The organism is Mycolicibacterium sp. XJ2546 (assembly GCF_053483195.1).
This window is the reverse complement of the sequence record NZ_JBEFRW010000006.1, coordinates 224,920-282,590: the sequence shown is the minus strand read 5'-3', so window position 1 is coordinate 282,590 and position 57,671 is coordinate 224,920. Positions and strand designations below refer to the sequence as shown.

44 protein-coding genes and 1 pseudogene (2 of these 45 only partly in view) are annotated in these 57,671 nt (G+C 67.8%); 21 read left to right on the top strand and 24 right to left on the bottom strand.

Features of this window, described 5'->3' with window-relative positions; translation table 11 throughout:
* Nucleotides 1-934: the 3' portion of an outer membrane porin GjpA gene (gene gjpA / locus ABQE44_RS13225; protein WP_448430178.1), read on the top strand. 497 nt of this gene lie to the left of the window's left edge; 934 of the gene's 1,431 nt are visible here — the last part of the coding sequence; its start codon lies beyond the left edge, outside the window; it ends in the stop codon at nucleotides 932-934.
* A 214-nt stretch (nucleotides 935-1,148) separates the two neighbouring features.
* Nucleotides 1,149-1,466 (top strand): TFIIB-type zinc ribbon-containing protein, encoded by a 318-nt coding sequence (locus ABQE44_RS13220; RefSeq protein WP_448391791.1) that lies wholly within the window; start codon nucleotides 1,149-1,151, stop codon nucleotides 1,464-1,466.
* Here the strand turns inward: ABQE44_RS13220 and ABQE44_RS13215 are convergent.
* On the bottom strand, nucleotides 1,463-2,194 hold the full coding sequence (locus tag ABQE44_RS13215) for a phosphotransferase family protein (RefSeq protein ID WP_448391790.1): 732 nt from the start codon (nucleotides 2,192-2,194) through the stop codon (nucleotides 1,463-1,465). The two genes, ABQE44_RS13220 and ABQE44_RS13215, sit on opposite strands and share 4 nt — an antisense overlap.
* Nucleotides 2,195-2,206: 12 nt before the next feature.
* A complete protein-coding gene (locus ABQE44_RS13210) occupies nucleotides 2,207-2,665 on the bottom strand; it encodes a carboxymuconolactone decarboxylase family protein (RefSeq protein ID WP_448430176.1) in 459 nt (152 codons plus the stop codon).
* Nucleotides 2,666-2,714: 49 nt separating this feature from the next.
* Here ABQE44_RS13210 and pdxR point away from each other — a divergent pair, with 49 nt between their 5' ends.
* From pdxR to ABQE44_RS13165, 9 genes are all read left to right on the top strand, one after another.
* Entirely contained in the window at nucleotides 2,715-4,133 is a 1,419-nt protein-coding gene (gene pdxR, locus ABQE44_RS13205) for a MocR-like pyridoxine biosynthesis transcription factor PdxR (RefSeq protein ID WP_448430174.1), read from the top strand.
* A gap of 40 nt (nucleotides 4,134-4,173) precedes the next feature.
* Entirely contained in the window at nucleotides 4,174-4,569 is a 396-nt protein-coding gene (locus ABQE44_RS13200; protein WP_448430236.1) for a GtrA family protein, read from the top strand.
* Nucleotides 4,570-4,633: 64 nt separating this feature from the next.
* The gene (locus ABQE44_RS13195; protein ID WP_448430172.1) at nucleotides 4,634-5,995 is read left to right on the top strand and encodes a decaprenylphosphoryl-beta-D-ribose oxidase; all 1,362 of its coding nucleotides are present in this window, start codon (nucleotides 4,634-4,636) and stop codon (nucleotides 5,993-5,995) included.
* Nucleotides 5,996-6,008: 13 nt separating this feature from the next.
* Nucleotides 6,009-6,803, top strand: a complete 795-nt coding sequence (locus ABQE44_RS13190) for a decaprenylphospho-beta-D-erythro-pentofuranosid-2-ulose 2-reductase (protein ID WP_448430170.1) — start codon at nucleotides 6,009-6,011, stop codon at nucleotides 6,801-6,803.
* Nucleotides 6,803-8,716 (top strand): galactan 5-O-arabinofuranosyltransferase, encoded by a 1,914-nt coding sequence (locus ABQE44_RS13185; protein ID WP_448430168.1) that lies wholly within the window; start codon nucleotides 6,803-6,805, stop codon nucleotides 8,714-8,716. The genes ABQE44_RS13190 and ABQE44_RS13185 overlap by 1 nt, the downstream gene beginning before the upstream one ends.
* The gene (locus ABQE44_RS13180; protein WP_448391784.1) at nucleotides 8,713-11,967 is read left to right on the top strand and encodes an arabinosyltransferase domain-containing protein; all 3,255 of its coding nucleotides are present in this window, start codon (nucleotides 8,713-8,715) and stop codon (nucleotides 11,965-11,967) included. Before ABQE44_RS13185 ends, ABQE44_RS13180 begins: the two co-directional genes overlap by 4 nt.
* 24 nt (nucleotides 11,968-11,991) lie before the next feature.
* Nucleotides 11,992-15,273 carry an arabinosyltransferase domain-containing protein gene (locus tag ABQE44_RS13175; RefSeq protein WP_448430166.1) on the top strand — a complete coding sequence of 1,094 codons (3,282 nt, stop codon included), beginning with the start codon at nucleotides 11,992-11,994 and terminating at the stop codon, nucleotides 15,271-15,273.
* 20 nt (nucleotides 15,274-15,293) lie between these two features.
* Nucleotides 15,294-18,518 (top strand): arabinosyltransferase domain-containing protein, encoded by a 3,225-nt coding sequence (locus tag ABQE44_RS13170; protein WP_448430164.1) that lies wholly within the window; start codon nucleotides 15,294-15,296, stop codon nucleotides 18,516-18,518.
* A gap of 101 nt (nucleotides 18,519-18,619) precedes the next feature.
* Nucleotides 18,620-19,528 carry an MBL fold metallo-hydrolase gene (locus ABQE44_RS13165; protein ID WP_448430162.1) on the top strand — a complete coding sequence of 303 codons (909 nt, stop codon included), beginning with the start codon at nucleotides 18,620-18,622 and terminating at the stop codon, nucleotides 19,526-19,528.
* 89 nt (nucleotides 19,529-19,617) lie between these two features.
* Here ABQE44_RS13165 and ABQE44_RS13160 read toward each other — a convergent pair whose 3' ends face one another.
* The 13 genes from ABQE44_RS13160 to glf all read right to left on the bottom strand — a co-directional run bounded on the left by ABQE44_RS13160 (nucleotide 19,618) and on the right by glf (nucleotide 40,283).
* On the bottom strand, nucleotides 19,618-21,192 hold the full coding sequence (locus tag ABQE44_RS13160) for an acyl-CoA carboxylase subunit beta (RefSeq protein ID WP_448430160.1): 1,575 nt from the start codon (nucleotides 21,190-21,192) through the stop codon (nucleotides 19,618-19,620).
* The gene (pks13, locus tag ABQE44_RS13155) at nucleotides 21,189-26,618 is read right to left on the bottom strand and encodes a polyketide synthase Pks13 (RefSeq protein ID WP_448391779.1); all 5,430 of its coding nucleotides are present in this window, start codon (nucleotides 26,616-26,618) and stop codon (nucleotides 21,189-21,191) included. Before pks13 ends, ABQE44_RS13160 begins: the two co-directional genes overlap by 4 nt.
* Before the next feature lie 18 nt (nucleotides 26,619-26,636).
* The gene (gene fadD32, locus ABQE44_RS13150; RefSeq protein WP_448391778.1) at nucleotides 26,637-28,526 is read right to left on the bottom strand and encodes a long-chain-fatty-acid--AMP ligase FadD32; all 1,890 of its coding nucleotides are present in this window, start codon (nucleotides 28,524-28,526) and stop codon (nucleotides 26,637-26,639) included.
* Between the two features lie 209 nt (nucleotides 28,527-28,735).
* Nucleotides 28,736-29,743 carry a carboxylesterase Culp6 gene (culp6, locus tag ABQE44_RS13145; RefSeq protein ID WP_448391777.1) on the bottom strand — a complete coding sequence of 336 codons (1,008 nt, stop codon included), beginning with the start codon at nucleotides 29,741-29,743 and terminating at the stop codon, nucleotides 28,736-28,738.
* Between the two features lie 18 nt (nucleotides 29,744-29,761).
* The gene (locus ABQE44_RS13140) at nucleotides 29,762-30,229 is read right to left on the bottom strand and encodes a DUF732 domain-containing protein (RefSeq protein ID WP_448391776.1); all 468 of its coding nucleotides are present in this window, start codon (nucleotides 30,227-30,229) and stop codon (nucleotides 29,762-29,764) included.
* Nucleotides 30,230-30,284: 55 nt separating this feature from the next.
* A complete protein-coding gene (locus tag ABQE44_RS13135) occupies nucleotides 30,285-31,169 on the bottom strand; it encodes an alpha/beta hydrolase-fold protein (protein WP_448391775.1) in 885 nt (294 codons plus the stop codon).
* A gap of 140 nt (nucleotides 31,170-31,309) precedes the next feature.
* Nucleotides 31,310-32,371 (bottom strand): esterase family protein, encoded by a 1,062-nt coding sequence (locus ABQE44_RS13130; RefSeq protein ID WP_448391774.1) that lies wholly within the window; start codon nucleotides 32,369-32,371, stop codon nucleotides 31,310-31,312.
* Nucleotides 32,372-32,499: 128 nt separating this feature from the next.
* Complete coding sequence (locus ABQE44_RS13125; protein WP_448430158.1) at nucleotides 32,500-33,474, bottom strand: alpha/beta hydrolase; 975 nt, start codon at nucleotides 33,472-33,474, stop codon at nucleotides 32,500-32,502.
* A gap of 98 nt (nucleotides 33,475-33,572) precedes the next feature.
* Nucleotides 33,573-35,648 (bottom strand): terminal beta-(1->2)-arabinofuranosyltransferase, encoded by a 2,076-nt coding sequence (gene zomB, locus ABQE44_RS13120; protein WP_448430156.1) that lies wholly within the window; start codon nucleotides 35,646-35,648, stop codon nucleotides 33,573-33,575.
* Nucleotides 35,626-36,585 (bottom strand): decaprenyl-phosphate phosphoribosyltransferase, encoded by a 960-nt coding sequence (locus tag ABQE44_RS13115; protein ID WP_448391771.1) that lies wholly within the window; start codon nucleotides 36,583-36,585, stop codon nucleotides 35,626-35,628. Before ABQE44_RS13115 ends, zomB begins: the two co-directional genes overlap by 23 nt.
* Entirely contained in the window at nucleotides 36,582-37,106 is a 525-nt protein-coding gene (locus ABQE44_RS13110; protein ID WP_448391770.1) for a phosphatase PAP2 family protein, read from the bottom strand. Before ABQE44_RS13110 ends, ABQE44_RS13115 begins: the two co-directional genes overlap by 4 nt.
* Entirely contained in the window at nucleotides 37,099-39,021 is a 1,923-nt protein-coding gene (locus ABQE44_RS13105; RefSeq protein ID WP_448391769.1) for a glycosyltransferase, read from the bottom strand. Before ABQE44_RS13105 ends, ABQE44_RS13110 begins: the two co-directional genes overlap by 8 nt.
* Nucleotides 39,018-40,283, bottom strand: coding sequence for a UDP-galactopyranose mutase (glf, locus tag ABQE44_RS13100; RefSeq protein WP_448391768.1), 1,266 nt, complete (start codon nucleotides 40,281-40,283; stop codon nucleotides 39,018-39,020). Before glf ends, ABQE44_RS13105 begins: the two co-directional genes overlap by 4 nt.
* Before the next feature lie 220 nt (nucleotides 40,284-40,503).
* Between glf and ABQE44_RS13095 the strand changes: the two genes are divergently transcribed.
* Both ABQE44_RS13095 and ABQE44_RS13090 read left to right on the top strand, forming a co-directional pair.
* Entirely contained in the window at nucleotides 40,504-41,439 is a 936-nt protein-coding gene (locus tag ABQE44_RS13095) for a hypothetical protein (RefSeq protein WP_448430154.1), read from the top strand.
* 145 nt (nucleotides 41,440-41,584) lie between these two features.
* Entirely contained in the window at nucleotides 41,585-43,213 is a 1,629-nt protein-coding gene (locus tag ABQE44_RS13090; protein WP_448430234.1) for an N-acetylmuramoyl-L-alanine amidase, read from the top strand.
* Nucleotides 43,214-43,218: 5 nt separating this feature from the next.
* Here ABQE44_RS13090 and ABQE44_RS13085 read toward each other — a convergent pair whose 3' ends face one another.
* Genes ABQE44_RS13085 through ABQE44_RS13075 form a run of 3 tightly spaced genes read right to left on the bottom strand, consistent with a single transcriptional unit; the run spans nucleotide 43,219 to nucleotide 45,589 of the window.
* Nucleotides 43,219-44,037 carry an HAD family hydrolase gene (locus ABQE44_RS13085; protein ID WP_448430152.1) on the bottom strand — a complete coding sequence of 273 codons (819 nt, stop codon included), beginning with the start codon at nucleotides 44,035-44,037 and terminating at the stop codon, nucleotides 43,219-43,221.
* Nucleotides 44,034-44,801, bottom strand: a complete 768-nt coding sequence (locus ABQE44_RS13080) for a lysophospholipid acyltransferase family protein (protein WP_448430150.1) — start codon at nucleotides 44,799-44,801, stop codon at nucleotides 44,034-44,036. Before ABQE44_RS13080 ends, ABQE44_RS13085 begins: the two co-directional genes overlap by 4 nt.
* Nucleotides 44,801-45,589, bottom strand: coding sequence for a lysophospholipid acyltransferase family protein (locus ABQE44_RS13075; protein ID WP_448430148.1), 789 nt, complete (start codon nucleotides 45,587-45,589; stop codon nucleotides 44,801-44,803). The genes ABQE44_RS13080 and ABQE44_RS13075 overlap by 1 nt, the downstream gene beginning before the upstream one ends.
* 94 nt (nucleotides 45,590-45,683) lie before the next feature.
* On the opposite strand from ABQE44_RS13075, the gene ABQE44_RS13070 reads away from it, so the two are divergent.
* The gene (locus tag ABQE44_RS13070; protein WP_448391762.1) at nucleotides 45,684-47,246 is read left to right on the top strand and encodes a Rieske 2Fe-2S domain-containing protein; all 1,563 of its coding nucleotides are present in this window, start codon (nucleotides 45,684-45,686) and stop codon (nucleotides 47,244-47,246) included.
* Entirely contained in the window at nucleotides 47,243-47,578 is a 336-nt protein-coding gene (locus ABQE44_RS13065) for a hypothetical protein (RefSeq protein ID WP_448391761.1), read from the top strand. The genes ABQE44_RS13070 and ABQE44_RS13065 overlap by 4 nt, the downstream gene beginning before the upstream one ends.
* Here the strand turns inward: ABQE44_RS13065 and ABQE44_RS13060 are convergent.
* The 3 genes from ABQE44_RS13060 to serS are packed head-to-tail and all read right to left on the bottom strand — an operon-like array spanning nucleotide 47,575 to nucleotide 50,625.
* A complete protein-coding gene (locus tag ABQE44_RS13060; protein ID WP_448430146.1) occupies nucleotides 47,575-48,147 on the bottom strand; it encodes a hypothetical protein in 573 nt (190 codons plus the stop codon). The two genes, ABQE44_RS13065 and ABQE44_RS13060, sit on opposite strands and share 4 nt — an antisense overlap.
* 17 nt (nucleotides 48,148-48,164) lie before the next feature.
* The gene (locus ABQE44_RS13055; protein ID WP_448430144.1) at nucleotides 48,165-49,313 is read right to left on the bottom strand and encodes a zinc-dependent alcohol dehydrogenase; all 1,149 of its coding nucleotides are present in this window, start codon (nucleotides 49,311-49,313) and stop codon (nucleotides 48,165-48,167) included.
* Nucleotides 49,314-49,365: 52 nt separating this feature from the next.
* Nucleotides 49,366-50,625 carry a serine--tRNA ligase gene (gene serS / locus ABQE44_RS13050; RefSeq protein ID WP_448430142.1) on the bottom strand — a complete coding sequence of 420 codons (1,260 nt, stop codon included), beginning with the start codon at nucleotides 50,623-50,625 and terminating at the stop codon, nucleotides 49,366-49,368.
* A 133-nt stretch (nucleotides 50,626-50,758) separates the two neighbouring features.
* Between serS and ABQE44_RS13045 the strand changes: the two genes are divergently transcribed.
* Both ABQE44_RS13045 and ABQE44_RS13040 read left to right on the top strand, forming a co-directional pair.
* On the top strand, nucleotides 50,759-52,168 hold the full coding sequence (locus ABQE44_RS13045) for a septum formation family protein (protein ID WP_448430140.1): 1,410 nt from the start codon (nucleotides 50,759-50,761) through the stop codon (nucleotides 52,166-52,168).
* A complete protein-coding gene (locus ABQE44_RS13040; protein ID WP_448430138.1) occupies nucleotides 52,168-52,521 on the top strand; it encodes a metallopeptidase family protein in 354 nt (117 codons plus the stop codon). Before ABQE44_RS13045 ends, ABQE44_RS13040 begins: the two co-directional genes overlap by 1 nt.
* Nucleotides 52,522-52,744: 223 nt before the next feature.
* Here ABQE44_RS13040 and ABQE44_RS13035 read toward each other — a convergent pair whose 3' ends face one another.
* Together ABQE44_RS13035 and pheA are read right to left on the bottom strand one after the other, a co-directional pair.
* Nucleotides 52,745-53,437 carry a histidine phosphatase family protein gene (locus ABQE44_RS13035; RefSeq protein ID WP_448430136.1) on the bottom strand — a complete coding sequence of 231 codons (693 nt, stop codon included), beginning with the start codon at nucleotides 53,435-53,437 and terminating at the stop codon, nucleotides 52,745-52,747.
* Nucleotides 53,434-54,360: a prephenate dehydratase gene (gene pheA, locus ABQE44_RS13030; protein ID WP_448391754.1), complete on the bottom strand. Its 927-nt coding sequence runs from the start codon at nucleotides 54,358-54,360 to the stop codon at nucleotides 53,434-53,436. The genes ABQE44_RS13035 and pheA overlap by 4 nt, the downstream gene beginning before the upstream one ends.
* 109 nt (nucleotides 54,361-54,469) lie before the next feature.
* On the opposite strand from pheA, the gene ABQE44_RS13025 reads away from it, so the two are divergent.
* The 4 genes and pseudogenes from ABQE44_RS13025 to ABQE44_RS13010 all read left to right on the top strand — a co-directional run.
* Entirely contained in the window at nucleotides 54,470-55,264 is a 795-nt protein-coding gene (locus ABQE44_RS13025; protein WP_448391753.1) for a DUF2470 domain-containing protein, read from the top strand.
* A gap of 30 nt (nucleotides 55,265-55,294) precedes the next feature.
* On the top strand, nucleotides 55,295-56,062 hold the full coding sequence (locus ABQE44_RS13020) for a CPBP family intramembrane glutamic endopeptidase (RefSeq protein WP_448430134.1): 768 nt from the start codon (nucleotides 55,295-55,297) through the stop codon (nucleotides 56,060-56,062).
* 26 nt (nucleotides 56,063-56,088) lie between these two features.
* Nucleotides 56,089-57,273 (top strand): LCP family protein, encoded by a 1,185-nt coding sequence (locus ABQE44_RS13015; RefSeq protein ID WP_448430232.1) that lies wholly within the window; start codon nucleotides 56,089-56,091, stop codon nucleotides 57,271-57,273.
* A gap of 28 nt (nucleotides 57,274-57,301) precedes the next feature.
* Nucleotides 57,302-57,416, top strand: a pseudogene (locus ABQE44_RS13010) (ferritin); the annotation flags it as partial.
* A gap of 12 nt (nucleotides 57,417-57,428) precedes the next feature.
* Here the strand turns inward: ABQE44_RS13010 and ABQE44_RS13005 are convergent.
* Nucleotides 57,429-57,671, bottom strand: the final stretch of a protein-coding gene (locus tag ABQE44_RS13005; protein ID WP_448430132.1) for a glycerophosphodiester phosphodiesterase. It continues 603 nt past the right edge of the window; the window shows 243 of its 846 coding nt (coding positions 604-846); its start codon lies off the right edge, out of view; the stop codon is at nucleotides 57,429-57,431.

The following is a 57,671-nucleotide window of genomic DNA, read 5'->3' as shown; positions in this document are numbered from 1 at the left end:
CGGCCTGGTGGGGCCGGTGATCAATCCGGTGCTGGCGCTGGGCGCGAGCATCCACACGATCGTCGGGAACCTCACCGGCGAGAACCCCGATCTGGAGGCGGCGCTCGGCACGCTGATCAACACCCCCGCCGCCATGGTCGACAGCTTCCTCAACGGCGGCCAGCAGATCGACATCACCCCGCTGGTCAATGCATTGGGGATCGAGCACCCCTTAGATGAGTTGACCGTCAAGCTCACCTTCGGCGGCCTGCTCAGTGGGGCCGGCACGATGTTCAACGCCCTCGATTTTACCTTCAGTGACGGTAGCGGTATCGACGGCATAGGCCCGGGCTTCGTCGGTTCGCTGATAGCGCTGACCCAGACCATCGCCAAGGCCATCGGCTGGGACGGCGAGGGCAACCCGCTGGCTCCGGCGCTGAATGCGCCCGAAACGCAGAGTGCAGACGTCAACGATCCCGGCCAGGTGCCAGCGTCGGTGCTGGCTTCGCAGACGGTCACGCTGCCGACTGCGCAGGACAAGGCTCTCGACGACGCCGCGACCGAGGTTGAGACCGCTTCTGTGAGCAAGGAACCCACCGGGCCCGCTGCGGTGACCGAAGAAGAGGCCACCGAGGAAGACGTCACCGAGGAAGAGGTCACCGAGGAAGAGGTCACCGAGGAAGAGGCCACGGAGGAAGAGGCCACCGAGGACGACCTGGACACCGACCTGCTCGAGCAGAACGACGAGGAGGCCACGGGCAACCAGCACGGCGTGGTTCGCACCAACGGTCCCGAAAATGGCACCGGGGATGACCCCGATTCTGCGGACGAGCAGTCCGGCTCCGACTCCACGGACTCGGGCAACGCTTCGGATTCCGAGGCTGACGGCGACAACGGCAAGGCCGACTCAGACTCCTCGGATTCGTCGGAAGGGAGCTCCGGCAGCGACGACTGATCCTGCTGTCGTAGTTCGTCAACCATGTAAACCAATCGGTCCCTGCCCGCGAGGGCAGGGACCGATTGCGTGGGTGAGCGTTGTTTGGCGCTCCTGTGGCACTAAATGGTTGATCGCACCCACGTGGTGCCAGCAAAAACCAGTTAAGCGGGCCAGGGGGCCTGCCGCCGGTCCGATCGCGGAACCAGAGCGCTGACGCAGGCGTTGTCGAAAAATGAGCATTCCGCCCTACGAACCGCCCAAGCCGCCGCCTGCCGGCGGGGCCACCAACCTGCTGTGCCCGAAGTGCGCCGGCGTGATGAAGACGTATGACCGCAACGGCATCCACCTCGAACAGTGTGACACCTGTCGTGGCATCTTCCTGGACTTCGGTGAGCTCGAGGCGCTCACCGAGATGGAGAACCGGTTCGTGCAGGCCCCGCCGCCGCCCCCACCGCATCAGCCCGGGTACGGCTACGGTCCCGGCTGGGGCCACCGCGGCAACAAGTACTACCGCAAACAAGGCTTCGGCAGGCTGTTCTTCTCCAGCTAGAGCATTCGCACACAGGCGTCGCGCAGCAGTGCGTCGTCGGGGTGATACGCGGCGGCACAGATGACGGCGGCGCGGGCGAACGGTTCGAGCACCGGCCACGGATCGCCGTCGGGCACCGCGGGGCCGCCCGCGCCGCGGTAGGCATCCAGGAACGTCGTCCAGTCGTCGTCGGGAATCTGGCCGGCCGCCCAGAACCCGGCCGGCCGGGCCAGATCCCACGCCGGGTCACCTACACCCAGATCGTCGACGTCGATGAGCACCCAGCCTGCTTGCTGCCGGCCCAGCTGGCCGAGATGCCAATCGCCGTGCACCATTGTCGACGGCCGACCGGTCGACCCCGCGCGCCAGACCGCGTCGGGCAGCCCGGCAGCAGCGCGCCGGACCGTGACGTCAGCGGTGCCGCGCAGCATGCGGCGCAGCCGCTGCGGCCAGCCGTGCGGCGGCAGACGCCGAGGCGCCTCTTCTCGATGCAGCTGCGCCAACAGCCGGCCCGCCTGCGCCCACGGCAGGCTGTCCGGTTCGGGCGCAACGGTTTCCACGCGCGGCCATCGGGTGCGCCAGCGAGTCCCGACCGGCTCGGGCACGATGGTCAGCGGTGAGAGCAGCGACGCCGATTGTGCGGCCGCACCCAGCCGCGCGGTCAACGCCCGCGGGTCGGTGCCCGGCCGGTGCAGCTTTACGACGACGTCGCCGTCAATGACGATCTGCGCGCCGGACCGGGTCTGCACACCTCGACCGTATTACCGCTTGGGCACCGGCAGCCGGGTGGTGACACCGATCCGGTTCCACGCGTTGATGGTCAGCGCCATCGCGATCACCTGGGCCAGTTCACGTTCGGAGAAGGCCGCCGCCGCCCTGGCGTACACCTCGTCGGAGACGTGGCGATGGGTGAGGTCGGTGATCTCCTCGGTCAACGCCAGCGCGGCCTGCTCCTGCTCGGTGTAGACGCCCTCGGCCTCTTCCCACGCCGGCAGCAGGGTGAGCTTTTGCTCGACGATGCCGCGCTTGCGCGCGTCAGCAGTGTGCATGTCGAGGCAGTACGCGCAGTGGTTCAGCTGCGACGCGCGGATCTTGATCAACTCGGCCAGGTCGGGGTCGAGGTCCTTGGTCGCGGCGTTGTTGAGCAGGATCATCGCCTCGTACACCTCGGGCGACACCTGGTTCATGTTGAGACGGCGGACTTTCTCGATAGTGGTCATACCGCTAACGCTAGTCCGCAAACTCCCATCTACATGGTTCAATTTACCGGTGGATTCATGGGCCAATGCGGGGACGCGGGATCTGCATCTCGACCTCGCCGAGGCCATCACCCCCGGGGTGCGCGGTGCGCGCGAAAGGCTGCTCACGGCGCTGCGCGACGCCGTACGTACGGGGCGGCTGGCGCCCGGCATGATGCTGCCGCCGTCGCGCAGCCTGGCCGTCGACCTCGGATTGGCCCGCAACACCGTCGCCGAGGCCTACGTCGAACTGGTCGCCGAAGGGTGGCTGGCATCCCGGCAGGGCGCGGGCACCTGGGTGGTGAACGCGGCCGCGACGGAGGCGTCGGTGCGGCCCAGGGGTGTGCGGGTGGTGCCGAAGCACAACTTGATGCCCGGTTCACCCGACGTCGCGGAGTTCCCGCGCAACGAATGGGTCGCCTCGACGCGTCGGGCGCTGAGCCGCGCACCCACCGAGGCGCTGCGCATGGGCGATCCGCGCGGACGACCCGAGCTACGCGAAGCGCTGGCGGAGTACCTGGCACGGGCGCGCGGGGTACGCACCTCGCCGGAGTCGATCCTGATCTGTGCGGGTGTGCGCCACGGGGTGGAGGTCCTCGCCCGGATGTTCCGCGGACCGCGGCCGATCGCCGTAGAAGCTTACGGGCTGTTCATCTTTCGCGATGTGATCGCGGCGATGGGAATGGCGACGACGCCGATCGGCGTCGACGAGCACGGCGCGGTGGTGGATGACCTCGACACGCTCGACGTGCCCGCCGTGCTGCTCACCCCGGCGCACCACAGCCCGTTCGGCATGCCGCTGCATCCCGCGCGGCGCACCGCGGTCGTCGAGTGGGCACAACGCACCGACGGCTACGTGCTCGACGACGACTACGACGGTGAACTCCGCTACGACCGCCAGCCCGTGGGCGCGCTGCAGGGGCTGTCCCCGGATCGGGTGGTGTATCTCGGCTCGGCGAGCAAGAGCCTGTCGCCTGCGCTGCGGCTGGGCTGGATGGCGTTGCCTGCCGACCTCGTCGAGCCGGCCATCGCCGCCGCGGGCGGCTCGCAGTTCTACGTGGACGCGATTTCACAGCTGACGATGGCCGACTTCATCGCAAACGGCGAGTACGACAAGCACATCCGGCGCATGCGGTTGCGGTACCGGCGCCGCCGCGACGCGCTTGTCCAGGCGCTGCAGCCGTTTTCCCTCACGGTCAGCGGGCTGAACGCGGGCCTGAACCTGCTGCTGACCCTGCCCGACGGCGCCGAACCGGAGGTGCTGCGCCGCGCGGGCGATGCGGGTATCGCGCTAGAGGGGTTGTCGATCATGCGCCACCCGCAGGCGGGCCCGGACGTGGCCCGGCCCGACGGCGTGATCGTCGGGTTCGGCACGCCGGCCGAACACGCCTTCCCTTCCGCCGTACACGCGCTGTGCGATGTGCTCGAGTCGAGCGGGCTCCAGCGCTGAGGACCCAGCGCCGTAAGCTGCTGCGGTGGCCGAGCCCCCCATGCAGCCGAACCTGACCCTGGGCACCCAGGTATGGCGGTTCATCGTCACCGGCGGTTTCTCGGCGATCGTCGACTTCGGCCTCTACGTCGCGCTGTTGGCCGTTGGCCTGCACGTGAACATCGCCAAGACCATCGGTTTCATCGCAGGCACCACCACCGCCTACCTGATCAACCGGCGCTGGACCTTTCAGGCGCCGCCCAGCACGGCGCGCTTTCTCGCGGTGTGTGCGCTCTACGCGGTGACCTACTCCGCGCAGGTCGGCATCAACTACCTGTTGTATCTGGCGTGGGAGGACAAGCCGTGGCGGGTGCCCGTCGCGTTCGTCATCGCCCAGGGCACCGCGACGGTGATCAACTTCGTGGTCCAGCGGGCGGTCATCTTCCGGCTGCGCTGACGCGGCGCGCCCCGCGCATTTTGCAGCCAGGGTCGTTACCGGAGCGCACGGTACCCTCGTCACGATGTTCGAGACCACCACGCAACGGCTGACCGGCTGGGGGCGCACCGCCCCGTCGGTGGCCCAGGTGTTGTCGACGCCGGATGTCGAGGTCATCGCGCAGGCCGTAGCGACGACGGGTCAGCGCGGGGTCGTCGCGCGCGGGCTCGGCCGCTCCTACGGCGACAACGCCCAGAACGGCGGCGGCCTGGTGATCGACATGACCCCGTTGAACCGGATCCACTCGATCGTCGCCGAAACCGGCGTGGTCGACGCGGATGCGGGCGTGAGCCTGGACACGTTGATGAGGGCGGCGTTGCCGTTCGGGCTGTGGGTGCCGGTGCTGCCGGGCACCCGACAGGTCACGGTCGGCGGCGCGATCGCCTGCGATATCCACGGCAAGAACCATCACAGCGCCGGAAGTTTCGGCAACCACGTCCGCTCGATCGACCTACTGACCGCCGACGGCGAGATCCGGCGGTTGACCCCCGACGGGCCCGAGAGCGAACTGTTCTGGGCGACCGTCGGCGGCAACGGGCTGACCGGCATCATCCTGCGCGCCACGATCGAGATGACGCCGACGGAAACCGCCTACTTCATCGCCGATGGCGACGTCACCGCGAACCTCGATGAGACGATCGCGTTTCACAGTGACGGCAGCGAAGACAACTACACCTACTCCAGCGCGTGGTTCGACGCGATCAGCGCACCACCCAAACTCGGCCGCGCCGCGATATCACGTGGTTCGCTGGCGCGGCTAGATCAGCTGCCGGCCAAGCTGCAACGCGATCCGCTGAAATTCGATGCGCCGCAACTGCTGAACTTCCCCGATATCTTTCCCAACGGGCTGGCCAACAAGTACACGTTCGGGCCGATCGGAGAGCTGTGGTACCGCAAGTCGGGCACCTACCGCGGCAAGGTCCAGAACCTCACGCAGTTCTATCACCCGCTGGACATGTTCGGTGAGTGGAACCGGGCATACGGGCCAGCGGGTTTCACCCAGTACCAGTTCGTCGTGCCCACCGAGGCGGTCGATGAGTTCAAGGCGATCATCGTCGACATCCAGCGGTCGGGCCACTACTCATTCCTCAACGTGTTCAAGCTGTTCGGCCCCGGGAACCAAGCGCCGCTGAGCTTTCCGATCCCCGGCTGGAACGTCTGCGTCGACTTTCCGATCAAAGCCGGGCTGAACCAATTCCTCACCGACCTCGACCGGCGGGTGTTGGAGTTCGGCGGCCGGCTCTACACCGCCAAGGATTCCCGCACCACCGCCGAGACATTTCACGCCATGTACCCGCGAATCGACGAGTGGATCGCCATGCGCCGCAAGGTCGATCCCAATGCGGTGTTCGCGTCCGACATGGCCCGACGTTTGGAGCTGCTGTAAATGGTGCGCGCACATGGTTCTTGATGCGGTGGGTAACCCCCAGACCATCCTGTTGTTGGGCGGCACGTCCGAAATCGGGCTGGCGATCTGCGAGCGCTATCTGCGCGACGCGCCCGCACGCGTCATCCTGGCCGAAGTACCCGGCCACCCGGGCCGCGACGCCGCCGTCGCGCAACTCGAGGCGGCCGGCGCCAAATCCGTCGAGGTGCTCGACTTCGACGGGCTCGACACCGAGACCCATCCGAAAGTGATCGACGCCGCGTGGCGCGGCGGCGATGCCCCAAGAGATATAGATGTCGCGATCGTGGCGTTCGGCCTGCTCGGCGAAGCCGAAGAGCTGTGGCAGAACCAGCGCAAGGCCGTGCAGATCGCCGGAATCAACTACACCGCAGCGGTTTCCGTCGGTGTGCTGCTCGGCGAAAAGATGCGCGCGCAGGGTTTCGGCCGCATCATCGCGATGAGCTCGGCCGCCGGTGAACGGGTGCGCCGGTCGAACTTCGTGTACGGCTCCACCAAGGCCGGGCTCGACGGGTTCTACCTCGGGCTCGGTGAGGCGTTGCGCGAGTACGGGGTTTCGGTGCTGGTCATCCGGCCCGGCCAGGTGCGCACCCGCACCACCATCGAGCACTGGAAGGCCACCGGCGCCAAGGAAGCGCCGTTCACCGTCGACAAGGAAGACGTCGCCGAACTGGCGGTCACCGCATCGGCCAAAGGCAAGGAACTGGTATGGGCACCGGGGGTGTTCAGGTACGTGATGATGGTGTTGCGGCACATCCCGCGCCCCATCTTCCGCAAGCTCCCCATCTGATGCGCAGCGCACTGGCCACTCCGACCAAGGTCGTCGGCCAGCTGGCGGCCGGCGCGGCTGTGGCGGTCGTCGTCGCAGCCATCTCGCTGATCGCGATTTCGCGGGTGGACTGGCCGGCCTACAACTCGTCCAACCAGCTGCACGCGCTGACCACCGTCGGCCAAGTCGGTTGTCTGGCAGGGCTGTTGGCGTCTGGATGGATGTGTCGGCGCGGCAGGCGGCTGCTCGCGTGGGGCGGCGCGACGGCGTTCTTGTCCGCGTTCTCGGTGGTGACGCTGGGGATGCCGTTGGGCGCCACCAAGCTTTACCTGCACGGTATTTCGGTCGACCAGCAGTTCCGCACCGAGTACCTGGCCCGGCTCACCGACACCGCGGCCCTGCACGACATGACCTACTACGGCCTGCCGCCGTTCTATCCGCCGGGCTGGTTCTGGATCGGCGGGCGGCTCGCCGACCTGACCGGCACCCCCGGCTGGGAGATGTTCAAACCGTGGGCCATCGTCTCCATCACGATCGCAATCACCGCGGCGTTCGTGTTGTGGGCGGCGATGATTCGCTTCGAGTACGCGCTGATCGTCGCGACCGCCACCGCCGCGGCGACGCTCGCCTACGCCCCCGCCGAACCGTACGCCGCCGTCATCACCGTGCTGCTGCCGCCGGTGTTCGTGTTGGCCTGGTCCGGGCTGCGCGGGGCGACGAGACAGGGCGGCTGGGCGGCCGTCATCGCGACGGGCGTGTTCCTCGGCGTCGCCGCGCTGTTCTACACGCTGCTGTTCGCCTACGCGGCGTTCACGCTGACGCTGATGGCGCTGGTAGTGACAGTGGCGCGCTGGAGCCGCTCCGGCGGCGACATTAAGCCGAGACGCATCGAACCGCTGCTGCGGCTGCTCGCCATCGCGGCGCTCTCCGGCGCCATCGCGCTGATCGGCTGGGGACCGTGGCTGGCCGCCGCGATCCAGGGCGAGCCGGCCGACTCGGGCACCGCGCAGCACTACCTGCCATCGGTCGGCGCCGAGATGGAGTTCCCGATGCTGCACTTCACGCTGCTCGGCGCGCTGTGCATGCTCGGCACGCTGTGGCTGGTGTGGCGCGCGCGCACCTCCATCCGCGCCGGCGCGCTGGCGTTCGCCGTGCTGGCGGTCTACGCGTGGTCGCTGCTGTCGATGCTGACCACGCTGGCCGGCACGACGCTGCTGTCCTTCCGCCTCAACCCGACGCTGACCGTGCTGTTCGCCGCCGCCGGGGCGTTCGGCTTCATCGAAGCCACGCTGGCGATCGCCGCGCGCTACCGTCCGGACACAGCTAGGCGCGTCTTCGCCGCCGCCGCCACCGTCGGCGCTATCGGGGCCGTGACCTACAGCCAGGACATCCCCGACGTGCTGCGCGCCGATATCGCGGTGGCCTACACCGACACCGACGGCTACGGCGAGCGCGCCGATCGCCGCCCGCCCGGCTCGGAGCGCTACTACCGCGAGATCGACGAGAAAATCCGCGAGGTGACGGGGCTGCCGCGCAACGAGACCGTGGTGATGACCGCCGACTACAGCTTCCTGTCGTACTACCCCTACTACGGGTTCCAGGGGCTGACGTCGCACTATGCCAACCCGCTGGCGCAGTTCGAGAAACGCGCCGACGCGATCGAGAGCTGGGCCACCCTGACCGACGCCGATGCGTTCATCGAAACCCTCGACCGCCTGCCGTGGAAGCCGCCGAACGTGTTCCTGATGCGGCGCGGCGCTGATGACACCTACACATTGCGGCTGGCCTCCGATGTCTACCCCAACCAGCCCAACGTGCGTCGCTACCACGTCGCGCTCGACGAAGCCCTGTTCGACGACCCCCGCTTCGACGTCTCCGAGATCGGACCGTTTGTGCTGGCCATCCGCCTGCCCAATTACGATCAAGCCCCGTGACTGGCCAAGTCGGGGCGAACCACCGGACCGCGCGGCTGATCGCCGTCGTCGCCGGGTTGCTCGGCGCGGCCCTGGCGGTCGCGACCCCGCTGCTGCCGGTCAAGCAGACCACCGCCGAGCTGAACTGGCCCCAGGACGGGGTGCTGCAGAGCGTCAACGCACCCCTGATCGGCTACGTGGCCACCGATCTGACCATCACGATCCCGTGCCGGGTGGCCGCCGGGCTGGCCGGAGCCGACAACGCCGACCGCACTGTGTTGTTGTCCACCGTGCCCAAGCAGGCGCCCAAGGCCGTCGACCGCGGTCTGCTCATCGAACGGGTCAACAACGACCTGCTCGTCATCGTCCGCAACACCCCCGTGGTCAGCGCCCCGCTGAACCAGGTCCTCAGCCCGCAGTGCCAGTCGCTGACGTTCACCGCACACGCCGACAAGGTCACCGGGGAGTTCGTCGGCCTGGTCAAGGGATCCGATAGCGACGATCCCGGCGCGCCGCTGAGCGGCGAACGCAGCGGCTACGACTTCCGCCCCCAGATCGTCGGCGTGTTCACCGACCTGTCCGGGCCCGCGCCGCCCGGTCTGGAGTTCTCGGCCACCATCGACACCCGCTACAGCAGTTCCCCGACCCTGCTGAAACTGCTCGCAATGATCCTCGGCGTCGCGTTGACGGTCATCGCGCTGGGCGCCCTGCACGTGCTCGACACCGCCGACGGCCGCAAGGTCAAGCGCTTCCTGCCGCCACGCTGGTGGTCGTTCGGCCCGCTCGACGGGGTGGTCACCGCGGTGCTGGTGTGGTGGCACTTCGTGGGCGCCAACACCGCCGATGACGGATACATCCTGACCATGGCCCGGGTGTCGGAGCACGCCGGCTACATGGCCAACTACTACCGGTGGTTCGGCACCCCCGAAGCGCCGTTCGGCTGGTACTACGACCTGCTGGCGCTGTGGTCGAACGTCAGCACCCACAGCGTGTGGATGCGACTGCCCACGCTGCTGATGGCGCTGGCCTGCTGGTGGCTGATCAGCCGCGAGGTCATCCCGCGACTCGGCCACTCGGTCAAGACCAGCCGCGCCGCGGCATGGACGGCCGCCGGGCTGTTCCTGGCGTTCTGGCTGCCGCTGAACAACGGGCTGCGGCCCGAACCGATCATCGCGCTCGGCATCCTGCTCACCTGGTGCTCGGTGGAGCGCGGGGTGGCCACCAGCCGGCTGCTACCGGTGGCGGTCGCCATCATCATCGGCGCGCTGACGCTGTTCTCCGGCCCGACGGGCATCGCCGCGGTCGGCGCGCTGCTGGTCGCCGTCGGCCCGTTGAAAACGATTGTGGCCGCGCATACTTCACGGTTCGGCTACCTGGCGCTGCTGGCGCCGATCCTGGCCGCGGCCACCGTGACGATCATCTTGATCTTCCGCGACCAGACGCTGATCGGCGAGCTGCAGGCCAGCGCGTTCAAATCCTCCGTCGGCCCCAGCCTGTCCTGGTTCGACGAACACATCCGTTATTCGCGGCTGTTCACCACCAGCCCCGACGGCTCGGTGGCCCGCCGGTTCGCGGTGCTGACGCTGCTGTTGGCGCTGGCCGTCTCGGTGGCGATGGCGTTGCGCAAGTTCCGGATCCCCGGCACCGCGCTGGGCCCGAGCCGGCGCATCGTCGGCATCACGATCATCTCGTTTCTGGCGCTGATGTTCACCCCGACCAAATGGACCCACCACTTCGGGGTGTTCGCCGGGCTGGCCGGATCGCTCGGCGCCCTGGCCGCCGTCGCCGTCGGCGCCGCCGCGATGCGGTCCCGACGCAACCGGTCGGTGTTCACCGCGGCCGTGCTGTTCGCCACCGCGCTGTCGTTCGCCACGGTCAACGGGTGGTGGTACGTCTCCAACTTCGGTGTGCCGTGGTCCAACGAGTTCCCGGAGTGGAAGTTCGGCTTCACCACGATGCTGCTGGGCCTGTCGGTCGTCGCCCTGCTGGTGGCGGCCTGGTTCCACTTCGCCGGACGCGATTCATCCCCGCCCGGTGAACCGCGGCGCTGGCAACGAGTCGCGCAGGCACCGTTGGCGATCGCCACGTGGGGGCTGGTGGTGTTCGAGGTGGTCTCGCTGACGCTGGGTATGACGGGCCAGTACCCGGCGTGGAGTGTCGGACGGTCCAACCTCGAAGCGCTGACCGGCAAGACGTGCGGGCTGGCCGAGGACGTGCTCGTCGAGCAGGACGCCAACGCCGGCATGCTCACCCCGGTGGACGCCCCCGTCGGCGAAGCCCTGAGCGCGGACACGTCGGAAGGGTTCAGCCCCAACGGGATTCCGTCCGACCTGTCGGCCGACGAGGTGATGGGCGGGCCCGGCACCGCGACGAACTTCGCCGACACCCCCGAAGGCGACGACACCGCAGGCGAGTCCGGTACCGAGGGTGGCACCACCGCGGCCGCCGGCATCAACGGGTCACGCGCACGGCTGCCGTTCGACCTGGACCCCGCCAGCACCCCGGTGATGGGCAGCTGGCGCAGCGGCACCCAGCAGCCGGCGTCACTGCGCTCGGCCTGGTACGCGCTACCCGACAACTGGAACCAGGACGACCAGGCCGGCCTGGGGGCACCCTCCGCCCGAAGGGCAGGGGGACTGCTCGCGGTGGCCGCGGCCGGGCGCTTCGATTCCGGTGAGGTCGAAGTGCAGTGGGCCACCGACGATGACCCTGCCGACGGGGCCTCAGGCACCGTCGCGCTGGGCGACGTCGGCGCGTCCCCGGCCTGGCGCAACCTGCGGGTCCCGCTGGACGCGATCCCCGGTGACGCCACCCGGGTGCGGCTGGTCGCCACCGACGACGACCTCAACCCCGAGCACTGGATCGCGATCACCCCACCGCGCATCCCCGAACTGCGCACCCTTCAGGACGTCGTCGGGTCTGAAGATCCGGTGTTACTGGACTGGCTGGTCGGCATGGCCTTCCCGTGCCAGCGCCCGTTCGACCACCGATACGGCGTCATCGAGGTGCCGAAGTGGCGGATCATGCCCGACCGGTTCGGCGCCGAGGCCAACTCACCGGTGATGGACAACCTTGGCGGCGGCCCGCTCGGCATCACCGAGCTGCTGGTGCGCGCCACCACGGTGCCGTCGTATCTGTCCGAGGACTGGTACCGCGACTGGGGCGCCCTGCAGCAGCTGACCCCCTACTACCCGGACGCCGAGCCCGCGCGGATCGATCTCGGTTCGGCGACGCGTAGCGGGCTGTGGAGCCCGGCGCCGCTGCGCCATTAGTTTCGTCGCCTACCATCGACCCTCGTGCCCGACGACCCGTCTCATCGCATCGCGCGACTGATCGCGGCCGTCGCGGGCCTTGCGGGAGTGTTGCTGTGCGCGCTGGCGCCGCTGCTTCCGGTCACCCAGAGCACCGCCACGATCCTGTGGCCGCAGGCCGCCAACGACGACGGGTTCGTCACGGACATCACCGCCCCACTGGTGTCGGGTGCGCCGCTCGCCCTCGACGTCTCCATCCCCTGTCAGGCCGTGGCGACCCTGCCCGACGACGGCGGGCTGGTCGTCTCCACGATCCCGCCTGCCGGCATCGACGCCAGCCGCAATGGGCTGTTCGTACGGGCCACCGCCGACGTCGTCGTGGTTGCGGTGCGCGACTCCGTCGCCGCGGTCGCACCCCGGCCCGCGGTGGAGTCGGGGGCGTGCAGCACGCTGCACATCTGGGCCAACCCCGGCGAGGTCGGCGCCGACTTCCTCGGCATCCCCGGCGCGGCAGGCACCCTGGCCCCGGATAAGAAACCGCAGGTCGCTGGGGTCTTCACGGAGCTGCAGGGGCCGGCGCAGAACGGATTGTCGGCGCGTATCGACGTCGACACCCGGTTCATCAGCTCACCCACGCCGCTCAAGCTGGCCGTGATGGTGCTCGGGGTGATCTGTGTGCTCGCGGCGATCGTGGCGCTGGCGGTGCTGGACCGCACGTCGGGACGACGGGTGCCGCGCGGCTGGCGGCGGTTCTGGCGCGTCGGGGCGTGGCACTGGCTGGCCGACATCGGCGTGGTCGGCACGCTGCTGCTGTGGCATCTGATCGGGGCGATCTCCTCCGACGACGGCTACAACCTCACGATCGCCCGGGTGTCCGACGAGGCGGGCTACACCGCGAACTACTTCCGCTACTTCGGCGCGACCGAGGCGCCGTTCGACTGGTACCAGTCCGTTCTGGCACAACTGGCCCAGGTCAGCACCGCCGGGGTGTGGATGCGGCTGCCGGCGACCCTGGCGGCGGTGGGCACCTGGCTGCTGATCAGCCGCTGTGTGCTGGCCCGGCTGGGTCCCGGCGCGGCGGGCCTGGCCGGCAATCGGGTCGCGGTTTGGACGGCCGGCGCGGTGTTTCTGGCCGCGTGGCTGCCGTTCAACAACGGGTTGCGCCCCGAACCGCTGATCGCGTTCGGGACGATCACCGCCTGGATGCTCGTGGAGAACGCGATCGGCACCCGGCGGCTGTGGCCCGCGGCGGCGGCCGTCGTCGTGGCGGTGTTCTCGGTGACCTTGGCGCCGCAGGGCCTCATCGCGCTCGCACCGCTGCTGGTCGGCGCCCGCGCCATCGTGCGCACCATCCGGGTGCGGCGCCCGGTCGCCGGCATGTGGCCCCCCCTGGCCGCGCTGGCGGCGTCGGCGGCTCTGATCTTCGTGGTCGTCTTCCGCGATCAGACGCTGGCCACGGTCGCCGAGTCCGCCCGCATCAAGTACAAGGTCGGCCCCACCATCGCGTGGTATCAGGACTTCCTGCGCTACTACTTCCTCACCGTGGAGGACAGCGTCGACTCGTCGCTGACCCGTCGCTTCGCCGTGCTGGTGATGCTGCTGTGCCTGTTCGGCATGCTCGCGGTGCTGCTGCGGCGCAGCAGCGTGCCGGGGATGGCCCGGGGCCCGGTGTGGCGGTTGATCGGCGCGACGGCGGTCGGGCTGCTGCTGCTGACGTTCACGCCGACGAAATGGGCGGTGCAGTTCGGGGCGTTGGCGGGCCTGGCAGGTGCGCTCGGCGCGGTGACCGCATTCGCGTTCGCGCGAGTCGGCCTGCACAGTCGACGCAACCTGGCGCTGTACGTCACCGCGCTGCTGTTCGTATTGGCCTGGGCCACATCGGGTATCAACGGCTGGTTCTACGTCGGCAACTACGGGGTGCCGTGGTTCGACAAACAGCCGGTGCTGGCCGGTGTCCCGGTGATGACGATCTTCTTGGTGCTGGCGATCGCGACCGGCCTGCTCGCCGCGTGGCTGCATTACCGCATCGACTACGCCGGGCACACCGAAGTGGCCGACACCCGCCGCAACCGGGTGTTGGCCTCCACGCCGCTGCTGGTGGTGGCGGTCATCATGGTGGTGCTCGAGGTCGGTTCGATGGCAAAGGGAGCCGTGCAGCGCTACCCGGTCTACACCACCGCCAAGGCGAACCTGGCGGCGCTCACTGGGTTCGCCGGGGGGACATCGGAACCAAGCTGCGCGATGGCCGACGATGTGCTGGTCGAGCGGAACACCAACGAGGGTCTGCTGCAACCGGTTCCGGGTCAGCCCTTCGGTGAATACGGCCCGCTCGGCGGCGAGGATCCCGTCGGATTCCACCCCAACGGGGTCAGCGACACCCTGGAGCCGGCGGAGCCGGTCACCGCGAACCCCGGGCTGGTCAACTCCGACGGCTCGCCCAACGAGCCCAACGTCGGTGTCGGCTACGCCGCGGGCACCGGCGGCGGTTACGGACCCGAAGGCGTCAACGGCTCTCGGGTGTTTCTGCCGTTCGGGCTGGACCCGGCCCGCACCCCGGTGATGGGCAGCTACGACGAGAATGACGTCGCGGCCGAAGTCACCTCGGCGTGGTATCAGTTGCCGCCCCGCACCCCGGACCGGCCGCTGGTGACGGTCGCCGCCGCGGGTGCCATCTGGTACTACGAGGAGGACGGCTCGTTCAACTACGGACAGTCGCTCAAACTGCAGTGGGGTGTACACCATCCCGACGGCAGCTACCAGGCGCTCGGTGAAGTGCAGCCCATCGACATCTTCCCCCAAAAGGCATGGCGTAACCTGAGATTCCCGCTGTCATGGGCGCCGCCGGAGGCGAACGTGGCACGCATCGTCGCCGATGATCCGAACCTGTCGACCGATCAGTGGTTCGCGTTCACGCCGCCGCGGGTACCGGTGCTCGAGACCGCCCAGGACTTCCTCGGATCGCAGACCCCGGTGTTGATGGACATCGCCACGGCCGCGAACTTCCCGTGCCAGCGCCCGGCCTCCCAGCACCTGGGCATCGCCGAACTACCGGAGTACCGCATCCTGCCCAACTTCAAGCAGGTGGTGTCCTCGTCGAACATGTGGCAGTCCGCCCAGGACGGCGGACCGTTCCTGTACATCCAGGCGCTGCTGCGCACCTCGGCGATTCCGACGTATCTGCGCGGTGACTGGTACCGCGACTGGGGTTCGATCGAACGCTACGACCGGGTGGTGCCCGCCTCGCAGGCACCGACGGCCGCCGTGGAAGAGGGCACCCGACGCGTCTTCGGGTGGACGCGCAACGGACCGATCAGGGCGCTGCCATGACGGGTGCCAGGAACGCGATCATGACCGAGTCCACCGCGAGCCGTGACGTGCGGATCGCGCGCTGGGTGGCGATCGTCGCCGGTCTGCTGGGCTTCGTGCTGTCGGTCGCGACGCCGCTGTTGCCGGTGGTGCAGACGACGGCCACCTTAGAATGGCCGCAACGTCAAGACGGCCAGAGCCAGGTCAATGACGTGACCGCACCGCTGATCTCGTTGACCCCGGTGTCGATGACCGCGACGGTGCCATGCGATGTGGTCCGCTCGCTGCCACCGTCGGGGGGCATGGTGTTCGGCACCGCACCCAGCGACGGTAAGCAGGCCGCCCTGCAGTCGCTGTTCGTCGACGTGTCCGCCGAGCGGGTCGACATCACCGACCGCAACGTGGTGGTGGCCAGCGTGCCGCGCGCACAGGTGGTTGGCGGCGGAACGTCGCCAGGATGTTCCAGCATCGAGATCACGTCATCGGAAGAGGGCACGTACGCGACGTTCGTCGGGCTGACCGACACCGACGGCTCCGAACTGCGCAGCGGGTTCGCCGACCCGAACCTGCGCCCCCAGATCGTCGGCATCTTCACCGAGTTGACCGGCCCCGCACCGCCCGGCCTTTCGGTGTCGGCCACCATCGACACCCGGTTCTCGTCGAAGCCGACACCTTTGAAGCTGACCGCGATGGTGCTGGCGATTCTCAGCACCGTGCTCGCGCTGCTGGCGCTGTGGCGGCTGGACCGCATCGACGGGCGACGCATGCACCGGCTGATCCCCCAGCGGTGGCGCACGTTCACCGCCACCGACGCCACCGTCATCGGCGGGTTTGCGCTGTGGCATGTCATCGGCGCCAACTCGTCGGACGACGGCTACATCCTCGGCATGGCCCGCGTCGCCGGGCACGCCGGATACATGTCGAACTACTTCCGGTGGTTCGGCAGCCCCGAAGATCCGTTCGGCTGGTACTACAACCTGCTGGCGATGATGACCAGCGTCAGCGACGCCAGCATCTGGATCCGGTTGCCGGATCTGGTGTGCGGAATCATCTGCTGGCTCCTGCTGTCTCGTGAAGTGCTGCCCCGGCTGGGCCCCGCGGTCGCGGCCAGCAAGCCCGCGCTGTGGGCGGCCGGCCTGGTACTGCTGGCAGCGTGGATGCCGTTCAACAACGGCCTGCGCCCGGAGGGCCAGATCGCCACCGGCGCGCTGATCACCTACGTGCTGATCGAGCGGGCCATCGTCTCGGGTCGGCTGACACCGGCCGCGTTGGCGACGCTGACCGCGGCGTTCACGCTCGGCATCCAGCCGACCGGGCTGATCGCGGTCGCCGCGCTGCTCGCCGGCGGCCGACCGATCCTGCGAATCCTGGTGCGGCGACGCCGCTTTGTCGGCACCTGGCCGCTGGTGGCGCCGATGCTGGCCGCGGGCACCGTCATCCTGGCTTTCGTCTTCTTCGACCAGACGTTCGCGACCGTGCTCGAGGCGACCAGAATCCGTACGGACGTCGGGCCGAACCAGGAGTGGTACACCGAGAACCTGCGCTACTACTACCTGATCCTGCCGACGGTGGACGGATCGCTGTCGCGGCGGTTCGGGTTCCTGATCACCGCGCTGTGCCTGTTCGCGTCGATGTTCATCATGATGCGGCGCAAGCGGATTCCCGGTGTGGCGCGGGGTCCGGCGTGGCGGTTGATGGGTGTCATCTTGGGCACCATTTTCTTCCTGATGTTCACCCCGACCAAGTGGGTGCACCACTTCGGGCTGTTCGCGGCGGTCGGCGCCGCGATGGCGGCGCTGGCGACAGTCCTGGTGTCGCCGGCGGTGCTGCGCTGGTCACGTAACCGGATGGCGTTTCTGGCCGCGGTGTTCTTCCTGCTGGCGTTGTGTTTCGCCACCACCAACGGCTGGTGGTACGTGTCGAGTTTCGGGGTGCCGTTCAACAACGACATGCCCGAGATCGGCGGTGTCACCGTCAGCGCCATATTCTTCGTGCTGTTCGCCATCACCGCGCTCTACGCCTTGTTGCTGCACTTCGGGTCTCGTGATCGCGGTGAAGGCCGGATCGGGCGGGCGCTGACCGCCGCGCCCATCCCCGTCACCGCCGGGTTCATGGTGGTGGTGTTCGTCGGTTCGATGCTGGTGGGCGCGATCCGCCAGTACCCCACCTACTCCAACGCGTGGGCGAACCTGCGCGCCTTCGCCGGTGGCTGCGGGCTGGCCGACGACGTGCTGGTCGAACCCGATCCCAACGAGAGCTTTTTGACCCCGCTGCCGGGCGATTACGGCGCGCTGGGACCGCTGGGCGGTGTCGACCCGGTCGGCTTCACGCCCGATGGGGTGCCGGAAAAGATTGTCGCCGAAGCGATCCGGATGAACCTGCCGATGCCCGGTACGGACTACGACTGGGACCGGCCCACCGAACTCGACACCCCGGGCATCAACGGGTCGACGGTGCCGCTGCCGTACCAGCTCGACCCGGCGCGGGTGCCGCTGGCCGGTAGTTACACCACCGGGCCGCAACAGGAAAGCCTGTTGACGTCGGCGTGGTACGCGCTGCCGGCGCCCGACGACGCGCACCCGTTGGTCGTCGTCACCGCCGCGGGCACCATCACCGGAGACAGCGTGTTCAACGGCCGCACCGAGGGCCAGACCGTCGAACTCGAGTACGCCTTGCCCGGCCCGGACGGGACGCCCATGCCCGCGGGCCGACTGCTGCCCTACGACCTCGGGCCCATCCCGTCATGGCGCAATCTGCGGTTCCCCCGCTCCGAAATTCCGGCCGATGCGGTCGCGGTACGCGTTGTGGCCGATGATGATTCGTTGACGCGCGGCGACTGGGTGGCGGTCACCCCGCCACGGGTACCTGAGCTGCGGTCGGTTCAGGAGTACGTCGGATCCGAGCAGCCGGTGCTGATGGACTGGGCGGTGGGCCTGGCGTTCCCGTGCCAGCAGCCGATGCTGCACGCCAACGGGGTCACCGAGATTCCCAAGTTCCGAATCACGCCGGACTACAACGCCAAACGTAAAGACACCGACACCTGGCAGGACGGTCTCAGCGGTGGGCTGCTGGGCATCACCGATCTGCTGCTGCGCGCGCATGTGATGGCCACCTACCTGTCGCAGGACTGGGGCCGCGACTGGGGTTCACTGCGCAAGTACGAGCTCACCCCCGACGCGCAGGGAGCGCAGCCGGCCGAACTCGAGTTCGGCACCACCACCCACAGCGGGCTGTACTCCCCCGGCCACATCCGGATCAAGCCGTAGGTGCGCGCCCCCCTTTTCTCGCGCGAGCGCGCGTGTCCGAGGGCGACACGCCGGTATTTCGCCGGAGTTTGCGCACGCTCGTCGTGATCTAGCCTGGGGCCGTGGATCGACTACGGCTCGGCGGCGCGGCGCTCACCCGGGTCATCGAGTGGCAGGTTGACCACCTTCCCACGGCGGTGTTCCCGCACACCCCCGCCGAGGCGTGGCAAGAGCACGCCGATGAGTTCTCGCCGGCGTTCTGGACCGACACCGGGTGGCGTATCACCATGCAGGTGTGGGTGATCGAGGTCGACGGGCTCACCGTGCTCATCGACACCGGCGCGGGCAACGGCAAGTCCCGGCCGCGGATGGCCGTGCTGGACAATCTTCAAACCGACTTCCTACGGACGCTTTCGGCCGCGGGGTTCGATCCCGCCGACATCGACGTGGTCGTCAACACCCATCTGCACTTCGACCACGTCGGCTGGAACACCATGCGCGACGGCCAGACCTGGGTGCCGACCTTCCCCAATGCCCGTTACCTGATGCCGGCGGCCGACTATCGGCACTTCGCGCCCGACGGGCCGGTGCAGACGTCGACGCCGCACACCGAAGACGAGCAGTCGGCTCAGGATCATGTCCGAATAGTGTTCGCGGACAGCGTTTCTCCCGTCGAGGATCAGATCGAGCTGTGGTCCGAGGACCACCAGATCAGCGAGTCGGTGTGGCTGCGCCCCGCGCCGGGACACACCCCGGGGTCGTCGGTGGTGTGGCTGGACGCCGGCAACCCCGCGGTGTTCGTCGGGGACCTGACCCACTGCCCTATCCAACTCGCCCGGCCCGGTGATCCCTGTGCGTGGGACGAGGATTTCGAGGCGGCGGCCATGACGCGCCGACGGATCCTCACCGAAGCGTCCCGGCGTCGCGCGGCGGTCGTTCCCGCGCACTATCCGGGGCACGGCGGTGTGACGGTCGTTGCGCGCGGGGACGCGTTCATGGTCGACGACTGGCTCGAGTTTTCACCGATCTGAGACGCCGCTGTGACGAGCGTGCGCAAACTCCCGCGAAAGCTCGGCGTGTCGCCCTCTGACACGCACGCTCGCAGCAAGAAGGTGAGAGGTTAAATCGGGGTCAGGCCGTGCTTGCGCTGCACGCGGTTGATCTGCTTGTCGCGCAACAGGTTCAGCGACCTGCGCAGAAGCAGCCGGGTCTCGTGCGGCTGGATCACCCCGTCGATGTAACCGCGCTCGGCCGCGATCCACGGGGTGGCCATGTTCAGGTTGTAGCCCTCGATGAAGTCGGCCCGGATCTTCTGCACCTCCGGTGCGGTGGGGTCCGGGAACCGCTTCACCAACAGCTGCGCGGCACCCTCGGCGCCGATCACCGCGATCCGGGCCGTCGGCCACGCGAAGTTCAGGTCGGCGGAGAGCTGCTTGGAGCCCATCACCGCGTACGCGCCACCGTAGGACTTGCGGATCGTGATCGTCACCTTCGGCACATCGGCCTCGACGACGGCGTTGAGGAAACGTCCGCCGCGCTTGATGATACCGCCCTTCTCCTGCTCGACACCGGGCATGAAGCCGGGGGTGTCCACCACGAAAACCAGTGGCAGGTTGTAGGAGTCGCAGAACCGGATGAAGCGGGCCGCCTTGTCGGAAGCTTCGTTGTCGATCGAGCCGGACAGATACATCGGCTGGTTGGCGATCACCCCGACCGGACGCCCGTCGACACGGGCGAACGCGGTGATGATCGCCGGGCCCTGCTGCTCTGCGACATCGAACACGTCGCCGTCGTCGAAGATCCGCAACAGGATCTCGTGCATGTCGTAGGCCATGTTGTCGCTGTCCGGCACGATCGAGTCGAGTTCGTAATCGTGCGGAGTGATCTCGGGTTCCAGACCCGGGTTGACGATCGGTGCGTCGTCAAAGGTGTTGGCGGGCAGGAAGCTCAGGTAGTCGCGGACGTATTGGAACGCCGCGGCCTCGTCCTCGACGACTTGGTGGATGTTGCCGTAGCGGGCCTGCGCGTCGGCACCACCGAGTTCGTCGAGCGATACGTCCTCCCCGGTGACGTCCTTGATCACGTCCGGCCCGGTGACGAACATGTAGCCCTGATCGCGCACCGCCACCACGAGGTCGGTCTGGATCGGTGAATACACCGCTCCCCCAGCGCATTTACCGAGGATGATGGACACCTCGGGCACCAGGCCCCGCAGCAGCTCGTGGCGGCGACCCAGCTCGGCGTACCACGCCAGCGAGGTCACCGCGTCCTGGATCCGGGCCCCTGCGGAGTCGTTGATGCCGATGATCGGACAGCCGACCATCGCCACCCACTCCATCAGCTTGGCGACTTTGCGGCCGAACATCTCCCCGACCGAGCCCTGAAAGACCGTCTGGTCGTGGCTGAACACCCCGACCGGCCTGCCGTTGATCCGGCCGTGTCCGGTCACCACACCGTCGCCGAACAGCGCGTCGGGATCACCGGGAGTCTTCGCCAAGGCGCCGATCTCAAGGAAGCTGCCCGGGTCCAGCAGCGCATGGATGCGGTCGCGGGCGCTGGGAATGCCCTTCTTCGCGCGCTTGGCGACTGCCTTCTCACCGCCGGGCTCCTTGGCCTGCTCCAGCTTTTCGCGCAGCTCGGCCAACAGTTCAGCGGTGGTCTTGGAGCGGGTGGGCGGGAGAGATTCCGTGGTCACTTCGCCTGCTTCTCCTCAGACTCGATACGGCTGATCGCTTCGCTCATATGGGCGCCGACCTTCGCAATGTACGGCTCGTCGATCGCCTGGATGTGTTCACCCCCGATGGGCACGACCTCCAGGTCGGAGACGAACTCGCCCCACCCGCCGTCGGGTTTGCGCGTCGCGTAGCGCGGCTCGAAATAGATCGCGTCGTCGTGGTAGCGGTCGGCCATGTACAGGGTGACCTTGCCGTCATAGGGCTTGATCTCGGCGGTGTCGATCGCCCGCTGGTCCAGGTACGACGTGCGCTGGTGCTCGATGATGCCGCCCGGGATCTGCACGCCGCTCTGGCTCACCACGTCGAGCACGAACTGCACCTGGCCCTCGTCGTCGAGCTTTTCGAGCTCCTCGTACGGGATCTCGGGAACTTCGACGTTGAACGTGCGCTCGGCGAAGCGGGCGTAGCGGTCCCAGCGGGCCCGGGTCTCTTCCTGCGTCTGCGGGATCTCCTCGCCCGGGCGCACCGCGTCGATCAGCCCGACGAAGCCGACGTTGGCGCCGGCCTGCTTGAGTCCGATCGCGCACGCATAGGCGAGCACCCCGCCCAGCGACCAGCCGGCGAGGATGAACGGTTTGTCGCCGTTGAGCTCCAACAGCTTCGGCACATATTCGCGGGCGCGCTCCTCGATCGAGCCCTCCACCCGCTCGATGCCGTACATCGGGGTGTCCGTCGGCAGGCGTTTCAGCAGCGGCTCGTAGACCACCGTCGATCCGCCCGCGGCATGGAACACGTACACCGGGATGCGGTCCGACCCTTCCTGCGGTGCGCGCAGCGTCCGCACGAAGCCGTCGATCTTGCCGCCTTCGAGGTACTCGCGGACCGTCGTGGCCAGTTCCTCGATGGTCTTGGCGGCGCGCACGTCGTCGACGGTGACGGTGCCCTCGTCGACCCGTTCGGTCAGCCGCTCGGCGATCTTGGCCGCGGTGGCGTCGTCGATCGTGGGCAGATCGTTGAAGATGCCGCCCGGCGACTTTCCGGTGATGATGGCCCAGGTCGCGAACGTGACGCGCTCGGCGGCATCGCGCGGCGGCACGTCGGAGCCCAACGCCTCGGTGACCGCTTCCTGGGTCAGCACTTTGGACGCGGCGGCCACCGTCGACTTCGACGGCCCGTCAGCCTGGGGTCCGCTGGGATCCGTCGGCGGCGGCGGAATCGGCGGACCGCTCGGATCGGTCGGCGGCGCGGGGATGTCGGACTCCGTGGCCGTGCCCGCGCTGGTGAGCGGGGATTCACCGGTTCGCTCGGCCAGCACCTGCTCGAGTTCGGCGACGGTGGACGCGCCACCCATCAGCTCGGCCTGCTCGGCCGCGATCTCCTCGGGGGTCTTGGTCTTCTGGTGTTCGGCGAGCTGGTCGACCTCGTCGCGGTGCTCGATCGCGTACTCGATCAGCTTCTCGACCGCGTACAGGTTGGCGTCGCGCACCGCGGTCAGCTGGATCGGCGGCAGGTCGAAGTCGTATTCGACGCGGTTCTTGATCCGCACCGCCATCAGGGAGTCCAGGCCGAGCTCGATCAGCGGAACCTCCCACGGCAGGTCCTCGGGCTCGTAACCCATTGCGCCGCCGACGATCGCGCCCAGCCGGTCATGAATGGTCTCCCCGGAGTCCGGTGACCACTTGGCGAAGCCCGCGGCCAGCCCCGCGCCCGCAGTCAAATTGTCCTGCAAGATCTCCGCAGAGTCTTCCTCGGGACCATCGGCAGGAGCAGCTGAAACCTGTTCGGCCACCGTCGAACCCGTGGCCACCGCGATCGGCAACGCGCCTGCCGCACCATCGCGGCTCACCACCGCGTCGTATACCAGCGTGAACGACTCGTCGATGCGTGAGTGCACCTGCACGGCCGCGCCGCCGGGATGACGGGTCAGCGTGGTAACCAGCCGCGCGCCTTCGCCGGGCACCGCGCGCTGCTCGGATGCGACCAGCTTGGCATCCGGGAGCACCTGTGCGGCAGCGGCTTTCACCAGCGCCGCCAAATCCGGTTCACCCTTGGGTGCAAACTCCCAGACATGGCGCCCGTCGGGCATGGCGACATGGTTGCCGGGCATCATCATCGAGCTGTCACCGGTGAACCGCGCCTCCAGCCAGTGCGGCTTGCGGCGGAACCGGGTCGGCGGGATGTTGGCGTACTCGACCCCGGTGGACCGCCGGGGAAACAGGGTCCGGAAGTCCAGGTCGTGCCCATGCACGTACAGCTGCGCCATCGCCGAGATCATTGAGTCGACTTCGTCCTGCTTGCGCGCCAACGTCGCGATCAGCTGTGCGTCGTGCAGGCCTGCAGCGGCCGTGGTGAGGCCAACCTGCATGAGCGCCACCGGGTTCGGGGCCAGCTCGAGGAACGTGGTGTGGCCGTTGTCGACGGCGTTGCGCACGCCGTGGGTGAAGTAGACGCTGTGCCGCAGCCCCTTCTTCCAGTAGTCCACGTCGTGGATCGTCTCGCCGGGGCGGATGTAGTTGCCCTCGTGCACGGTCGAGAAGTATCCGATCTTGATCGGATGGGCTTCGATCCCGATCAGTTCGGCGGCCAGTTCACCGAGCAGCGGGTCCATCTGCGAGGTGTGGCTGGCGCCCTTGGTCTGGAACTTGCGGGCGAACTTACCCTCGGACTCGGCGCGGGCGATGATCGCGTCCACCTGTTCGGGCGGTCCGCCGATGACGGTCTGGGTGGGCGCGGCGTAAACGCACACCTCGAGGTCGTTGAAGTCGGCGAACACCGTCTCGATCTCCTCGGGCGAATACTCGACCAAGGCCATCAACCGGATCCACTCGCCGAACAGCATCGCCTCGCCCTCGCCCATCAGATGCGAGCGTGAGCAGATGGTGCGGGTGGCGTCCTCCAGCGACAAACCGCCCGCGAAGTAGGCCGCGGCCGCCTCACCTAGCGACTGACCCACCACCGCAGCGGGTTTCGCGCCATGGTGGCGCAGCAGCTCACCGAGTGCGATCTGGATCCCGAAGATGGTGATCTGCGTGGTCTCGATGCCGTAGTCCTGCGCGTCGTCGAGGATCAGCTCGACGATCGAATAGCCGCGCTCGTCCTGCACATGCGCGTCGACCTTGTTGATCCACTCGGCGAAGACGTCGTTACGCAGGTACAGGCTCTTGGCCATCTTGCGGTGCTGCGCACCGAATCCCGCCAGCACCCACACCGGCCCGTTGGTGACCGGGCCGTCGGCGCTGTACACGTTCGGGTTCTGCTTGCCCTCGGCGACGGCCCGCAGCCCCTTGATGGCTTCATCGTGGTCGTGGGCCAGCACCACGGCGCGCGAGCGGCCGTGGTTGCGACGCGACAGCGCCCGCCCGATCGACTCCAGCGACGACGCGCGACCTTCCGGGCTGTCGATCCAGTCGGCCAGCTCAGCAGCGGTGGCCTTCTTGCGTGACGTCAAAAATCCCGAAACCGCAAGCGGTACAACCGGTGTCGGCTGTTCACCGGACTCCAGCTCCTCGCGAGCCACCGCCAGCAGCCGCAGCGCCTCTTCGGTCAGCCCCGGCAGTTCCGGTTCGTCCTCGGCCACGTGCGCCGGGCGATCCAAACCGTCGTCATCGTCGTCAGAGATGAACTCGCCGTACTCGTCCATCCGCACGCCGCCCACGTAGACCGCCTCGGCCTCCGACGCCGCCGGCTTCTCGGGTTCGGGCTCCGGCTTCGGTTCGGGCTCGACCAGATCGGACGGCAACACCTCGCGCAGCACCAGATGCGCGTTGGCGCCGCCGAAACCGAACCCGGACACGCCGGTGATGGCGTGCCCGCTGTAGCGCGGCCAGTCGGTGACGGTGTCGGCCACCTTCAGGTGCACGCCGTCGAAGTCGATGTACGGGTTAGGCCCGGCGTAGTTGATCGACGGGGGGATCTTGTCGTTACGCAGCGCCATCGCCATCTTCGCGAGGCTGGCCGCGCCCGCCGCCGATTCCAGGTGGCCCACATTGGATTTCACTGCGCCCAGCAGCGCCGGCTTATCAGCTGCGCGTCCCCTGCCGACGACACGTCCCAGCGCGTCGGCCTCGATCGGGTCGCCCAGGATGGTGCCGGTGCCGTGCGCCTCGACGTAGTCGACGACGCGCGGGTCGATTCCGGCGTCCTTGTACGCCTTGCGCAACACCTCGGCCTGCGCGTCGGGGTTGGGCGCGAGCAGCCCGTTGGACCGGCCGTCGTGGTTGACCGCGCTGCCGGCGATGACGGCGATGATGTCGTCCCCGTCGCGGCGCGCATCGCCGAGACGTTTGAGCACCAGCATGCCGCCGCCCTCGGAGCGGGCGTAGCCGTCGGCGTCGGCGGAGAAGGACTTGATCCGCCCGTCCGGCGCCAGCACGCCGCCGACCTCGTCGAAGCCGACGGTGACCAGCGGCGTGATCAGCGCGTTGACCCCGCCGACGATCGCGACGTCGGCCTCACCGGACCGCAGCGCCTGCACACCCTGGTGGGCGGCCACCAGCGAGCTCGAGCACGCCGTGTCGATGGCGACCGACGGGCCGCGGAAGTCGTAGAAGTAGGACACCCGGTTGGCGATGATCGAACTGGCCGTGCCGGTGATCGCGTACGGGTGCGCGATCGACGGATCAGACATCGCCAGGAAGCTGTAGTCGTTCAGCGAGCTGCCGATGTAGACGCCGACGCTCTCCCCGCGCAGGCTCGACGCCGGGATGCGGGCGTGTTCCAATGCCTCCCAGGTCAATTCGAGCGCCATCCGCTGCTGCGGATCGATGTTGTCGGCCTCCATCTTCGACAGCGCGAAGAACTCGGAGTCAAAACCCTTGATATCGGACAGGTATCCGCCGCGGGTGCGCGCCTTGGCGACCCGTTCGGCGATGCGCGGTTCGCCGAGGAACTCCTCCCAGCGGCCCTCGGGCAGATCGGTGATCGCGTCGCGCCCTTCCAGCAGCGCCTGCCACGTCTGCTCCGCGGTGTTCATATCGCCGGGAAAGCGGGTGGCGATGCCCACGATGGCGATGTTGGCGGTGTCTTCGTCGACATCGCGGGTCCAGTCCTCGGCCCCGGCGACGTCGGCGTCTTCGAGTTCCGGTTCGCCCTCGATGATCACGGTCGCCAACGACTCGATGGTCGGATGCCGGAACGCGACCGTGGCGGTCAGCGTGACGCCGGTGAGGTCCTCGATGTCGCTGGCCATCGCGACCGCGTCGCGCGAGGACAGGCCCAACTCCACCATCGCGGTGGAGTCGTTGATCTGGTCGGCGGACTGTCCGGTGGCGTTGGCGATCCAGTTGCGCAGCCAGGCGCGCATCTCGGCGACGGTCATGTCGGTTCTCGGAGCCGCGTCAGCGGCGACATCGGACCGGGGCGCGGTCTCCGAATTTTCGGTCGCCAGCTGGATCTCGGGTGCCGCGGCGGAGTCCGCGTGCTGGGAATCGTCTTGTGTATCAGCCATTTCAGCGAAGTATCACCGTCAGTCGGTTTCGTCGGGGAAGGCGTTGGCGATCTTGCCGCTGCGCAGGCTACCGTCCAGATAGGCGGCGCGGCAGGCGCGTCGGCCGATCTTGCCGCTGGACGTGCGCGGAATCGCGCCCGCCGCGGTCAGCAGCACGTCGCGCACCGTGACACCGTGGCGCACGGCGATCGCAGCGCGGATGTCGTCGGCGATCGGGCCCATGTCGAGCTTGTGCGCTCCCGGCGCCCGCTCACCGACGATCACAAGCTGTTCGGAGGTGTCGCTGGGATCGCGTTTGAGCCCGGCGTGTGAGTCCGCGAAAACCTCGGCCGGCAACTGGTTGGCCGGAACCGAGAACGCCGCGACGAATCCGGTGCGCAGCGCCTTGGTCGCTTCCTGCGCCGAGTACTCGAGGTCCTGCGGGTAGTGGTTGCGGCCGTCGATGATCACCAGATCCTTGGTGCGCCCGGTGATGTAGAGCTCGCCGTCGTGGTAGGCACCCAGGTCACCGGTGCGCACCCAGGTCGCGTCGTCGGAGGCGCCCTCGGCGTGCGACGGGTTGGTGCGCGACTTCAGGATGTTCTGGAAGGTGGCCAACGTCTCCTCGGGCTTACCCCAGTACCCGGTGCCCATGTTCTGGCCGCTGATCCAGACCTCGCCGATCTGCCCGTCGGGCAGTTCGGTCGCGGTGTCGTTGTCGACGATGACGGCCCACTCGGCCAGCCCGATCTTGCCCGCGCCGGCCTGCGCCACCGCCTTCGGCGAGTCCTCGGGAACCTCCACGAAGCGGTGGTTGTTCAGCTCGTCGCGGTCGACGTAGACGATCGACGGTTCGGCGTCCATCGGTGTGGTCGACACGAACAGCGTCGCCTCGGCCAGCCCGTAGGACGGTTTGATGGCCTGCGGCTGAAATCCGAAGGGGCCGAAAGCCTCGTTGAACCGGCGCACGGTGGCCGCCGAGATCGGCTCGCTGCCGTTGAGGATGCACTTGACGTTGGACAGGTCCAGCGGCGGCTCACCGTCTTTGGGCACGCCGCGCGCCGCAGCGTGGTCGAACGCGAAGTTCGGCGCCACCGAGATGGTGCCCCCGGTGTCGTCTTCCTTACGGGCCAGCTCACGGATCCACCGACCGGGCCTGCGCACGAACGCCGCGGGCGTCATGAACGTGATGTAGTGGCCGATCATCGGCGACAGCAGCACGGTGATCAGGCCCATGTCATGGAAGAACGGCAACCAGGACACGCCCCGGTCGCCTTCCTGACCGTCGAGCGCCTCAATCACCTGCACCACGTTGGTGGCCAGGTTCAGGTGGGTGATCTGCACCCCGGTCGGGATGCGCGTCGAACCGGAGGTGTACTGCAGGTAGGCGATGGTGTCGTGTTGGACGTCGACCGGCTCCCAGGTGGCACCGACTTCGTCGGGCACCGCGTCGACGGCGATGACACGGGGACGTTCCTTGGCCGGCCGGCTGCGGAAGAACTTACGCACCCCTTCGGCGGCCTCGGTCGTGGTCAGGATGGCCGAGGGGTGGCAGTCGTCGAGCACGGCGTGCAGGCGCCCGACGTGGCCTGGCTCGCCCGGATCGAACAGCGGAACCGCGATGCGCCCGGAGTAGAGCGTGCCGAAGAACGCGACCAGGTACTCGAGGTTCTGCGGGCACAGGATCGCGACCCGGTCGCCGGGTTCGGTGACCTGCTGCAGGCGCGCGCCCACCGCGCGGTTTCGGATGCCGAAGTCCGCCCAGTGCAGATCGCGTGCGACGCCGTCGCGCTCGGTGGAGAAGTCCAGGAACCGGTAGGCGACCTTGTCCCCACGCACCTTCGCCCACCGTTCGACGTGCTTGACCAAGCTGCCGTTGTCCGGGAACTTGATCAGTCCGTCTTTGATGAACGGATTGTGGAAGGCCATCTCATACTCCTGTCAAGAACCACTCGCGTCAGCGCCGGTGATCGCGCATCCTGCGCAACCCCAAACCCCCAGATCGTAGCCGGTGTAAGACCCGCACCAGGTGGGGCGCTCTGAGCTGCGTTGTTCGGGCGCGCCGACGCCCGCTGGTCTTAGCTATTTCTTAATGTTAGGTGACCGCAGGTCACTCGCCAAATCCCTTCGGTCACAGGTCAGCCATGTTTCGGGCGCGGAGCGTTATCGATCAGTTCCCGTGCCCAATTGAGGGTCCAGGCGGTGGCCGAAGCCCCGTTGACATTCCAGAACTCGGGCGTGGCGTACATGGCGTGGATCGGTTGGCCGGCCCCTCCGCTGAGCACTTCCAGCGTCTTGGGCAGTTGGGTGATGTTGAACGCCGATTCGGGCGCCGAACAGATCAGATCGCCGCGCGCACAGATCTCGTAGGTGCGGTCGTTGAGCAGTCCGAAGCCGCCCGGCCGCGGCCCGGTCATATCCAGGCCGAACTCATCCAACAGCGGGATCTCGTCGAGCGTGATCTCGGCGCCGACGCCCGGCGGGGTGGGGCCGACGTCCTTGCCGACGCCGGTCTGGCGGCGGCCGTCGGCGATCAGCGTCACCCCGAGCACGAGGTCCTCGTCGACCGGTCCGCGGCCGTTGCCGATATCGCTGGCGATGTCACCGGCGATCACCGCACCCTGCGAGAATCCGATCAGCACGTAGCTGGTCAGCGGGCAGCGTTCGTTCATGTCGGTCATGGCCTTGACCGTGTTGTGGTAGCCCTCGGCGCGGCTGTCGTTGTAGGACATCTGGTTGTCTGATGAGAACGGGTTGCTGAACTGCGCCGTGTACGGAACGGTGTACACCTCGAGGCGGTCCTGACCGAACTCCGCACGGATCGGGTTGGTGGCGTTGAGCAGCAACGCGATGGGGAACTGCGCGGGGTTGTGCGGATCCATCTGCGGTGACGATTCCCACGTGCCGGGCACCGAGATCAGCTGCACATCCGGGCAGCTGGCGTCCTGGAACTCCGGGCGCGGCTTCCTGGGCGGCACCACGACGCCGGGAGGCGCCGTGGTGGGCGGCACGGCACCTGGACGCGTGTCGGGTGTGCGCTGCCACACCCACACCAGGGTCGCGACCAACACCACCACCAGCGCTACCGCCCCAGCTGCGGTGAGCGCGAGGATGCGATGGCGTTTCCGCCGATTGGTCTTGGCCATGGATGCTCGGGTCTTCCGTTAGCAGAGTCGTTGGGTCGCGATGCGAATGTAGTCGGCAGTCGCTGCGTCGACATCCGCCGCCGACGGTGGGTTGGCAGAAAGCTGGTCGTCGTCGGCGTCGCTGCGCACCAGCGGATGGACGATGTCCCACACCGCCTCCTCGCCGTGCTTGGCCGCGCGCGCCTGACATACGTAGGAGCCGATGTTCAACGCCATCAGGTCACTCGACGGCGTCACGCCCGCCGCAGCAAGCGCGTCGAGGTAGCTCCGCTGGCGGTCGGTGACGACGAGCGCGTTGGATTCACCGCCCGAGGCGGGTGGGCCCGGCGGCGTGGCGCCGCCGTGGCCGTGCACCGCCTCGGTCTCGGCGGTGGGTTCTTTGATCGCGATCTCCTCGTCGCCCGCGCATCCGCTCAGCAACAGGGTCGCGGAGGCCACCAGTAGCGACGGCAGCGTCACCGCCGCCCTTCTGAGTCCCGCTTGCACGCCTCTAAGGTACCGGCTGAGTCTGTGCGAACCGCCCAGCGCGGCAACGCTTGAGTTACTTGATCGTGGTGACCAATTCGCCCTTCATCGCGGCCAGCTGAGCACTCCAGTTGCCCCAGTCGTGATTGCCGGAGGTCGGGAAGTCGAAGTGCCCGTTTTTACCGCCGACACCGCGATAGTGCTGGTAGAACTCGCGGTTGGTGCCCTGGGCGATATCGCAGTAGCCGATCATCGCGGCCGGATCGGTGCATCCACCGGCGGGTGGGCTGAACACCCATAGCCGGGTGTTGTTGTCGGCGAGCAACTGCACGTGCACGTTGGGCGAATGCCACTTCCACCGGCCCAACTGTGGCAAACCCCACATGTTGCGGGTTTCCACACCGCCGTACTGCGCCAGGCCCGCTGTGATCGCGCCGTCGACCCCGGTGCGCTCCGGGGTCAAAAAGCCCGACAGCGAACCGGCGAAACGGTAGCGGTCCGGGTGAAACGTCGCCATCGCCATCGCGCCGTAGCCGCCCTGCGCGGCGCCGACGATGCCGTGGCCGCCGGGTGCGAGGCCCTTGTTGGCGGCCAGCCAGTTCGGCAGCTCATCGGCCAGGAACGTCTCCCACTGCTTGCTGCCGTCCAGCTCCCAGTTGGTGTACATGCTCCACGCGCCGCCTGCCGGGGCCACCACCGAGATGCCCTGACCCGCGAGGGTGTTCATCGCGTTGCCTGCCGTCACCCAGTTGCTGACGTCGGGCGCGGCGTTGAAGGCATCGAGCAGCACGACGGCGTGCGGGCCGCCTGCCAAGAACGAGACCGGGATGTCGCGGCCCATCGCCGGTGACGGCACCATCAACATCTCGACGGCCTTGGCGTCGGGCGCCATGGACGTGCCTGCCGACCACAGGCCCAGCGTCAGCGCCAGCGTCAGGAGTCCTCGGATCAAACCACGCATCAACTACGCCACCTCACGTTCGTCTGATGTCCCCGCGCGAGGTAGTCAATCACACCAGCACCCGGGAACCGCCCGAAATGGCTGACGGCGGCGACCCGCAGAGGATCGCCGCCGTCAACTACGTGTCGCGGATCAGCCGGTTAGCTGCCGTCCTCCGACGTCACCGAGGCCTCCGTGGCGATCGGAGTGGTCGGCTGCGGGGTGGCACCCAGCACGCGCTGGATATCCGGCTTCATCTGCTGCAGCTGCTGACCCCAGTACTCCCAGCTGTGGGTACCGGATTGCGGGAAGTTGAACACACCGTTCTTACCGCCGGCAGCGAGGTACTCCTCCTGGAACGTCTCGTTGGTCCGCAAGGTGAACTTCTCCAGGAACTCCGCGTTGAAGTTGTCACCGGCCAACCGGCCGTTGATCTCGGCAGGCTTGCCGTTGCCGCAGAACACCCAGATCCGGGTGTTGTTGGCGACCAGCCGGTCGATGTTGACCATCGGGTCGTTGCGCTCCCACGCGTTGTTGGGGTCTTCGGTGCGGCCCCACATGTCGTTGGCGTCATAGCCGCCGGCATCGCCCATCGACATGTTGACCAGCATCGGCCACCAGCCCTCGGACAGGTTCAAGAAGCCCGAGAGGGATCCGGCGTACTGGAACTGCTGCGGGTAGTAGATCGCCAGCGTCAGCGCGGCCGAGCCCGCCATCGACAGGCCCACCGCCGCGTTGCGATTGGGGTTCACGCCCTTGTTGGCGGCCAGGTAGGCAGGCAGTTCCTGGGTGAGGAACGTCTCCCACTTGTAGGTCGAGCAGCCGTTGTCGCCGCAGGCCGGGCTGTACCAGTCGCTGTAGAAGCTGGACTGGCCGCCGACGGGCATGATCACCGCGAGGCCGGAGTCCAGATACCACTCGAAGGCGGCGGTCTCGATGTCCCAGCCGTTGAAGTCGTCGCGGGCGCGAAGCCCGTCCAGAAGATAGACCCCTGGTGCGTCGGGGCCGCCGTTTTGGAACTGCACCTTGATGTCGCGTCCCATCCCCGCGGATGGCACCATCAGGTACTCGACCGGCAGACCCGGACGAGAGAAGGCCTCCGCGGTCGCCGAGCCTCCAGCGAGGCTGACGAACCCGGGCAGCACGGCTGCTGCGAGGGCCGCAACCGTGAGCCGGCGCGGCAGCGTTCTCGCCGCACGCCGGATCTTGCCAACAAACTTCATGCTTGATCTATCCCATCTGTCGTATGCCGCACGCGGATGCTGCCCCCAGACCGTGCCGCGTTGCTCGTGCAGTCAACCACAACTTGCTGTGATCCTTCTATTTCGCAGGTATCGTGCCTGGTCACTCCTTAACCGTTGAGGGTCGCGATCAGGTCTGGTTTGAGCGTTTGCAGCTGCTCACCCCAGTACGGCCAGGCGTGATTCCCGGCCGGCGGGAACACAAAAGTCGCGTTGGTGCCCCCGGCGGCCCGATAGGCTTTTTCGAAGTCTTTGTTGCTCTTCAACGCCATGGATTCCAGGCTGTGGGCGGTGAACACCTGGTTGGGGTCGACGTTCGCGTCCAGCGGGGTGATGCCGCCTGGCGCGCAGTAGATCCACAGCCTGGTGCCGTTGACGACCAGCATGCCGACCTGCACGGTCGGGTCGTTACGCCGCCACGCCGAATCCCACGGCGCGCCCCACATGTTGTCGACGTTGTAGCCGCCCGCATCGAGCATCGCCACCCGGATGGCCGGTTGCATGAACGGCGCCGACGGGTTGAGGAAGCCGGACAACGATGCGGCGTAACGGAATTGAGCCGGGTGGTAGGCGGCGAGGATTAGCGCCGCGCTGCCCGACATGGACAACCCGACCACGCCGTTGCCGGTGGTCGAGATCTGCTTGTTGGCGGCCAGCCACTGCGGCAGCTCACCGGTCAGAAACGTCTCCCATTTATAGGTGTAGGGCTGATTGTTGAAGCTCGACGGGGAGTACCAGTCGCTGTAGAAGCTGGACTGGCCGCCCACGGGCAGCACCGCGGCGATTCCGGACTCGTGAAACCACTCGAACGCTGGGGTTTCGATATCCCAGCCGTTGTAGTCATCGCGGGCTCGCAGGCCGTCCAGCAGGTACACCGCGTGCGGGCCTCCGGGCTGAAACTGGACCCGTACGTTGCGCCCCATCGACGTCGAGTACACGTCGAGGTATTCGACGGGCAGCCCTTCCCGCGAGAACGCGTCGGCGCGGGGCGCCGGGCCCGCCGCCACCGTGAGAGCGGGCAGCGCGACGACGGCCGCCGTGGTCGCCAGCGCGCGGCGAAGCCAGGTTCGCACAGGTCCTACCATCCGTTCGTGTGTCCGGCGCCGCGTGAAAGGCGGTCCGCGACAGGTCTATCGCCGCGATAGGGCTGCGGCGTTACCGAATGTCGAGGCCTCGTCGCCGGTCAGGGCCCCGCTGCCGGCATGCCGGTGTACGGGGACATCGTGTATTCGGGGATCTCCAGACCACAGCGGATCAGCTCGTAGAGCGGCACCCGGTCGATGCGGTACTGGGTGAACTCGTAGGCGTGCACCAGGTTGGACAGGAACCGCCGCGGTCCCATCGGTCCGCGCACCGAGTTCAGCATCGCGTCGGTCGCAGGACATTTCAGCGCCGCCTCGGCCTGGGCCACCCATTTCTCGTCGAGGTAGGACGGGATGTAGGGCTCGGTCTTCAGGAACGGACCTTCGGCCACCGCCCAATCCGGGAAGAGGTTCTTGTCGTGGCCGATGCGGCCGTCCTCGAGCCGGTCGGAGTGCGCGGCCAGCGGATTCGCCAGGCCGATCTGGTCGATCACCCGCACGTCGAGGCCGACGTTCATGCCGAGCATGCCCAGGTTGGTGAAAAAGACTGTGTGCGGTCCGTTTTGGTTCTTCACCTCGGACGGGGCGTCCGGGGGCGGCGGGATCGCCGGCACCACGTCCCACTGGTCGTAGTTGCCGGCAGGCAGCAGCAGCGCGCCGTCGGGTGTGTTGTTGATCGCCCGAAGCGCCGCGCGCATGCGCGGATAGTCGAGATAGTCGGCCGCGGTCAGCGGGTGCGCATGTCCGGTGGCCTGGCTGTAGAACCGCCGCTCGTCGACGATGCCGGAGTAGGTCACCCGGGTGGCGTCGGCGCCCATACCGCTGGAGTTGGCCGCCCACAACGCCCAGCCCGCGACCGCCAGCCAGAGCACGCTGGTGGCTCCGACAAACAGATACCCCGCGCCGCGCGCCATTCGGGTGGTGTCGGGCAGCACGATCGGGATCACCGCGATCGGCAGCAGCATGCAGAACATGGGTGTCAGCAGGACCCGACCGTGCATGAAGTCGCCGCCCTGGCGGATCCAGTACAACGCCTGCAGCAGCCCGCTGACGATGAAGAAGATCACCACCGCGGCGGGGCTCTGCACCATCCGCGCCACCCACCCGTAGCCGGGTGCGACGGCACGGTGTGTCCACCAGGGCCGGCCGCGGGTCACCAGCACCACCGCCGCCAACCCGGCCAGCAGGATCGCAGGCGCCCACAGCAGGTAGGGCTGGTTGAAGTTGGCCAGGTAGGTAAAGCCCTGGGCCCATTTCGATCCGGACGCTTCCTTGGCCACCGCGGTGCCCGGGAAGATCAGCGCGTAGTAACCCATCCGGAAGATCTGGTAGAGCACCGGGAGCAGGCCGCCGGCGAGCACGATCAGCCCGCGTCGGCGCCAGTCGCGGGCGGCGATCAGCATCATCACCAGCGCGCCGCCGCCGATCAGCGCCAGCTCGGGCCGCACCAGCACGCTCAGCCCAGCCACGAAAGCCAGTGCGCCGTCGAAGAACCCGCTGACCGCGTGCCGCTGCTGCGGGCCTGCGCCTGCCGTGCCGACCGGGTGCCTGCGGATGCTCGGCGTCCCGTCCCACGGTGGAGGTCTTTGCGCGGGCCGGTTGGAGTGGAATGCCTGCGACCAGCAGACCATCATCCACCACAGCAGCCCCAGATAGGCCAGGACCAAACCGTTTTCGAGTCCCGAGGTGGCGAAGTCGCGCGCGGGCGGGACCGCGATGTAGACGAGCACACCGGCGGGCAGCATCAACGCGCGTCGACCCTGCAGGCTCGGCGCGTACAGCCGACCGGCGCCCAGCATCGCCAGCACGACACCGGCCACGCTGAGCGTGAGCGCCAGCGCGAGCACCACGTACTCCAACCGCACCGGCCCGCCGATGACACTGCCGACATAGACCAGATAGGTCCACAGGGTGGACGTGTTGGCCTCGACCCGCTCGCCGGCGTTGAACACCGGACCGTTGCCCGCCAACAGGTTTCGCACGGTGCGCAACACGATCAGGCCGTCGTCGGCGATCCAGCGGCGCTGCCACGCGGCCCAGGTGAACAGGGCCGCGACCACGACCACGCTGGCCCACAGGCTGATCCGGACGGTCTTGTCGTAGGCAAACCGCGGGCCGCGCACCACCAGGTGCGCGGCTGTCAGGGTGAGCTGGTCAACTGAGGAAGACTGCGGCACCGAGGGTTCCGATCCACGTGACGGCCAGCAGCTGCAGCACCCGGTCCTTCAGCGCGATCTCCTCCGGCTCACCGGCAAGGCCGCCGTCGACGTCGACGGCATATCGCAGTATCGCGATCGTGAAGGGGATCATCGACACGACGAACCACGATGTCCCGCCCGAGCCGTCCCGCTCGAAGGCCCACAGCCCGTAGCACAACACCAGCGCGGTCGCCGACAAGGTCCACACGAACCGCAGGTAGGAACTGGTGTAGCTCTCCAGCGACTTGCGGATCTTGGCGCCGGTGCGTTCGGCCAGCTGAAGTTCGGCGTACCGTTTGCCGGCCGCCATGAACAGCGAGCCGAACGCCATCATCAACAAGAACCATTGCGACAGCGGGACATCGGCGGCGACACCGCCGGCGATGGCGCGGATGAGAAATCCTGAGGAAACGATGCAGATGTCGATGACCGGCTGGTGTTTGAGACCGAAGCAGTAGGCCAGCTGGATGCCGATGTAGATCGCCATGACCAACGCCAGGTTCGGCGTCACCAGCCACGACACCGCCAGCGAGCCCGCACCCAGCACCACGGCGAGGGTGTAGGCCAGCCATTCGGGCACCACGCCCGCCGCGATCGGCCGGAACCGCTTGGTCGGATGCGCGCGGTCGGCTTCGACGTCACGGGCGTCGTTGACGAGGTAGACCGCCGAGGCGGCCAGGCTGAAGACCGCGAACGCCAGCAGAACCCGGACCAGCACCTCGCGATAGTCGTAGACGTAGCGGTCGTCACCGAGCGCGGCCAGCGGCGCGGCGAAGACCAGGACGTTCTTCACCCACTGGCGGGGGCGGATGGCCTTGACGATGCCGGTTGCGACGTTGCGCGGTGGACCCTTGCCCGACGTGGGATCTTCGCGGTACTGCGGTGCCCCCGCTGCGCTTTCCTTCGAGATGCTCATCGGTCCCCTTCTCTCCGGTCGGCGACCGTACTGACCGCTTTCGCGACGGCCGCCCCGACGGCGACGCCGGTGAGGACGTCGGTGGGGTAATGCACGCCGAGAACCAACCGGGACAGTGCCATCGGCGGCACCAGAAGCGCAGCCAGCGGCAGGCCGGTGGCCCGCGCCAGCAGCAGCGCGGCCGCGGTGGTGGACGTCGCGTGTGCCGACGGGAAGCTCAGCCGGCTCGGCGTTGTGACGTTGACCGCGATCGACGGATGGTGTGGGCGTTCGCGGCGCACCACCCGCTTGATCAGCACCGCTGCCGCATGTGCGAAAAACGCACCGGCGCCCGCGGCCAACCAGGCGTGACGACGGTTCGGCGAGAGCAACGCACCCAGCGCCGCGACGGCCAGCCAGCCCAGGCTGTGTTCACCGAAATGGCTCAGCGCCCGTGCACCGGGCAGCACACCGGGCCGCCCGGCCAGTGCGTGCTGGACGGCGACCAGCGCGGCTTCTTCGCCGCGGACCGAGTCAGGCATGCGGTGATGCCTCGAGCAGCACCGACTCCCACTTCTGCTTGCTGGAGAGCACCGGCAGGGCTTCGCGGTAGACCTTGCGCATCCGGTTGAACGTGCGGGCGACCCGAAGTTGCCGCCGCAGCGAGGAACGAAGCAGGCTGAACATCTTCTCGCGGTCACGCTGGCGGTACACCACACCGCGGCCGTCGGCGGTGGTGACGGTGACGCCGTCGACCACACACAGTGTGAACCACCTGGCGTCCTGCGTGGCCACGTTGAACTGCGGGCGGTGGTGGTGCTGCGGATCGTGCGGCTTGAGTTGGTGAATCACCCCGCGGCTCAGCCGCGTCGAGATGGACAGCGGGTTGGTGGGGATCTTCACCTTCTTGCGCGCCTTGTCCGAAGGCGGCGGCAGCGCGGTGGCACCGGGGAGCACCACCGCATCGGGGAACTGCTGGCGCATCTTGCGCACCTCGGGCAGCGCGGACTCCAGGATCGAAAAGAGGTGTTCGGGTCCGGCCAGAAAGTCGTCCATCGCCTTGTTCTGGATCGCGACGGTCGAATACTCAAGGCACAAAAGGTGTTTGAGGGTGGCCTTCAGGTGGCTGGCCATCAGACCGCGGATGTTGCCGTCCCAGTGCAGGGCTGCGACCACCAGGCGGTTGCGCAGGTGGAAGTACGCCTGCCAGTCGATGGCGTCGTCCTTGTCGCTCCAGGCCATGTGCCAGATCGCTGCACCGGGCAGGGTCACGGTGCCGTATCCGTGCTCGGCGGCGCGCAACCCGTAGTCGGCGTCGTCCCACTTGATGAACAGCGGCAGCGGCTGACCGAGTTCCTCGGCGACCTGCCGCGGGATCATGCACATCCACCAACCGTTGTAGTCGACGTCGATGCGTCGGTGCAGCAGCTTGCTACGGGGCTCGTCTTCATCGGCGAGCGGGTACTTCGCGAAGTTGTGGTCGTATTCGGTGTTGAGCGCGTTGGTCCACATGAAGTTCTGCTGGGCCACCATCTCACCCATCACGTGCAGATGGGAGGGCTCCTGCAGGTTGAGCATCTGACCGCCGACGAGGGTGGGTGCCTTGGCGAACCGGCTCATCGCCAACGCCCGCAGGATCGAGTCGGGCTCGATGCGAATGTCATCGTCCATGAACAGGATCTGTTCGCAGTCGGTGTTTTTCAGCGCTTCGTACATCACCCGGCTGTAGCCGCCGGATCCGCCGAGGTTCGGCTGGTTGTGCACTGACAGCCGGTCGCCGAGCGCGGCGGCGGCCGCCGCAAACCCCGGATGGTCCTTGGCCTTTTGGGTGCCCTGATCGGACACGATCACCGCGCCCACCACCTCGTCCACCAAAGGATCTGCGGTCAGGGCGGCCAACGCGTTGACGCAGTCGGCGGGCCGGTTGAACGTCGGAATGCCGACCGCGATGTTGGCCCGCACCGGCGCGGGCGACGTCGCGTACCAACCGGCGCTGTGCAGCGTGGTGTTGCTGTCGGTGGCGATGTCGAACCAGATCCAGCCGCCGTCCTCGAACGGCGAAATGTCGATCTCGAACTCGACCGAGGCGTGCTCGCCGCTGACCGGTGCCCCGCCCACGGTGATCCGCGCGCCGGTGGCCTTGGAGCGGTACACGTCGACGCGCCCGCTGCCGGTCAGCTCGACGCGCAGCACCACGGTGTCCAGCGTCGACCAGCGCCGCCAGTAACTGGCGGGAAACGCGTTGAAGTACGTCGCGAACGACACCTCGGATTCGGCGCCGATCTCGAGGCTGGTGCGCGTCGGCGCGTGGGCACGACGGGTGTTGGTGCTCGATTCCTCTATATAGAGCTTGCGAACGTCGTGCGGTTCGCCCGGGCGCGGCGAGATGATGCGCGCCAGCAGGCTGACGGCCTTGGACTCTCCGGCGTCGAGCGCCCCGGACGGGATGTCACTCATGCGCTGCTGCTTTCTGTGCCGTTGCTCAGTGGGGCGCCGTCGGTCAGGTGCGGCGCCAGGATGTTGTCGTACATGCTCAACGCGCTGGCGATGGCCATGTGCATGTCGAGGTACTGATAGGTGCCCAGCCGGCCACCGAACAGCACCTTCGCCGACGCCGTTTCGGCTCTCGCCCTGGCCCGGTATCCGGCCAGCATGTCACGGTCGGCCTCGGTGTTGATCGGATAGTAGGGCTCGTCGTTGTCATCGGCGAAGCGAGAGAACTCCCGCATGATGACGGTCTTGTCGGACGGATAGCTGCGCTCGGGGTGGAAGTGGCGGAACTCGTGAATACGCGTGTAGGGCACCTCGAGGTCGTTGTAGTTCATCACCGGCGTGCCTTGGAAATCCCCGGTGGGCAGCACCTCGAGCTCGAAATCGAGGGTGCGCCAGCCCAACCGGCCCTCGGCGTAGTCGAAGTAGCGGTCCAGCGGGCCGGTGTAGACGACCGGGGCCGACGGCGACTCGTTGCGCAGCTGGTCACGGACGTCGAACCAGTCGGTGTCGAGGCGCACCTCGATGCGGTCATCGGCGGCCATGTTCTGCAGCCACGCGGTGTAGCCGTCGACCGGCAGGCCTTCGTAGGTGTCGTTGAAGTACCGGTTGTCGAAGGTGTACCGCACGGGCAGCCGGGTGATGTTGGAAGCGGGTAGCTCCTTGGGGTCGGTTTGCCACTGTTTGGCGGTGTATCCCTTGACGAACGCCTCGTAGAGCGGACGCCCGATCAGCGAGATCGCTTTCTCCTCCAGGTTCTGGGCGTCCTCGGTGCTGATCTCGGCGGCCTGCTCCTTGATCAGTGCACGGGCCTCATCGGGTGAGAAATAGCGGCCGAAGAACTGCGACACCAGGCCCAGGCCCATCGGGAACTGGTAGGCCTGTCCGTTGTGCATGGCGAAGACGCGGTGCTGGTATCCGGTGAAGTCGGTGAACTGGCGCACGTAGTCCCACACCCGCTTGTTGGAGGTGTGGAACAGGTGGGCGCCGTAGCGGTGCACTTCGATACCGGTCTGCGGGTCGGGCTCGGAGTAGGCGTTACCCCCGATGTGCGGCCGACGCTCGAGAACCAGGACGCGCTGGTTCAGCTGCGTAGCCGCGCGCTCGGCAATCGTCAGGCCGAAAAATCCGGAACCGACGACAAAGAGGTCATAACGGGCTCCGGACGGTGGGTGCGCTGGGCCCCCGCGCGAAGCGCCGGGGACGACCGGGGGAACAGAGGTGGTCATCGGCAGCAAGGGTATCCGAACACGCGTACCCCGCCCGAATCCGACAAGCCTGCGGCGGGCGGCCGAAGGTTGCGATCGGCTCACGATTACGCATCGTCACTTTTGCCTCATTAGTCACACCAGTAACGTCGTTCACGTCGGTCCTCCGCCGACAGTGCGAGACCTGGGTTGATCACAAGATCACCCCACCCGACGTAGTCCAGATATTGAGGAGACTTCCGTGCCGAACCGCCGTCGACGCCGGCTTTCCACAGCCACGAGCGCAGTCGTGGCCCTGGCGGTCGCGAGTCCAGCCGCAGTCATCGCCGTGACCGACTTGTCCGCGAGCACCGATCCCGGCCCTCAGCATCGCGAGTTCGTCCAGGCCGCGATGATCACCGACCTGCCGGGTGAAATCATGTCCGCCCTGTCCCAGGGGCTGTCGCAGTTCGGCATCAACCTGCCGCCGATGCCGACCGGCATGCTCACCGGAACCGGCTCCACGACACCCAGCCTGACGTCACCCGGACTGACCTCTCCGGGTCTGACGTCACCGGCGCTCACCACGCCCGGATTGACTACGCCCGGACTGACCACGCCGGGCCTAACCGGGCCGAGCCTGGACGTTCCCAGCGCCACCGTGCCGGGTGCGACCTTGCCCGCGCCTTCGCTCACCGATCCGGCGCTGGCCGATCCGTCGTTGACCAACCCCGCGTTGACCACGCCCGGGCTCACCACCCCCGAACTGACCACGCCGGAGCTGACCGCGCCGGAGCTGACCGCGCCGGGGCTGACCGCCCCGACCGCGACGACGCCCGGGCTCACCGCGCCGGATCTGACCGCGCCGGGCCTGTCGACTCCGCCGGCTCTGACCGATCCTGCCCTGGCCACCCCGGTCTCCACGGGGCTCACCGGTGAGGTGCCGATCTCGGCGCCCATCGGACTGGACCCCGCGGCGGGCACCTATCCGATCCTCGGCGATCCGACCCTGGCGACGATGCCTGCGACGGCCCCAGCCAGCGGCGGCATCATCGGCGACCTGTCCAGCATGGCCAACCAGCTGGGCGCCGGGCAGGCGATCGACCTGCTCAAGGGCATGGTGATGCCAGCGATCATGTCGGCCGTCAAACCGCCGGCACCGCCGGTACCGGCTCCCGCACCGGCCCCAGCGCCGTAAACCTGTTTCAGACGGCACCGCAGAAGCCGATCGGGGCTCTGCGGTGCCGTTGCAGGTCGGTCACTTTCCCAGCCCAAACGCCGTGTCGAAACATTAGTAACAACTGACACATACGTAACATCGGTCTGTGCCGTGCCGCCGTCCCATGCCGTCGTTGCTGTTCACCGCTGTCGCGGCGACGGTCGTCATGCTGCCGATGGCGGTCTACGGCATGCCCGGTGACGACGGTGACAAGCCGCCGGCTCTGGAGACGCCGCGGATGGCTGAACAGCCGCTCGCCGATCTCGGCGCAGGCGAAACCGTCCGCGAGATCCACCAGGACACGCCGTTCGCGATGGTCGCGCTCACGGCGTCCGACCTCACCGGCACCTCGGCCAAGGTGCGGGCCAAGAAGGCCGACGGCACCTGGGGGCCGTGGTACGAGGCCGAACCCCTCGAGGGTGTAGGCCCTGAGGGGCCCGAGGCGGTCGGCCCCCGCGGCACCGAACCGGTGTTCGTCGGGCGCACCACCACGGTGCAGATCGCGGTCACCCGGTCGCCCGGCGCCACACCGACCCCGCCCGCACCTGGGCCCCAACGGTTTTCCGATGCGGACCGCCCCGAGTTGGGCTACCTGCCCGCCAACGTCGAGCAGCCGTTCGCCCAGAACATCAACGCCGTGCTGATCAGCCCGCCGCAGGCGCCGGTGGACAACCTGCCGCTGCCATCGGCGGTCAACAGCCCCGGCGTGCCGCCGGTCATCATCAACCGCGCACAATGGGGCGCCGACGAATCGATGCGGCGGTGCGGAGAACCGCGCTACGACAGTGGAATTCGGGCCGGCATCGTGCACCACACCGCGGGCAGCAACGAGTACGCGCCCGAGGACTCGGCCGGGATCGTGCGGTCCATCTACGAGTACCACACCCGCACGTTGGGCTGGTGCGACATCGCCTACAACGCGCTGGTCGACAAGTACGGCCAGGTGTTCGAGGGTCGTGCGGGCGGGATCACCAGACCGGTCGAGGGAGCCCACACCGGCGGGTTCAACCGCGACACCTGGGGCGTGGCGATGATGGGCAACTTCGATGCCGTTCCGCCCACCCCGATTCAGCTGGGCACCACGGGCCGGCTGTTGGGTTGGCGCATGGGCATGGACCACATCGACCCGAGGGGCACCGTGGTGCTGGCCTCCTCAGGAGGGTCGTTCGCCAAGTTCCCGTTCGGCGCCGCCCCGACGCTGCCGGCGATCTTCACCCACCGCGACGTCGGCGTCACCGAATGCCCCGGTAATGCGGCTTACGCGCTGATGGACCAGATCCGGGAGATCGCCGCGCGGTTCAACAGCCCGCCGGGGCCCGCCGACCTCGTCGACACCCTGCGCGGCGGCGCGATCTTCGCGCGCTGGGAGGCGATGGGCGGACCGAACAGCCCACTGGGCAACCCGACGTCACCTGAGGCCTCCGGTCAAGACGGCATCCGATACGCGACGTTCGAGCGCGGCGCCCTGTACTGGTCCCCGCCCACCGGCGCCCAGCCGCTGACCGGGGAGATCTACAAGGCGTGGGGGTCGCTGGGCTTCGAACGCGGCGCGCTCGGCCTGCCAACCAGCGGGGAAATCCACGAGCCGCTGTGGATCGTGCAGAACTTCCAGCACGGCACGCTCAACTTCGATCGCGAGTCGGGCAGCGTGACACGGGTCATCGACGGCATCGCGGTCAACCTGCCCCCGACCTACGTCGACCACGAACCGATTCAGCTGGAGCGGTTCAGCCCGCCGATCAGCCCCACCTAACCGTTCTAACCGTTCCACCAACGTTCGAGGACGCGGGCCACCCCGTCCTGGTTGTTGGTCAACGTGACCTCGTCCGCGGCGGCCAACGCCTCGGGATGGGCGTGGGCCATGGCCACCCCCAGCCCGGCCCACTGCAGCATGGGAATGTCGTTGGGCATATCGCCGAACGTCACCACCTCGTCGGCGGCGATGTTCAGCGGACGGGTGAGCTCCTCGATTCCGGAGGCCTTGCTGACGCCCACCGGCATGACCTCGATCAGGCCGTTGTCGGTGGAGTAGGTGATGTCGGCGCGCTCCCCGATATGCCGGGCCAGCACATCGGCCATATCGGAACTGCGGGCGCCGGCCTTGCGGACGAGCAGCTTGATCGCCGGCGCGCTGAGCAGATCCGACATGGACACCTCGGTGTTATCCGGGTTGAGCCAGGCGTGCTCGTAGCCCGGTGAGCTGACGAACTGTGGCGTCGCCGCGTCGTGGGCGCTCTCGCCCACCCGTTCAACGGCCAGCCCGGAACCGGGGATGACGCGGGTGGCGACGTCGCTGAGTTCGGCCAGCAACTCCGTGGACAACGTGCGCGCGGAGACGATGCGGTCCGTGGCGGGGTCGTAGATCACCGCGCCGTTGGCGCACACCGTCATCGGCGCGAAACCCAATGCGTCGACGACAGGCTGCACCCACCGCGGCGGACGCCCCGTTGCGAGCACGAACTGCACCCCGTCGGCCACGGCCGCGTGCACGACGGCGTTGGTGCGCGCGGTGACCTTCTCGTCGTCGTCGAGCAGCGTGCCGTCCACATCGGAGGCGATCATGATCGGCCGGTTCATCGGCGACTCTTGGCTTCTTGCTGCGCACGCTTTCTGGCGCGCTCGGCGAGTTCGGCTTCGTCGAGCGCCTTGGCCTCGGCCAGCGTCGGCGCGCTGCCACCGAGCCGGCGCGGCAGCCAGTACGCATCGGGCGGTTGCGGATATTCGCGCTGGGCCTTGTCCAGCAGCTCCCCCATCGAGGACCGCAGCGCCGTCAGCGTCTGCTCCATGGTGTCGGCGGCGTGCAGCGGAGCACCGACCTCGACGGTGATCGGAACCTTGCTGCGGCCCAACCGCCGTGGGTGATCCTTGGTCCAGAGGCGCTGCGCACCCCACACGATCAACGGAATCATCGCGACGTCGGCGTCGCGCGCCATCCGCGCCGCACCGGTCTTGAAGTCCTTGAGCTCAAAGCTGCGGCTGATGGTCGCCTCGGGATACACCCCGACCAGTTCACCGGCGCGCAACCGGTCCACCGCGACCGCGTAGGCGCCTGCGCCGGCCCGGCGATCCACCGGGATCGTGCCGGTGCGGCTGATGAGGAAGTTGATGATCTTCACTTCCTGCATCTCCTCTTTGATCATGAACCGCAGCCGCCTCCCGCGGTAGTGCACTGCCAGGGCCGCCGGCAGCCAGTCGATGTAGCTGGTGTGGTTGATGGCGATCACCGCGCCGCCAGAAGTGGGGATGTGCTCCAGGCCGTTATACGTGATGCGGATGCCGTTGAATTTGACGGCCGCCTTGACCAGAACCTCGAGCGTCCGGAAGACCGGCTCCCTGGCCACTACCCCGGCGCCCCGTTCGTATCGGGCTGACCTCCCCGCCGCGCCGCCTTCTGCGCCGCCTTCTGCGCCGCCTCCTCGGCGTCCATCCGATTGGCCTCCGCCAGCGACGGTGCACCGCCGCCCAGCCGGTGCGGCACCCAGTACTCGCCCGGCGGATGCGGACCGTAGGCATCCTGCACGCGTTCCAGCAGATGCTGCATCCGCGAATGCAGCAGCGCGGTCAGCTCGGGCGCGGGCAGCGTCGGGGCGATCGGTTCCCCGACCGCGACCGCGATCGGCACCTTGGGCCGCCACAGATTCTTCGGGTGCCCCTTGGTCCAGATGCGCTGGGCGCCCCACACGATGTGCGGCACGATCGGCACATTGCAGTCGATCGCCATGCGCGCCGCGCCGGACTTGAGCGTCTTGATCTCGAAGCTGCGGCTGATGGTGGCCTCCGGATAGACGCCGACCAGCTCGCCGTCCCGCAGCATCTGACAGGCCGCCCCATACGATTCGGCGCCGCTGCCGCGGTCCACCTCGATGTGGCGCAGGCTGCGCATCAGGGGTCCGCCGATCTTGTGGTCGAAGACCTCTTTTTTCGCCATGAACCGCACCTTGCGGCCGCGCTTCTGCCGGTAGGCGGGCAGCCCGGCGAACGTGAAGTCGAAGTAGCTGGTGTGGTTGATGGCCACCACCGCCCCACCGGTCACCGGCAAGTTTTCGACGCCGGTGACGGTGAACGTCAACCCCTGCGCGCGCCAGATGAGCCGCGCAAGTTGGATGACTGTGCCGTACACCGGTTCCACAGCCGCCAGCGTAGTGCGCCTGCGTGGATGCGACTCCTGCTGTCTGTTGCCGTTAAGCTCGAAGGGTCAGCATCGTCGCGGAGAAAGGATGTTAGTGCAGGTCACAAGCGTCGGGCATGCGGGTTTCCGCATTGACACCAGGGCCGGAAGCATCCTGTGCGATCCCTGGCTGAACCCGGCGTACTTCGGGTCATGGTTCCCGTTCCCCGACAACAGCGCGCTGGACTGGGAAGCCCTCGGCGACTGCGACTATCTCTACGTCTCGCACCTGCACGCCGACCACTTCGACCCGAAGAACCTGCGCGAGCACGTCAACAAGGACGCGGTGGTGCTGCTGCCCGATTTCCCGGTCCCCGATCTGCGCCGCGAACTGGAGAAGGTGGGGTTTCACCGCTTCGTGGAAACCGCCGACTCGGTCAAGCACCGCGTCAGCGGCCCCAAGGGCCATCTCGATGTGATGATCATCGCGCTGCGCGCTCCTGCCGACGGGCCGATCGGAGACTCCGGCCTGGTGGTCGACGACGGCGAAACCGTCTGCTTCAACATGAACGACGCCCGTCCGGTCGACCTGGACGTGGTGCACGCCGACTTCGGCCAGGTCGACGTGCACATGCTGCAGTACTCCGGGGCGATCTGGTATCCGATGGTCTACGACATGCCGGCCCGGGCCAAGGAAGCGTTCGGCATCCAGAAGCGGCAGCGACAGATGGACCGCTGCCGCCAGTACATCGCGCAGGTCGGCGCCCGATGGGTGATCCCGTCGGCGGGTCCGCCGTGTTTTCTGGATCCAGAGTTGCGCCACCTCAACGACGATTCCGGCGATCCGGCCAACATCTTTCCCGATCAGGTCGTGTTCCTCGACCAGATGCGCACCCACGGCCATGAGGGCGGGTTGTTGATGATCCCGGGGTCGACGGCGGAGTTCACTGGGGCACAGCTGGATTCGCTTACCCATCCGCTGCCCGACGACGAGGTGCAGGACATCTTCACCACGGGCAAGGCCGCTTACATCGCCGACTACGCCGAGCGGATGGCGCCGGTGCTCGCCGCGGAGAAGGCGGGGTGGGCGGCGGCCGCCGGTGAGTCGCTGCTGGAACCGCTGCGCGCGGTGTTCGAGCCGATCATGATCCAGAGCGACCAGATCTGTGACGGTATCGGATATCCGGTCGAACTCCGGCTACACGGCCGGGACCACAACGAAACCATCGTGCTCGACTTCCCCAAACGCGCTGTGCGTGAACCGATCCCGGATGAGAAGTTCCGTTACGGTTTTCGGATCGCCCCCGAGTTGGTGCGCACCGTGCTGCGTGACAACGAACCGGACTGGGTCAACACCATCTTCCTGTCGACGCGGTTTTCGGCCTGGCGGGTCGGGGGCTACAACGAGTACCTGTACACCTTCTTCAAATGCCTCACCGACGAACGCATCGCCTACGCCGACGGCTGGTTCGCCGAGGCGCACGATGACACGGCGTCGATCACGTTGGACGGCTGGGAAATTCAGCGGAGATGTCCGCATCTGAAGGCCGACCTGTCGAAGTTCGGCGTGGTGGACGGTTCGACGCTGACCTGCAACCTGCACGGGTGGCAGTGGAACCTCGAGAACGGTCGGTGTCTGACCAGCAAGGGTCACGAACTGCGGAGGCGGAAGCTATGACCGCACCCCGCCAGTACTACGACGACGGGCAGATCCAGCTCGATCGCCAAGCGATCACGTTGCGGCGCTACCATTTTCCGTCGGGCACATCGAAGGTGATCCCGCTGTCGTCGATCCGCGGGTACAAGGCCGAGCCGCTGGGAATGTTCACCCACCGGTTCCGGATCTGGGGCAGTTCGGATCTGCGTCGCTGGCTGCCGCTGGATGTCTGGCGGCCGATCAAGTCGACGCTCGTCACGCTCGATGTTGACGGCACCCGGCCCAAGCCGGCCTTCACGCCGCAGCGGCCCGACGAGTTTCTGGCCAGCCTCGACCAATTGCTGGACAGCTAGCGGCGAAACCGGCGCAGTACCGCCCGCAGCCCCCACGCACCGGCGCCGGCTGACACCAGCCACGGCGCACCGACCAGGATCGGATCGATCCACTGATGGTTGCGGTCCGCTCGCTTGCCGTCGGTGCGCGAACGCCAACCATGGTGGGTGAACTCGGCCTTGACGCCGGTTTGAGTGATCGGGTTGTCGGGCCGCAGCGTGAGAAACGACCGCAGATGGCTTTCCACCGCGTCCACCCGGTCCGCAGCGATCAGCAGCAGCCAGTGCGCCGCGCGGGCTTCGCTGTACTTGCGGTAGGAGAACCGGCGGATCGCACCCGAGAGCCCGTGTAGCGGTGTGGCGGTTCCGAACACCGGCGTGACGAACTTGTGCTCGATCGAACGTTCCCGCGGCACCACCTGTTCTTGGCGGTCGGGGAAATCCCAATGGGCACCGGTGGATTGGGGGTCGTACTTCAGCTTCGGCACCGACGGGCGGTCGTTGGGATCGAGATCGACTCCCCAACCCGGGATTCGGGCACGCAACTCGGTGATGTCGGGCCGATTCGGATGCTCTGCGGTGTAGGTCATGTGGAGTCCTTCGGTGGTCAGGCCGCCGCGGGCAGGATGACCGGTTTGATGCAGTTATCCAGCTTGGCGGAGAAGATGTGATAGCCCTCGGCGATGTGTTCGAGCGGAATGCGGTGAGTGATGATGCCGCTGGGGGCCAGGTACCCGTTCTGGATATGTGAGAACAGCCGGGGCCATTGGCGTTTGACCGGACACTGGTTCATCCGCAACGTCAGTCCCTTGTTGAGCGCGTCGCCGAACTTCACCAGCGAGAAGATCGGTCCGTACGCGCCCATCACCGATATCGTCGCGCCCTTGCGGACCGAGTCGATCGCCCAGTTCAACGCGACCGGCGAACCACCCTGCATCTTGAACTTTGCGGACGTCACATGCTGAAGGAAGTTGCCGTCGGCCTCGGCGCCGACCGCGTCGATCGCAACATCTGCGCCGAGGTAGTCGGTGGTTTTCTTCATCTCGACGACGATGTCGTCGCACTCGGCGAAGTTGATGGTCTCGGCGTGCGCGAAGGTGCGGGCCTTCTCCAACCGGTAGTCGAGGTGGTCGATGACGATCACCCGGCCAGCGCCCATCAGCCACGACGATTTGGCGGCGAACAGGCCGATCGGTCCGGCCCCGAACACCACCACCGTGTCACCTTCGACGATGTCGCCGAGCTGGGCACCGAAGTACCCGGTGGCCAGGGCGTCGGTGCACATCAACGCGTCGTCGTCGGCCATCCACTCCGGGATGACGGCGGGCCCGACGTCGGCGAACGGTACCCGGACCAACTCGGCCTGACCGCCGTCGTATCCGCCGCAGGTGTGCGAGTAGCCGTAGATGCCGCCCACCGCGGTGGCGTTCGGATTCACGTTGTGGCAGTTGGAGAACAGGCCGCGCGCACAGTAGTAGCAGGACCCGCAGTAGACGTTGAACGGCACCATCACGCGGTCGCCGCGCTTCAGGTTCTGCACCGACGGTCCGACGTCCTCGACCACTCCGATGAACTCGTGGCCGAACGTGAAGCCGACCCGGGTGTCGGGCATCATGCCGTGGTACAGGTGCAGATCCGAACCGCAGATCGCCGCGCGCTGTACCCGCACGATTGCGTCGTTGGGATGCTCCACCTTGGGCGGCGCCTTCTCCTCGACCCGCACCTTGTACGGGCCGCGGTACACCATTGCTCGCATGCTCTCCTCCTGACCGGTGGCGATACCCCGGCTGGAGGCGGCGAAACCTGCGCTAGCGCTTCGGTTCGAGCACTTCGGCGCCGACGAACGGCACCAACGCTTCTGGTACCCGCACGCTGCCGTCGGGCTGCTGATGGTTCTCCAGGATCGCCACCAGCCAGCGGGTGGTGGCCAGCGTGCCGTTGAGCGTCGCGGCGATCTGCGGCCTGCCGTTGTCGTCGCGGTAGCGCACCGCCAGCCGACGGGCCTGAAACGTCGTGCAGTTCGACGTCGAGGTCAACTCGCGATACGTCTGCTGTGTCGGAACCCATGCCTCGCAGTCGAACTTGCGCGCCGCTGACATCCCGAGATCCCCTGCGGCGATGTCGATTATGCGGTACGGCACGTCGATCAGGGCCAGCATCTCGCGCTGCCAGCCGAGTAGCCGGTCATGTTCGGCCTCGGCCTGCTCAGGTCTGCAGTAGACGAACCCCTCGACCTTGTCGAACTGATGCACGCGGATGATGCCGCGGGTGTCCTTGCCGTGGCTGCCCGCCTCCCGGCGAAAGCACGACGACCAGCCGGCATAGCGCAGCGGCGCGCCGGACAGGTCGAGGATCTCGTCGGCGTGGTAGCCGGCCAACGGGACCTCGGAGGTGCCGACGAGGTAGAGGTCGTCGGATTCGATCCGGTACACCTCGTCGCTGTGCGCACCGAGGAACCCGGTGCCCGCCATCACCTCGGGACGCACCAGCACCGGCGGGATCATCAGCGTGAACCCGTTGTCGGTCGCCAGCCGCGCGGCGAGCTGCATCAGCCCCAGTTGCAGCAGCGCGCCCGCGCCGGTGAGGAAGTAGAACCGCGCACCGGACACCTTGGCGCCGCGCTCCAGATCGATCAACCCCAGCGACTCGCCGAGCTCCACGTGGTCCTTGGGGTTGTCGATGGCCCGCGGTTCGCCGACCGTCTCGAGCACGACGAAATCGTCCTCACCGCCTGCGGGCACACCGTCGAGAATGACGTTGGAGATCGCCGTATGCGCTGCGGCGAACGCCTTTTCGGCCTGCCCCTGTTCGGCTTCGACCGCTTTGACCTTCTCGGCGAGGCTCTTGGCGTGCTCGAGTAGCGCGGGCCGCTCGTCCGGTGACGCCTTGCCCACCTTCTTGCTGGCGGCCTTCTGTTCGGCGCGCAGGCTGTCAGCGGCCGACACCGCCGCGCGGCGGGCGGCGTCGGCATCGACCAACGTGTCAACAAGTCCGGGATCCTCACCGCGGGCGCGTTGCGACGCGCGGACGGCATCGGGGTTTTCGCGCAGCAGCTTGAGGTCGATCACGGCCGCAACACTACTTTCGGCCCGGCGCGCGGGGTCGAGAGCCTCGTTTTCTACCGGAGCGTCGGGTTGCGAGCCACAACCACATAACTTTACAAATGCATCGCTTGTCACAGTGCCCGACACGCCTGTCACAATGGAGCAGATGTTGGACGTACCCGAGGCCCCCGAGGCTGACGAGCAGCCGCAGCGGGTGGCGTGGTGGAAGAGTTTGAATGCCACGCCGACGCGCCGCGGGCTACTGTTGACCGCGCTCGGTGCCCTGCTCATCGCCGGTTTGATCACCGCGGTGCCGCAGCGTGACGGTGCGACGGGGCTGACCGCCAGCACGATCTCGCTGGGCCCGCGGGGTAACGAGACCTTCGAGCACGCCAAGGCCGGTGATTGTCTGAACTGGCCGGAACGTACGCCGGACGCCGCCGAGATCGTCGACTGCAAGGACGAGCACCGCTTCGAGGTCGCCCAGTCGGTCGATATGCGTATCTACCCGGGCAGTGAGTACGGGCCCGACGCCGAGCCGCCATCGCCGGCGCGCATCCAGCAGATCAGCCAGGAGCAGTGCTCGACGTCGGTGCGGCGCTACCTCGGCGCCAACTACGACCCGAACAGCCGTTTCACGGTGAGCATGCTGTGGTCGGGCGAACGGGCGTGGCGCAACCAGGACGAAAGGCGCATGCTGTGCGGTCTGCAGCTGCCCGGACCCAACAACCAGCAGCTGCCGTTCAAGGGCAAGGTCGCCGACATCGACCAGTCCAAGGTGTGGCCAGCGGGCACCTGCCTGGGCATCGATCCGTCGACCAATCAGCCCACCGACGTTCCCGTCGACTGCGCGGCACCTCACGCAATGGAGGTGACCGGCGCGGTCAACCTGGCCGAGCGGTTCCCCGACGCGCTTCCGCCGGAGAACGAGCAGGACGCGTTCATCAAGGACGCGTGCACCCGGATGACCGACGAATACCTGGCACCCATCGAGCTGCGCAGCACCACGCTGACGTTGATCTACAGCACAATTTCGCTGCCGAGCTGGTCGGCGGGCAGCCGTCAGGTGTCGTGCAGCATCGGGGCCACGCTGGGCAACGGTGGCTGGTCAACGCTGCTCAACAGCGCCAAGGGCCCGCTGCTGATCAACGGTCAGCCGCCGATTCCGCCACCCGACATCCCGCAGGAGCGACTGAACTTCCCGCCGATCCCGATGCCGGAGGTCAGCAGTTCCTCGGCCGCCAGCAGTAATCAGTCCTCGAGCAGCGGAAGCAGCAGCAGCGGCGCGAGCAGTGGCAGTAGCAGCGGCAACACCCACAGCGGCGGCAGCTCGGATGGGACCCACCACGGCCCGCCGGGCAGCGAGGGCGCGCCGGAGGTCGAACAGCCCGGCAACACCTTCCTCGGCGGGCCGCCGGCTCCTGGGGCGCCGCCGGCACCGCCGCCGGGTGTTCCGCCGCCGCCTCCGCCACCGGGTCTTCCGCCGCCACCCCCGCCGCCGGGTCTGCCGCCGCCACCACCGGTACCTGCGCCCGCGCCCGCCCCGCCGCCACCACCGGTGCCGTAGTGGCGGTGCGGATGAGCCCGCAACGGTTCGACGAGTTGGTCTCCGAAGCGCTCGATCTCATACCGCCCAAGCTCGCCGCTGCGATCGACAACGCCGTCGTGCTCGTCGCGGACCGCAGCGAGGAGGAACCCGATCTCCTCGGGCTGTATCAGGGCATCGCGCTGACCGAACGCGACTCCTGGTACGCCGCGGGCTCGCTACCGGACACCATCACGATCTACCGCGATGCGCTGCTGGACGCCTGCGAAACCGAGGAGCAGGTGGTCGAGGAGGTGGCGATCACGGTCATCCACGAGATCGCCCACCACTTCGGTATCGACGACGAACGCCTGCACGAACTGGGTTGGGGATAGGCGGGCGCGGCATCCGCGAATTGTCGCCACACAGTGCTATGAACGGGCCATGAGCAGTGCGTGCCGCGAATGCCGAACGGGCCTCGAACACTGCCACGGCACCGTCATCCATCACGCGGCCGATCGCGCCGAGTGCACGGAACCCGACTGCGCGATGCCGGAGGTGGTGCACGTCTTTCAAATCGATTGCGAGGCCGCCGGCTGCACGTGCGGCGTCGCGGTGTCAGCCCATCGGATCAGCTGACTGCAGCGCATCCTCGACCGGGCTCACGTCGGGCTCCGGATAGAACGGCGGCGTCAGCGCACCCCACTGCACACAGCTCCAGCGGCCGTCGGTGATCGGAGCCAACACGATCGACTCGGCGTTGCCGACGTGGTGGTCGAGCGCGAAGCTGCTGTCCACACCCGCCAGCACCGCCGACACCAGGCGGATCGCCGCGCCGTGGCTGACGACGACGATGTCGTTGTGCCAGGAGGCGTCGTCGAGGTGGCGCAGCCGCAGCTCGGTGATCGCGGGCAGATACCGGTAGAGCACGTCGCGGCCCGATTCGCCGTTGGGCATCGGCACCTCCAGGTCGCCCTGATGCCACTGCTGGTAGACCGACTCGAACTCGGCGATGGCCGCGTCATCGTTGCGGTTCTCCAGATCGCCGACCTGAACTTCGTGGATGCCATCGAATTCGTAAGTGTCCAACCGCAGTTCGGCCGCGATCTCATGGGCGGTCTGGCCGGCCCGCACGGCCGCGGAGTGCGCAAGCAGACCGGGGCGGGTCATCGACGCGGCGCGCCTGGCGAATGTGCGTGCCTGGTTGCGTCCCAGATCGGTCAGCGGGGCACCCGGCGGGCGCGTGTCCAGCCGCCGTTCGACATTGGCATGTGACTGTCCGTGCCGAACCAATACCAACCGACCACTCACTGTTTGCCCTCCCGCAACCGCGTCAACCAGCGGGATGCCTCGTCCAACTGTGGCGGCACCGCGCCGGCGGCCGATCCCGTCGGCCAGGAACCCAAATAGCGCACATCTGCACAACGCCTGTGCAACGCCTTTAGTGCCTCGGCGACCGCGGCGTCGTCGATGTGCCCGACACAATCGAGGAAAAACACGTAGGTGCCCAACTCGGTTCGGGTGGGGCGGGATTCGATGCGGGTGAGGTCGATGTCACGCACGGCGAACTCGGTCAGCGCCAAGACCAGCGCGCCCGGCTCGTTGTCGAGGCGCAGCACCACCGACGTGCGGTCGGCGCCGGTGCGCTGCGGCGGCGCCGCGGGCGACCCGGCCAGCACGAATCGGGTGCGGGCGCTGGCCTCGTCGACGACGCCGGTGGCCAACGCCGCCAGCCCGCAGCGCGCGGCGGCCAGGGCCGTGCTCACCCCGGCGTCGGCGCGTCCCTCGGCGACGTCGTGTGCGGCCGCGGCGTTCGAATAGGCCGGCACCACCTGCGCTGCGGGCAGGTTGGCCGCCAGCCATTGGCGCACCTGCGCCGCGGCCACCGGAAACGCCGCGACGGTGGCCACGTCGGCGGCCGTGACGCCGTGCCGAACGGCGATCGTGAACGCCACATCGAGGGTGAGTTCTGCGAAGATCTGCAGCGGCGTTCCCGCCGCGAGGCTGTCGAGCGTCGGCAGCACCGCACCCTCGATCGAGTTCTCGATCGGCACACACGCGAAATCGGCGTTGCCGGACCGTACCGCCGCCAGCGCAGCTGCCGCGCTGTCGAACGCGACCGGAACCACGTCGTCGTTCGCCGCCGTGTTCGGGACCATGTCGGTGGCTGCCATTTTGCGCAGTGCCGCCTCGGTGAAGGTTCCCTCGGGTCCGAGATAGGCGATGCGCGGCACGAGGCCAACCCTATCGGTTCACCCCGGGTAACCCCGTTCCGCTGCACGTAAGCCTTGCGCGATTCGCTGGACACTAGTTAAGTTAGGCTCACCTAATCCAAGGAGTGACATGGTTGCGACCCTGATGGCACCTACGACGGCCGAACGAATCCGCAGCGCATGCGCGAGGGCCGGCACGGCGATGCTCGCGATCGACGGCATCGATCCCACCGAGTCCCCCGTGCACCATCTGCTGCGTGACGGTTCGTTCGCGATCACCGTTCCGCTCGGCGGCACGCTGGCCGCCACGGTGGCCGCTGCGGGACCCACCGGTGTGCCCGCCGTCCTGGAGATGACCGACTACGCGCCGCTGCCGCTGCGCGAGCCGGTGCGCTCGCTGGTGTGGAGCCGCGGTCGGCTGCATCACGTACCCGGCGCCGAGGTGCCGGCCCTGCTCGACCTGATCGCCTCCGAGGATCCCAACCCCGCGCTGCTTTCGGTCAACGCCGGTCCGGCCCGCGACGACGGCGATGTGCGCTACGCACTGGTGCGCCTGGAGGTGGATTCGGTGGTGGTCGCCGATTCCACCGGCGCCGAATCGATCGGTGTGAGCGAACTACTCGATGCGCAGCCAGACCCGTTCTGCGCCATGGAGGTCTGCTGGATCCAGCATCTGGAGTCGGCACACGGCGATGTGGTGGACCGGCTGGCCACCCGGCTGCCGATGTCGCTGCGCCGGGGCCGTGTCCGCCCGCTGGGGCTGGACCGCTACGGGGTGCGGCTGCGGGTGGAGAACGACGAGGGCGACCACGACGTGCGGCTGCCGTTCGCCAAACCGGTCGATGACGTCACCGGCCTGTCCCAGGCCATCAGGGTGCTGCTGGGCTGCCCCTTCCTCAACGGGCTACGTGCGCGCCGGCCCTGACCCGATTCGCCGCCCGCTACCGTAGCTGCGGTGACTGGCGGCCCAGACGAACTGACCGAAACGCAGCGACGCGCGCTGCGCATCGAGGTCACCGTCGTGCTGGCCGTGACGTTCGCGCTGTCGGCCTATACCGCGCTGTTGCGCCTTGTCGAATCGGCGTTGCTCGGCCTGGCCGCGCAGGTGGTCGCGCTCAACCCGCGCCGTTCACAGTTCGACCTGATCGACCTCGGCCTCAACCTGGCCGGGGTGTTCCAACTGCTGGCATGGGGCGCGCTGGCGGTATACCTGTTGTGGCGCAGCGGTTTTGGTCCTGAACGGATCGGTCTCGGCTTACCGAGGTGGCGGGCCGACGTACTCGGTGGCATCGGGCTTGCCGCGCTGATCGGGGTGCCTGGCCTGGCCCTGTACCAGATCGCGCGCATTCTCGGCCTCAACGCGTCGGTGGAACCCGCCGAACTCTACGACACGTGGTGGCGCATCCCGGTGCTGCTGCTGGTGTCGTTCGCCAACGGTTGGGCCGAGGAGGTGATCGTGATCGGCTTCCTGCTCACCCGGCTGCGTCAACTGCGGGTCAACCGGTGGGTTGCCGTCGTCGCCTCGAGCGTGTTGCGCGGGCTCTACCACCTCTACCAGGGCTTCGGCGCCGGTCTCGGCAACGTCGCGATGGGCCTGGTGTTCGGTTATGTCTACCTGCGCACCGGGCGGCTGTGGCCATTGATCATCGCGCACGCGTTGATCGACGCAGTTGCGTTCGTCGGATATGCCCTGGCGGCCCGCCACGTAGATTTCTTGCTGTGAACGACGACCCGCGACCGCCTCGGCGTGTGGACCCCCGCGGCCGCCGGGAGCCGTCGCAGGTGATCCGCCGGGACCCCAACTTTCGTCCACCACCGCCACCGATACCACCGTCACACAGACCGCCCCCTCCCCCGCCGCCGCGCAAACCGCCGCCCCCACCGCCGCCCGTACGCAGGCCGCCCCCGCCGCCGCGCAAACCGCCGCCGCGCCGACCACCACCGCCCCCACCCGCACCGACAGCGAAAAAGCCTCGGCGCAAACGACATTGGGGCCGCCTGCTGCTCGCGTGCCTGCTGGTGGCGATCGTCGCGTTGGTGGCCACCGGGGTCTGGATGGACCGCTCGCTGCACCGCATCCCGGCGCTGCCGAACTACGCCGACCGCCCCGCAGCGGGTGCGGGAACCACCTGGCTGCTCGTCGGATCCGACAGCCGCGCCAGCCTGACGCCCGAACAACAGAACGACCTCGCCACCGGCGGCGACATCGGCGACGGCCGCACCGACACCATCCTGCTGGTGCACCTCCCCGCGCTCGGGTCGAGCAACGAAACCACGATGGTGTCCATCCCGCGCGACTCCTACGTCGAAGTGCCCGGCTACGGCAGCGACAAGATCAACGCGGCGTTCACCCTCGGCGGCGCGCCGCTGCTGGCCCAGACCGTCGAACAGGCCACCGGGCTGCGGCTCGACCACTACGCCGAGATCGGCTTCGACGGTTTCGCGGAAATGGTCGACGCCGTCGGCGGCGTGACGATATGCCTCGACGCGCCGATATCGGATCCGCTGGCGGGCATCGACCTGCCCGCGGGATGCCAGAAGCTGGACGGACGCAGCGCGCTCGGATATGTCCGCACCCGCGCGACGCCGCGCGCCGACCTGGACCGGATGATCCATCAACGCGCCTTCATGGCCGCCCTCCTGCAGCGGGCGGCCAGCCCCGCGGTGCTGCTCAACCCGCTGCGCTGGCCACCGCTGGCCGAGTCGGTCAGCAAGTCCGTCGCCGTCGACGAGGGCGCCCACATCTGGGACCTGGTGCGGCTGGCGTGGGCGCTGCGCGGGGACGTCACCACCGTGACCGTGCCGATCGGCCAATTCACCGGCAGCAATTCGGGTTCGGTGGTGGTTTGGGACGATGACGCGGCGGGCCAATTATTCGAGGCCCTGCGTACCGATTCACCGGTGCCCCAAACTGTCCTCGACGCCCAGCCATAACCCTTGCCAGCTGATGCTGGTGCAGTACCTGCTCGACCGGGCCGGCGACAACCTGTTCCACCTTGAAGACTTCGTCGCACGTGAATTACCGGCGCGCGCAAAGGATTCCGTATCCCCGAAGGGCCGCCGGCGGCCTACTGTGACCAACGGGCAGGTCAGCGACCGGCGCCGGTCAACCCGTCCTGCAGCCAGGTCTTGGTGCGACCGGGATGGTTGGTGGCCACCCACGCCACCCCCAGATCACGGCAATAGCCGACGTCCTCGAAATGGTCGACGGTCCAGCAGTACAACGCCCGCCCCTGCGCGGCGGCCCGGTCGACCAGTTCGGGATATTGCCGCAGCGTCATGATCGAGGGGCCGACGGCGGTGGCCCCGACCGTGGTGGCCGCGCTGCCGCC

Coding starts and splice junctions, on each gene's coding strand:
- ABQE44_RS13115 (WP_448391771.1), bottom strand. CDS start 36,585: ATGAGCATCTCGAAGGAAAGCGCAGCGGGGGCACCGCAGTACCGCGAA.
- ABQE44_RS13105 (WP_448391769.1), bottom strand. CDS start 39,021: ATGAGTGACATCCCGTCCGGGGCGCTCGACGCCGGAGAGTCCAAGGCC.
- ABQE44_RS13110 (WP_448391770.1), bottom strand. CDS start 37,106: ATGCCTGACTCGGTCCGCGGCGAAGAAGCCGCGCTGGTCGCCGTCCAG.
- ABQE44_RS13045 (WP_448430140.1), top strand. CDS start 50,759: ATGGAGCAGATGTTGGACGTACCCGAGGCCCCCGAGGCTGACGAGCAG.
- ABQE44_RS13060 (WP_448430146.1), bottom strand. CDS start 48,147: ATGACCTACACCGCAGAGCATCCGAATCGGCCCGACATCACCGAGTTG.
- pks13 (WP_448391779.1), bottom strand. CDS start 26,618: ATGGCTGATACACAAGACGATTCCCAGCACGCGGACTCCGCCGCGGCA.
- ABQE44_RS13055 (WP_448430144.1), bottom strand. CDS start 49,313: ATGCGAGCAATGGTGTACCGCGGCCCGTACAAGGTGCGGGTCGAGGAG.
- ABQE44_RS13200 (WP_448430236.1), top strand. CDS start 4,174: ATGCAGCCGAACCTGACCCTGGGCACCCAGGTATGGCGGTTCATCGTC.
- ABQE44_RS13065 (WP_448391761.1), top strand. CDS start 47,243: ATGACCGCACCCCGCCAGTACTACGACGACGGGCAGATCCAGCTCGAT.
- ABQE44_RS13185 (WP_448430168.1), top strand. CDS start 6,803: ATGCGCAGCGCACTGGCCACTCCGACCAAGGTCGTCGGCCAGCTGGCG.
- fadD32 (WP_448391778.1), bottom strand. CDS start 28,526: ATGGCCTTCCACAATCCGTTCATCAAAGACGGACTGATCAAGTTCCCG.
- ABQE44_RS13220 (WP_448391791.1), top strand. CDS start 1,149: ATGAGCATTCCGCCCTACGAACCGCCCAAGCCGCCGCCTGCCGGCGGG.
- culp6 (WP_448391777.1), bottom strand. CDS start 29,743: ATGGCCAAGACCAATCGGCGGAAACGCCATCGCATCCTCGCGCTCACC.
- ABQE44_RS13125 (WP_448430158.1), bottom strand. CDS start 33,474: ATGGTAGGACCTGTGCGAACCTGGCTTCGCCGCGCGCTGGCGACCACG.
- ABQE44_RS13130 (WP_448391774.1), bottom strand. CDS start 32,371: ATGAAGTTTGTTGGCAAGATCCGGCGTGCGGCGAGAACGCTGCCGCGC.
- ABQE44_RS13195 (WP_448430172.1), top strand. CDS start 4,634: ATGTTCGAGACCACCACGCAACGGCTGACCGGCTGGGGGCGCACCGCC.
- ABQE44_RS13085 (WP_448430152.1), bottom strand. CDS start 44,037: ATGAACCGGCCGATCATGATCGCCTCCGATGTGGACGGCACGCTGCTC.
- glf (WP_448391768.1), bottom strand. CDS start 40,283: ATGACCACCTCTGTTCCCCCGGTCGTCCCCGGCGCTTCGCGCGGGGGC.
- ABQE44_RS13135 (WP_448391775.1), bottom strand. CDS start 31,169: ATGCGTGGTTTGATCCGAGGACTCCTGACGCTGGCGCTGACGCTGGGC.
- ABQE44_RS13170 (WP_448430164.1), top strand. CDS start 15,294: ATGACCGAGTCCACCGCGAGCCGTGACGTGCGGATCGCGCGCTGGGTG.
- ABQE44_RS13025 (WP_448391753.1), top strand. CDS start 54,470: ATGGTTGCGACCCTGATGGCACCTACGACGGCCGAACGAATCCGCAGC.
- ABQE44_RS13210 (WP_448430176.1), bottom strand. CDS start 2,665: ATGACCACTATCGAGAAAGTCCGCCGTCTCAACATGAACCAGGTGTCG.
- ABQE44_RS13190 (WP_448430170.1), top strand. CDS start 6,009: ATGGTTCTTGATGCGGTGGGTAACCCCCAGACCATCCTGTTGTTGGGC.
- ABQE44_RS13090 (WP_448430234.1), top strand. CDS start 41,585: ATGCCGTCGTTGCTGTTCACCGCTGTCGCGGCGACGGTCGTCATGCTG.